Source organism: Frisingicoccus sp. (assembly GCF_048388605.1).
Taxonomy (GTDB): domain Bacteria; phylum Bacillota; class Clostridia; order Lachnospirales; family Lachnospiraceae; genus Frisingicoccus.
In genome coordinates this window covers 1-57,671 of record NZ_DBGCTU010000031.1, presented here as the reverse complement: position 1 = coordinate 57,671, position 57,671 = coordinate 1, and the positions used below count along the sequence as shown (strand labels likewise).

Annotated in this window: 62 protein-coding genes (1 of these 62 running past the window's edge); 58 read left to right on the top strand and 4 right to left on the bottom strand. The window is 43.1% G+C overall.

Going from position 1 to position 57,671, the window contains the following annotated elements; translation table 11 throughout:
• On the bottom strand, nt 1-3,648 hold the 5' portion of the coding sequence (locus ACMN7X_RS08080) for an acyl-CoA dehydratase activase-related protein (protein ID WP_418746956.1). It extends 588 nt beyond the left edge of the window; the window shows 3,648 of its 4,236 coding nt (coding positions 1-3,648); the start codon lies at nt 3,646-3,648; the stop codon falls past the left edge of the window.
• Nucleotides 3,649-3,802: 154 nt separating this feature from the next.
• Between ACMN7X_RS08080 and ACMN7X_RS08075 the strand changes: the two genes are divergently transcribed.
• The 6 genes from ACMN7X_RS08075 (at nt 3,803) to ACMN7X_RS08050 (ending at nt 8,258) form a co-directional block, all read left to right on the top strand.
• The gene (locus tag ACMN7X_RS08075) at nt 3,803-4,153 is read left to right on the top strand and encodes a LysM peptidoglycan-binding domain-containing protein (protein WP_418746955.1); all 351 of its coding nucleotides are present in this window, start codon (nt 3,803-3,805) and stop codon (nt 4,151-4,153) included.
• Between the two features lie 148 nt (nt 4,154-4,301).
• Nucleotides 4,302-5,114, top strand: a complete 813-nt coding sequence (locus ACMN7X_RS08070; protein ID WP_418746954.1) for a hypothetical protein — start codon at nt 4,302-4,304, stop codon at nt 5,112-5,114.
• A gap of 13 nt (nt 5,115-5,127) precedes the next feature.
• The gene (locus ACMN7X_RS08065) at nt 5,128-5,439 is read left to right on the top strand and encodes a hypothetical protein (RefSeq protein WP_418746953.1); all 312 of its coding nucleotides are present in this window, start codon (nt 5,128-5,130) and stop codon (nt 5,437-5,439) included.
• A gap of 10 nt (nt 5,440-5,449) precedes the next feature.
• Complete coding sequence (locus ACMN7X_RS08060; protein WP_418746952.1) at nt 5,450-6,454, top strand: DUF2953 domain-containing protein; 1,005 nt, start codon at nt 5,450-5,452, stop codon at nt 6,452-6,454.
• Nucleotides 6,445-6,843, top strand: coding sequence for a GerW family sporulation protein (locus ACMN7X_RS08055; protein WP_418746951.1), 399 nt, complete (start codon nt 6,445-6,447; stop codon nt 6,841-6,843). The genes ACMN7X_RS08060 and ACMN7X_RS08055 overlap by 10 nt, the downstream gene beginning before the upstream one ends.
• Nucleotides 6,844-7,070: 227 nt before the next feature.
• Nucleotides 7,071-8,258, top strand: coding sequence for an FHA domain-containing protein (locus ACMN7X_RS08050; protein ID WP_418746950.1), 1,188 nt, complete (start codon nt 7,071-7,073; stop codon nt 8,256-8,258).
• A gap of 108 nt (nt 8,259-8,366) precedes the next feature.
• Here ACMN7X_RS08050 and rpmB read toward each other — a convergent pair whose 3' ends face one another.
• The gene (rpmB, locus tag ACMN7X_RS08045; RefSeq protein WP_418746949.1) at nt 8,367-8,552 is read right to left on the bottom strand and encodes a 50S ribosomal protein L28; all 186 of its coding nucleotides are present in this window, start codon (nt 8,550-8,552) and stop codon (nt 8,367-8,369) included.
• A gap of 178 nt (nt 8,553-8,730) precedes the next feature.
• Here rpmB and ACMN7X_RS08040 point away from each other — a divergent pair, with 178 nt between their 5' ends.
• The 7 genes from ACMN7X_RS08040 (at nt 8,731) to ACMN7X_RS08010 (ending at nt 15,132) form a co-directional block, all read left to right on the top strand.
• Nucleotides 8,731-9,087 carry an Asp23/Gls24 family envelope stress response protein gene (locus tag ACMN7X_RS08040; protein WP_418746948.1) on the top strand — a complete coding sequence of 119 codons (357 nt, stop codon included), beginning with the start codon at nt 8,731-8,733 and terminating at the stop codon, nt 9,085-9,087.
• 19 nt (nt 9,088-9,106) lie between these two features.
• The gene (locus tag ACMN7X_RS08035) at nt 9,107-10,768 is read left to right on the top strand and encodes a DAK2 domain-containing protein (protein WP_418746947.1); all 1,662 of its coding nucleotides are present in this window, start codon (nt 9,107-9,109) and stop codon (nt 10,766-10,768) included.
• A 61-nt stretch (nt 10,769-10,829) separates the two neighbouring features.
• Nucleotides 10,830-12,878, top strand: coding sequence for an ATP-dependent DNA helicase RecG (gene recG / locus ACMN7X_RS08030; RefSeq protein ID WP_418746946.1), 2,049 nt, complete (start codon nt 10,830-10,832; stop codon nt 12,876-12,878).
• 96 nt (nt 12,879-12,974) lie between these two features.
• The gene (locus ACMN7X_RS08025) at nt 12,975-13,184 is read left to right on the top strand and encodes a small, acid-soluble spore protein, alpha/beta type (protein WP_178042759.1); all 210 of its coding nucleotides are present in this window, start codon (nt 12,975-12,977) and stop codon (nt 13,182-13,184) included.
• A gap of 175 nt (nt 13,185-13,359) precedes the next feature.
• Nucleotides 13,360-13,914 carry a 16S rRNA (guanine(966)-N(2))-methyltransferase RsmD gene (gene rsmD, locus ACMN7X_RS08020; RefSeq protein WP_418746945.1) on the top strand — a complete coding sequence of 185 codons (555 nt, stop codon included), beginning with the start codon at nt 13,360-13,362 and terminating at the stop codon, nt 13,912-13,914.
• A 19-nt stretch (nt 13,915-13,933) separates the two neighbouring features.
• Complete coding sequence (gene coaD / locus ACMN7X_RS08015) at nt 13,934-14,422, top strand: pantetheine-phosphate adenylyltransferase (RefSeq protein ID WP_418746944.1); 489 nt, start codon at nt 13,934-13,936, stop codon at nt 14,420-14,422.
• A gap of 2 nt (nt 14,423-14,424) precedes the next feature.
• Entirely contained in the window at nt 14,425-15,132 is a 708-nt protein-coding gene (locus ACMN7X_RS08010; RefSeq protein ID WP_418746943.1) for an ATPase, read from the top strand.
• Nucleotides 15,133-15,157: 25 nt separating this feature from the next.
• Here ACMN7X_RS08010 and ACMN7X_RS08005 read toward each other — a convergent pair whose 3' ends face one another.
• Together ACMN7X_RS08005 and ACMN7X_RS08000 are read right to left on the bottom strand one after the other, a co-directional pair.
• A complete protein-coding gene (locus ACMN7X_RS08005; protein ID WP_418746942.1) occupies nt 15,158-15,976 on the bottom strand; it encodes a hypothetical protein in 819 nt (272 codons plus the stop codon).
• A 102-nt stretch (nt 15,977-16,078) separates the two neighbouring features.
• Entirely contained in the window at nt 16,079-17,311 is a 1,233-nt protein-coding gene (locus ACMN7X_RS08000; RefSeq protein WP_418746941.1) for a nucleotidyltransferase family protein, read from the bottom strand.
• Between the two features lie 181 nt (nt 17,312-17,492).
• On the opposite strand from ACMN7X_RS08000, the gene pta reads away from it, so the two are divergent.
• The 45 genes from pta to ACMN7X_RS07775 all read left to right on the top strand — a co-directional run.
• Nucleotides 17,493-18,491 (top strand): phosphate acetyltransferase, encoded by a 999-nt coding sequence (gene pta, locus ACMN7X_RS07995; protein ID WP_418746940.1) that lies wholly within the window; start codon nt 17,493-17,495, stop codon nt 18,489-18,491.
• Nucleotides 18,492-18,666: 175 nt separating this feature from the next.
• On the top strand, nt 18,667-19,185 hold the full coding sequence (locus ACMN7X_RS07990) for a YceD family protein (RefSeq protein ID WP_418746939.1): 519 nt from the start codon (nt 18,667-18,669) through the stop codon (nt 19,183-19,185).
• Between the two features lie 3 nt (nt 19,186-19,188).
• Complete coding sequence (gene rpmF / locus ACMN7X_RS07985; RefSeq protein ID WP_132093879.1) at nt 19,189-19,368, top strand: 50S ribosomal protein L32; 180 nt, start codon at nt 19,189-19,191, stop codon at nt 19,366-19,368.
• Between the two features lie 147 nt (nt 19,369-19,515).
• Complete coding sequence (gene plsX / locus ACMN7X_RS07980; protein WP_418746938.1) at nt 19,516-20,520, top strand: phosphate acyltransferase PlsX; 1,005 nt, start codon at nt 19,516-19,518, stop codon at nt 20,518-20,520.
• A gap of 47 nt (nt 20,521-20,567) precedes the next feature.
• Nucleotides 20,568-20,798 carry an acyl carrier protein gene (acpP, locus tag ACMN7X_RS07975; RefSeq protein WP_418746937.1) on the top strand — a complete coding sequence of 77 codons (231 nt, stop codon included), beginning with the start codon at nt 20,568-20,570 and terminating at the stop codon, nt 20,796-20,798.
• An 87-nt stretch (nt 20,799-20,885) separates the two neighbouring features.
• Entirely contained in the window at nt 20,886-21,611 is a 726-nt protein-coding gene (gene rnc, locus ACMN7X_RS07970) for a ribonuclease III (RefSeq protein WP_418746936.1), read from the top strand.
• Nucleotides 21,602-25,168 carry a chromosome segregation protein SMC gene (smc, locus tag ACMN7X_RS07965; protein ID WP_418746935.1) on the top strand — a complete coding sequence of 1,189 codons (3,567 nt, stop codon included), beginning with the start codon at nt 21,602-21,604 and terminating at the stop codon, nt 25,166-25,168. The genes rnc and smc overlap by 10 nt, the downstream gene beginning before the upstream one ends.
• Nucleotides 25,169-25,179: 11 nt before the next feature.
• Nucleotides 25,180-26,106, top strand: coding sequence for a signal recognition particle-docking protein FtsY (gene ftsY, locus ACMN7X_RS07960; RefSeq protein ID WP_418746934.1), 927 nt, complete (start codon nt 25,180-25,182; stop codon nt 26,104-26,106).
• Nucleotides 26,107-26,124: 18 nt separating this feature from the next.
• On the top strand, nt 26,125-27,342 hold the full coding sequence (gene ilvA, locus ACMN7X_RS07955) for a threonine ammonia-lyase (RefSeq protein WP_418746933.1): 1,218 nt from the start codon (nt 26,125-26,127) through the stop codon (nt 27,340-27,342).
• 95 nt (nt 27,343-27,437) lie between these two features.
• Nucleotides 27,438-27,797: a YlxM family DNA-binding protein gene (gene ylxM / locus ACMN7X_RS07950; protein WP_418746932.1), complete on the top strand. Its 360-nt coding sequence runs from the start codon at nt 27,438-27,440 to the stop codon at nt 27,795-27,797.
• A 48-nt stretch (nt 27,798-27,845) separates the two neighbouring features.
• Entirely contained in the window at nt 27,846-29,192 is a 1,347-nt protein-coding gene (ffh, locus tag ACMN7X_RS07945; RefSeq protein ID WP_418746931.1) for a signal recognition particle protein, read from the top strand.
• 72 nt (nt 29,193-29,264) lie between these two features.
• The gene (gene rpsP / locus ACMN7X_RS07940) at nt 29,265-29,510 is read left to right on the top strand and encodes a 30S ribosomal protein S16 (protein WP_418746930.1); all 246 of its coding nucleotides are present in this window, start codon (nt 29,265-29,267) and stop codon (nt 29,508-29,510) included.
• A 21-nt stretch (nt 29,511-29,531) separates the two neighbouring features.
• Nucleotides 29,532-29,762, top strand: coding sequence for a KH domain-containing protein (locus ACMN7X_RS07935; protein ID WP_178041850.1), 231 nt, complete (start codon nt 29,532-29,534; stop codon nt 29,760-29,762).
• A 79-nt stretch (nt 29,763-29,841) separates the two neighbouring features.
• Nucleotides 29,842-30,363, top strand: coding sequence for a ribosome maturation factor RimM (gene rimM / locus ACMN7X_RS07930; protein ID WP_418746929.1), 522 nt, complete (start codon nt 29,842-29,844; stop codon nt 30,361-30,363).
• A gap of 19 nt (nt 30,364-30,382) precedes the next feature.
• Complete coding sequence (gene trmD / locus ACMN7X_RS07925) at nt 30,383-31,129, top strand: tRNA (guanosine(37)-N1)-methyltransferase TrmD (protein ID WP_418746928.1); 747 nt, start codon at nt 30,383-30,385, stop codon at nt 31,127-31,129.
• A 100-nt stretch (nt 31,130-31,229) separates the two neighbouring features.
• On the top strand, nt 31,230-31,577 hold the full coding sequence (gene rplS, locus ACMN7X_RS07920; protein ID WP_418746927.1) for a 50S ribosomal protein L19: 348 nt from the start codon (nt 31,230-31,232) through the stop codon (nt 31,575-31,577).
• Nucleotides 31,578-31,645: 68 nt separating this feature from the next.
• Nucleotides 31,646-32,218 (top strand): signal peptidase I, encoded by a 573-nt coding sequence (gene lepB / locus ACMN7X_RS07915; RefSeq protein WP_418746926.1) that lies wholly within the window; start codon nt 31,646-31,648, stop codon nt 32,216-32,218.
• Nucleotides 32,219-32,231: 13 nt separating this feature from the next.
• Nucleotides 32,232-33,077, top strand: a complete 846-nt coding sequence (gene ylqF, locus ACMN7X_RS07910) for a ribosome biogenesis GTPase YlqF (protein ID WP_418746925.1) — start codon at nt 32,232-32,234, stop codon at nt 33,075-33,077.
• A gap of 5 nt (nt 33,078-33,082) precedes the next feature.
• Nucleotides 33,083-33,667, top strand: a complete 585-nt coding sequence (gene lepB, locus ACMN7X_RS07905; protein WP_418746924.1) for a signal peptidase I — start codon at nt 33,083-33,085, stop codon at nt 33,665-33,667.
• An 87-nt stretch (nt 33,668-33,754) separates the two neighbouring features.
• Nucleotides 33,755-34,513 carry a ribonuclease HII gene (locus ACMN7X_RS07900; RefSeq protein WP_418746923.1) on the top strand — a complete coding sequence of 253 codons (759 nt, stop codon included), beginning with the start codon at nt 33,755-33,757 and terminating at the stop codon, nt 34,511-34,513.
• A 22-nt stretch (nt 34,514-34,535) separates the two neighbouring features.
• Nucleotides 34,536-34,880 (top strand): YraN family protein, encoded by a 345-nt coding sequence (locus tag ACMN7X_RS07895; RefSeq protein ID WP_418746922.1) that lies wholly within the window; start codon nt 34,536-34,538, stop codon nt 34,878-34,880.
• Between the two features lie 40 nt (nt 34,881-34,920).
• On the top strand, nt 34,921-35,748 hold the full coding sequence (gene pgeF, locus ACMN7X_RS07890; protein ID WP_418746921.1) for a peptidoglycan editing factor PgeF: 828 nt from the start codon (nt 34,921-34,923) through the stop codon (nt 35,746-35,748).
• Nucleotides 35,749-35,774: 26 nt separating this feature from the next.
• Nucleotides 35,775-37,148: a DUF512 domain-containing protein gene (locus ACMN7X_RS07885; RefSeq protein WP_418746920.1), complete on the top strand. Its 1,374-nt coding sequence runs from the start codon at nt 35,775-35,777 to the stop codon at nt 37,146-37,148.
• A 5-nt stretch (nt 37,149-37,153) separates the two neighbouring features.
• Nucleotides 37,154-38,482 carry a ribosome biogenesis GTPase Der gene (gene der / locus ACMN7X_RS07880; RefSeq protein ID WP_418746919.1) on the top strand — a complete coding sequence of 443 codons (1,329 nt, stop codon included), beginning with the start codon at nt 37,154-37,156 and terminating at the stop codon, nt 38,480-38,482.
• Nucleotides 38,483-38,484: 2 nt separating this feature from the next.
• Nucleotides 38,485-39,114, top strand: a complete 630-nt coding sequence (gene plsY / locus ACMN7X_RS07875; RefSeq protein WP_418746918.1) for a glycerol-3-phosphate 1-O-acyltransferase PlsY — start codon at nt 38,485-38,487, stop codon at nt 39,112-39,114.
• A gap of 98 nt (nt 39,115-39,212) precedes the next feature.
• The gene (locus tag ACMN7X_RS07870) at nt 39,213-40,238 is read left to right on the top strand and encodes an ABC transporter substrate-binding protein (protein ID WP_418746917.1); all 1,026 of its coding nucleotides are present in this window, start codon (nt 39,213-39,215) and stop codon (nt 40,236-40,238) included.
• A gap of 100 nt (nt 40,239-40,338) precedes the next feature.
• Nucleotides 40,339-41,265, top strand: a complete 927-nt coding sequence (locus tag ACMN7X_RS07865; RefSeq protein ID WP_418746916.1) for an ABC transporter permease — start codon at nt 40,339-40,341, stop codon at nt 41,263-41,265.
• On the top strand, nt 41,258-42,052 hold the full coding sequence (locus ACMN7X_RS07860; RefSeq protein ID WP_418746915.1) for an ABC transporter ATP-binding protein: 795 nt from the start codon (nt 41,258-41,260) through the stop codon (nt 42,050-42,052). Before ACMN7X_RS07865 ends, ACMN7X_RS07860 begins: the two co-directional genes overlap by 8 nt.
• Before the next feature lie 64 nt (nt 42,053-42,116).
• Complete coding sequence (locus ACMN7X_RS07855; RefSeq protein ID WP_418746914.1) at nt 42,117-42,386, top strand: hypothetical protein; 270 nt, start codon at nt 42,117-42,119, stop codon at nt 42,384-42,386.
• A 109-nt stretch (nt 42,387-42,495) separates the two neighbouring features.
• Entirely contained in the window at nt 42,496-43,212 is a 717-nt protein-coding gene (locus ACMN7X_RS07850) for a LytR/AlgR family response regulator transcription factor (RefSeq protein ID WP_418746913.1), read from the top strand.
• Nucleotides 43,212-44,531, top strand: coding sequence for a sensor histidine kinase (locus tag ACMN7X_RS07845; protein WP_418746912.1), 1,320 nt, complete (start codon nt 43,212-43,214; stop codon nt 44,529-44,531). Before ACMN7X_RS07850 ends, ACMN7X_RS07845 begins: the two co-directional genes overlap by 1 nt.
• Nucleotides 44,532-45,054: 523 nt before the next feature.
• On the top strand, nt 45,055-45,201 hold the full coding sequence (locus ACMN7X_RS07840; protein ID WP_418746911.1) for a hypothetical protein: 147 nt from the start codon (nt 45,055-45,057) through the stop codon (nt 45,199-45,201).
• An 86-nt stretch (nt 45,202-45,287) separates the two neighbouring features.
• The gene (lanM, locus tag ACMN7X_RS07835) at nt 45,288-48,089 is read left to right on the top strand and encodes a type 2 lanthipeptide synthetase LanM (RefSeq protein ID WP_418746910.1); all 2,802 of its coding nucleotides are present in this window, start codon (nt 45,288-45,290) and stop codon (nt 48,087-48,089) included.
• Between the two features lie 137 nt (nt 48,090-48,226).
• Nucleotides 48,227-48,676: a DUF2712 domain-containing protein gene (locus ACMN7X_RS07830; protein ID WP_418746909.1), complete on the top strand. Its 450-nt coding sequence runs from the start codon at nt 48,227-48,229 to the stop codon at nt 48,674-48,676.
• A 111-nt stretch (nt 48,677-48,787) separates the two neighbouring features.
• A complete protein-coding gene (locus ACMN7X_RS07825; RefSeq protein ID WP_418746908.1) occupies nt 48,788-49,444 on the top strand; it encodes a hypothetical protein in 657 nt (218 codons plus the stop codon).
• Between the two features lie 3 nt (nt 49,445-49,447).
• Nucleotides 49,448-50,269 carry a hypothetical protein gene (locus ACMN7X_RS07820; RefSeq protein WP_418746907.1) on the top strand — a complete coding sequence of 274 codons (822 nt, stop codon included), beginning with the start codon at nt 49,448-49,450 and terminating at the stop codon, nt 50,267-50,269.
• 624 nt (nt 50,270-50,893) lie between these two features.
• On the top strand, nt 50,894-51,757 hold the full coding sequence (locus tag ACMN7X_RS07815) for a hypothetical protein (protein ID WP_418746906.1): 864 nt from the start codon (nt 50,894-50,896) through the stop codon (nt 51,755-51,757).
• A 13-nt stretch (nt 51,758-51,770) separates the two neighbouring features.
• Nucleotides 51,771-52,439: an ABC transporter ATP-binding protein gene (locus tag ACMN7X_RS07810; RefSeq protein WP_418746905.1), complete on the top strand. Its 669-nt coding sequence runs from the start codon at nt 51,771-51,773 to the stop codon at nt 52,437-52,439.
• Entirely contained in the window at nt 52,439-52,984 is a 546-nt protein-coding gene (locus ACMN7X_RS07805) for a hypothetical protein (protein WP_418746904.1), read from the top strand. Before ACMN7X_RS07810 ends, ACMN7X_RS07805 begins: the two co-directional genes overlap by 1 nt.
• Before the next feature lie 152 nt (nt 52,985-53,136).
• Nucleotides 53,137-53,529 carry a hypothetical protein gene (locus ACMN7X_RS07800; RefSeq protein WP_418746903.1) on the top strand — a complete coding sequence of 131 codons (393 nt, stop codon included), beginning with the start codon at nt 53,137-53,139 and terminating at the stop codon, nt 53,527-53,529.
• 496 nt (nt 53,530-54,025) lie between these two features.
• A complete protein-coding gene (locus ACMN7X_RS07795) occupies nt 54,026-54,442 on the top strand; it encodes a hypothetical protein (protein WP_418746902.1) in 417 nt (138 codons plus the stop codon).
• Between the two features lie 58 nt (nt 54,443-54,500).
• The gene (locus ACMN7X_RS07790) at nt 54,501-55,688 is read left to right on the top strand and encodes a hypothetical protein (RefSeq protein WP_418746901.1); all 1,188 of its coding nucleotides are present in this window, start codon (nt 54,501-54,503) and stop codon (nt 55,686-55,688) included.
• A gap of 16 nt (nt 55,689-55,704) precedes the next feature.
• Nucleotides 55,705-56,463 (top strand): hypothetical protein, encoded by a 759-nt coding sequence (locus ACMN7X_RS07785; protein ID WP_418746900.1) that lies wholly within the window; start codon nt 55,705-55,707, stop codon nt 56,461-56,463.
• Nucleotides 56,456-57,328 (top strand): hypothetical protein, encoded by an 873-nt coding sequence (locus ACMN7X_RS07780; RefSeq protein WP_418746899.1) that lies wholly within the window; start codon nt 56,456-56,458, stop codon nt 57,326-57,328. The genes ACMN7X_RS07785 and ACMN7X_RS07780 overlap by 8 nt, the downstream gene beginning before the upstream one ends.
• Nucleotides 57,325-57,671 (top strand): ATP-binding cassette domain-containing protein (locus ACMN7X_RS07775; protein WP_418746898.1); only part of this gene is annotated, 347 nt, incomplete at its 3' end. The genes ACMN7X_RS07780 and ACMN7X_RS07775, both read left to right, overlap by 4 nt.

The window sequence follows — 57,671 nt, the reverse complement described above, 5'->3', positions numbered from 1 at the left end:
TCTCGGTTTTTTCAGGTTTTCATCAATCGGAAGCTGGTCGAAATCCCGGATGATTCCCTGAATATTTTTCTTAAAGCTGTTCCGGTTCTTGCCCGTGATGGAATCGATGCAAACCTGCTGCCAGTACTTGTGAAGCCGGTCTGCGGAGCCCGGATAAATTTCATAAGGGCGCATCCGATAAAGGACTCTCATAAAGACATCGCCGTAAACGATCGCCTGCATGGCGCCGATGAGAAGCTTCGGCGTAAATTTAAGTCCCGGGTTGGATTCCAGACCGGCAGCATTAATGGATACCACCGGAATCTGATGCATGCCCGCATTCTGGAGAGCACGCCGGATGAATCCGATATAGTTGGTTGCACGGCAGCCGCCGCCGGTTTGAGTCATGGCGATGGCAACCTTATTTAAGTCATATTTGCCCGACAGCAGCGCCTTCATGATCTGCCCGATAACACAGATTGAAGGGTAGCAGGCGTCGTTATTTACATATTTCAATCCGATATCAATGGCTTCTTTATCGCAGTCCGGCAGTAAGTCTACTTTCAGTCCGTTATACCGCAGGGCTTCAATTAAGATGTCAAAATGGATTGGTGACATATTCGGCGCGAGAATCGTATAATCCTTTGCCATTTCCTCGGTGAAGATAATCCGGTCATGGGCGCTTGTGTGAACTTCTCCGTGAATGTGTTTCTGTTCACGCAGGCGGATGGCTGCAATGAGGGAACGGATACGGATCCGCGCCGCACCCAGATTGCTGACCTCATCGATCTTCAAACAGGTATAAAGACGGCCGGAACCGGTAAGGATATCCTTAACCTGATCCGTTGTCACCGCATCCAGGCCGCAGCCGAAGGAGTTGAGCTGAATGAGTTCCAGATTCTCCTGGGTTTTGACAAACTGGGCGGCTTTATACAGCCGGGAATGATACATCCACTGGTCGGAAACGATGAGAGGACGTTCAATCTCCGCCAGATGGGACACACTGTCCTCTGTCAGCACGGCGATACCATAAGAGGTGATCAATTCCGGAATACCATGGTTGATCTCCTTATCGATATGATATGGGCGTCCGGCCAGAACAATGCCCTTCATATGATTATCACGCAGATATTTAATGGTTTCTTCACCTTTGTCCTTCATATCCTGGCGGGCTTTGGCCAGCTCTGCCCAGGCAGCGGCGACAGCGGCTTTGATTTCCTGCGGACGGATATCTGTGGTTTTGCAGAATTCCTCCGTCATTCGCTGAACGATATGTTCTTCATTGTCCAGAGAAAGGAACGGATTCATGAACTGGATATGTTCTGAAGCCAGTTCTTCCACGTTATTTTTAATATTTTCCGAATAAGAAGTAACGATCGGACAGTTGTAATGATTATTGGCGCCTTTCACCTCATCCCGCTCATAAGGAATACTTGGATAGAAGATAAAGTCCACACCGTTTTTAATGAGCCACATGATATGCCCATGGACCAGCTTGGCCGGATAGCATACCGATTCACTCGGAATAGATTCAATACCCAGAGTATAAATATTTGCGGAAGACTGAGGGCTCAATACGACCTGATAGCCCAATTCCGTGAAAAATGTAAACCAAAATGGGTAATTTTCGTACATATTCAGGACACGCGGAATACCCACTTTGCCCCGGCGCGCCTTATCCTCAGTCAAAGGTTCATATTGGAAAATACGTTTGTATTTATAATCAAATAAGTTCGGAATCTTACTGTCCGCCTTGGCCTTTCCGATGCCGACTTCACAGCGGTTGCCCGTGATAAACTGGCGGCCGCCGCTGAAACGGTTGATGGTCAAATGACAATTATTGGTACAGCCCTTGCAGCGTCCCATGGAAGTTGTATATTTCAGCGCGATCATTTTATCCAGAGAGAGCATGGTGGATTCGCTGCCGTCATAACGCTCTCTGGCAATGAGGGCGGCGCCGAAGGCTCCCATGATTCCGGCGATATCCGGGCGGACGGCGTCACGGCCCGCAATGCGCTCAAAGCTTCGGAGAACGGCGTCATTATAGAATGTACCGCCCTGCACAACGATCTTTTCGCCCAAATCTTTCGGATCCGTCAGCTTGATGACCTTCAAAAGAGCATTTTTGATAACGGAGTAGGCCAGCCCGGCGGAGATATCGCCGACTTCTGCGCCTTCTTTCTGGGCCTGCTTGACATTGGAGTTCATAAACACCGTACAGCGGGAACCCAGATCGATCGGATTTTTGGCAAATAAAGCAACTTTCGCGAAATCACTGATCTCATAATTCAGAGACTTGGCAAAGGTTTCAATAAAGGAACCGCAGCCGGAAGAGCATGCCTCATTTAAAAGAACGCTGTCTACCGTGTTATTTTTAATTTTAATACATTTCATATCCTGGCCGCCGATATCCAGAATACAGTCGACTTCCGGTTCAAAGAAGGCGGCGGCATAGTAGTGGGCAACCGTCTCAACCTCACCCTCATCCAGCAAAAAGGCGGCTTTCATCAGAGCTTCACCGTAACCGGTGGAGCAGCCCCTGACGATACGGGCGCTGTCGGGAAGTTGTTCCTTGATTTCTTTAATGGCGCGGATCGTCGTATTCAGAGGACTTCCGTTATTATTGCTGTAGAAAGAGTAGAGAAGGGTTCCGTCCTCGCCGACAATGGCAACCTTTGTTGTGGTGGAGCCGGCATCAATCCCGAGAAAACAGTCGCCCTCATAGTCTTTCAGACTGCCCTTTTTGACCGCATGTTTATTATGACGCGCCGTAAAAGCGTCATAATCGGCCTGATTCTTAAAAAGCGGCTCCATACGCTTGGACTCGGCTTCGATTTTAATATCCGAAGAGAGCAGTTCGATCAGCCCATCCAATGTCTGACCTTCCGTGTTGCTGTCATTCATGGCAGCGCCCATGGCGGCGAACAGATGGGAATTTTCAGGCGCAATAATATATTCCCCGGACAAATGGAGCGTGCGGATAAAAGCTTCCTTTAACTCAGATAAGAAATGAAGCGGTCCGCCGAGGAAAGCCACATGTCCCCGGATCGGTTTACCGCAGGCCAGACCACTGATGGTCTGATTCACTACCGCCTGAAAAATGGAAGCCGATAGATCGGCTTTTGTGGCGCCTTCATTGATCAAAGGCTGAATATCCGATTTGGCAAAAACACCGCAGCGGGCGGCAATCGGATAAATTGCCTGATAATCTTTCGCATATTCGTTCAGACCGGAGGCATCCGTCTGGAGCAGTGAGGCCATCTGGTCAATAAAAGAACCTGTACCGCCGGCACAGATACCATTCATACGCTGTTCAATATTTCCCTGAGAAAAATAAATTATTTTTGCATCCTCACCGCCAAGCTCGATGGCGACATCCGTTTTCGGTTCAAAATACTGAAGTGCGGTGGATACAGAAATAACTTCCTGAACAAAAGGAATGTTCAGCGGTTTCGAGATGGACATGCCGCCGGAGCCGGTGATCATTCCGTGAATGTTTACATTTCCAAGTTCATTTTTTGCTTTGACGATCAAATCCAGAAGCGTTTCCCGGATGTTGGCAAAATGCCGTTCATAATCTGAGAAAACGACCCTGTTTTCATCATCCAGGCAAGCTATCTTTACGGTTGTTGAACCGATATCAATTCCTAATCTATATGTAGTAATCATGCAATTCCTCCTAAGAGTTTCTGTATAAAAATATATATTCTTTGTCGAATGTATTATAGTACAACCGGGCAAAAAACTCAATACTCACTTTCACCGGTTCCCATACACCTTTTTCTGGAAACGGGCATAAAATAAATAAAAAACAGGTGGGCTTATGAATTATTTTGTGCGGCGGCAGGACAATGAATACGGGAGATGCGACGGTATGTTGCATGAAATCCGGGAGAGGGACACTTTATATAAGGTATCCCGTCTTTACGGCGTTACCCTGGAAGAACTGATGGAAAAAAATCCCACGGTCGATGTTTATAATCTGACGATTGGTGATAAACTATGTATACCGGTAAAACATATTCCTTACATTGTGCAGAGCGGCGATACTCTGGACTGGCTTCTGGAGCATTTCAATCTGGATTATGAAACATTCAGAAATGCCAACCCTCAGATGAAACCGATCATGTTGACAGAAAACGATGTGGTTTATATTCCTGAGACAGACGGCTAGATCAGCCGGGTAGGAAACCGGCGGTCAGCACAAGTGTCGGTTGACAAAAAACAAGGCTTTTACTATAATAAAACTGATTGCAAAACATGGAAAGAAGGGGGCAGCTTTTATGCGGCAGCCCCTTTCATATTCACAGAAAGGGTTTTATATGTCATTATTAGATAAGTTGGAACGTAAATTCGGAAAATACGCGATTCCGAATCTCATGCAGTACATTATTATACTTTATGTTCTCGGAATGATTCTTCGCATTGCGACACCGGGAGTATATGAAACATATTTTATGCTGGATGCAAGTCAGATCCTGCGCGGACAGGTCTGGCGGATCTTTACATTTCTGCTTCAGTCGCCGTCAACGAATATTCTGTTCTTTTTAATTACTTTATATTTTTATTATATGATCGGCACTGTGTTGGAGAAAACATGGGGGAGTTTCCGGTTTAATGTCTATTATTTTACCGGGGTCATCGGGACAGTTCTCGCCGCGATCATCATTTATCTTGTGACCGGCCGGGTGTATTATCTGGATACAACATACATCAATGCATCGCTGTTTCTGGCTTTTGCCTTTGAATATCCGGATATGGAAGTGCTGCTTATGTTTATCCTTCCAATTAAAATGAAATGGCTGGCCTATATTGATATGGCGCTTTATGCCTACAGCCTTGTCGTTGGAAACTGGGGGACACGCATAGCAATCATTGTATCCCTTTTGAACTTTATTTTGTTCTTTTCCTCCATTATCCGGCGAAAAGGCTATTCGCCGAAACAGGTTCACCGGAAGATGGTTTACACAAAGGCGGTCAAACAGGCAAAGAAAGCGTCGACCCATCATAAATGTGCGGTCTGCGGCCGTACGGAGGAGGATGATGAAACTCTGGAGTTTCGTTATTGTTCCAGATGCAACGGCAATTATGAATATTGTCAGGATCACTTATTTACCCATCAGCATGTCAAATAATTCAGGTGATTTTATGAAATGGTATAAAAAGCTATATTTGGGGGAATCCATTAAACAGGCGAAATGGGTCCGTTTTCAGATCACTTTTGGGAAAAAACCGAAGGGATATTATTGTATTTCCCTTTCAAATTGTCCGGAAAATCTCCTGGATATTTATCCGAGTCAGTTTTTAAGAACGCCCGATATGGATACAGATCATATTTATATCGTGGGACTGGCTTCGGACAGGGCAGAGGCCTTTGATGTGGTCAGAGATATTATTGAGGATGTGTATATCCATACGCATGGATTTGATTTGCGGAACTATTTAGGCATTACAGTATAGAGGTGTTGAAGTGATACATATCATTTTATTGATTTTAAAAATACTCGGATGTATCATTCTGGGAATTCTGGCATTGATTCTGGCCACGGTTCTGATCGTCCTCTTTGTTCCTTTTAAATATGAACTTTCGGCGGCTTATGACGGGGCGCCGGAGGCCGGTGGAAAGCTATCATGGTTGTTTGGGGCTTTGAAGGTCCGGGGAAGCTTTAAGGACAAAAAAATACGTGCCAGGGCTTCGATTCTCTGGTTTCGGATTTTCAGTATGGGAGAAGATGAAGAGAAAGCGACGGATACAGTCCAAGAGGCAGCCGCGGATGCTGAAGAGGCGGTAAAGGCGGAGACAGAGGATATTCTGTCGGCCCCGGAAGATATTTTTGAGGAAGAGACGATCGGCAGCAGAGAAGCTGTCCCGCCTGAAGAAGAGGCCGCAGAGTCGTCTTCAGCCGGTGAGCTTCCGGCGGCGGATGCCGAACCGGAGGAAGAAAAGAAGCCCGAGATCAAACCGGAGGCATTGCCGGAGCCGGATAAAACGCCGGAAAAGGTGAAGAAGGTAAAACAAAAGAAAAAAACCAAACAAAAAAAAGAAGGAAAACTTTCAGCCCTTCGTAAACAGTATGATAAGCTGGTTCACACAAAGGATATGGCCGAACGGTTTTGGAATGCCGATTTTACCCAGGGCAGCATTGCTTTCGCGAAAAAAGCTGCAGCCTCCCTTTTAAGGCACGTACTGCCGAAAAAAGCTGCGGGCCACATCCGTTTTGGATTTGACAAGCCTGCGGATACGGGGAAAATTCTTGGCTATGCCAGTATGCTGTATGCCTGGTATGGCGATTCTCTGACATTGCAGCCGGATTTCGACAGGGCTGTTCTGGAGGGCAATATCGATATACGTGGTTCCATTCGGTTATACATTTTCCTGTATTGGGGACTTCGGGGACTTTTAAACAAAGATTTGAGAAAATTAATAAAATTTATAAAGCATTTTAAAGGTAAGGAGGAAACCTTATGGCAGTAAATACATTCAGCACATCCGTTCAGTCTCTCTTTGATGGTATGAACGGCGTACTTTCAACAAAATCGGTTGTCGGTGAACCGATCACAGTCAATGATACGATCATTATTCCATTAGTGGACGTCAGCTTTGGTATGGGAACCGGCTCGACAGCTTCGGATTCAAAGAAAAAAGATGCTTCTGCGGGCGGACTTGGCTGCAGTATGGACCCATGTGCGGTGATCGTTATCCGTGGGGATGTCGTAAGGATCATCCCGGTGGAAAGTCACCAGTCACCGTTTATGAAATTGATCGATATGGTTCCGGACATCATGAACCGATTTACAAAGGGAGATCCGATGAATGACGCTGAAGTCGCGGAGCAGGTCAATACGATTGTTGAAGATAATTAGCACTTTCCATGCATTCGACGCATAAACTATAAAGAGTAAAACTATGGGGAGATGCTTATGAAACGCATTATAGGGTTTATAATGTTCTGGGTGGCTGTCGGCATGACAATTATGTTATTTATTGATTCAGCCCTTTTGAGCATCTGTCTCATTCTGTTTTTTCTGGTTTTGAGCTATAATTTTTTCTGCTGCAAATAATAAAATACGATAAAAGACAAGGTGAAAATATGAGTGTATCAAAAATAAATTTTAATGACAGCAATGAAGCGTATATTGTTGTTGAACCTATAAGCGATATTGATAGAGAAGCATTCAAAACTTATTTGGAATTGGACAGCCCGTCCTTTTTAAAATGTGAATTTGAAAACGGAAAAGCGTTTACTCTGTATTATAGTTATGGGAAACGTATGACCCTGAAACAGTTTTTATCCCATATCGTGGATAAAAAAGAGGCTGTTCAGTTTTTAAAATCGCTGACTATGGCTTTTATTGAAGCAGAGCGGCACGGCATGAATACAGATCATATTCTTCTCGGTATCAACAGTATTTTTTATAATGAAGAAAACGGCCAGGTATCCTGTATTTATGTGCCTGTCAATGAGGGCGTTCTTCCGGCCAGACCGTTGCGCCTTTTCCTGAAAGAAATGCTTGTAAATATTGTATACAGCGAAGAAGATGATATGACCTGGCTTGGCAATACCATTCGCTATATCAGTTGGAACAGACAGCTTTCATACAAAGATTTTTATGAATTTTTGCAGACTCAGGAAGAATTGGTAAAAGAACCGGCGGCAGAGACAGAGGAAGAACCGATGATGCCGGAAACAGCCGAAAAAGCGGAGCCGGAGAAAGTGCCGGAAGAAATATCAGAAAAAGCAGAAGAAGCGCCGGAAGAGGATCTGGCAGATTTAAAATCTGTTCTTGAGAGTATCCCGGCGGCAGAGAGTGTAAATGCATTAAAATTCGATACAAAATTTGACACAAAGGAAACGGCGGAACCTGCTGTTGAAGCGGAACCGGTTATTGAGGAAGAAGCAGAGGAACCGGAAATACCGGCGCCGGAATCGGTGCCTTTCCATCCGGAAGAAAACGGGCCTGAAGAGGATGCAGAGAAAATCGTCGGAGTGCTTGTACGGCGCATTAATCAGATGTCCTACCTTTTGGAACAGCCGGAGATCCGAATCGGAAAATCCGCATCCAATGATATCTGTATCAGCGATAATCCGGCCATCAGCCGGGTACATGCAATCATCACCCGATTTGATGGAAACTATCAAATCCAGGACAACGGCTCAACGAATCATACCTTTGTAAACGGCATTGTGCTCAGGGGCGCTCAGGAAAAGCCGCTGTCAGCGGGAGACCGGATTTTGCTTGGAAACGAAGAATTCATTTTCAAGCTTCAGGAAATGTAGAGTATAGGAAAATAAAAGGATATCTTTCGGCCCGGAGCAGAAGATATCCTTTTTAAAAAAATCAAAGAAAAAAGGCAGCATTGCATCAATGCTGCCCTCATACTTTCATTAAGCTCTCTCAACTAAACCAGAACGTAAACAGGAAGTACATACGTATATTTTCTTCGGTGTTCCGTTATCGTTTACCTTTACTTTCTTAATGTTAGATTTCCACATTTTATTGCTTCTTTTATGTGAATGAGACACTTTGATTCCAAAGTGTGCTGCTTTTTCACAAACTGCACATTTTGCCATCGCCTGCCACCTCCTTAAAAGATGATATTAACCCTACAGGTTTACAACAAATCAATTCTAACAGATATTTCTATGAAATGCAAGTGAAGATTTATAAATAATGTCAAAATAAATATTTTCTTTTTTATGGAAAACGGTTATAATAAAACATATGAATATAGAATTGGAGGTTCTCGTTATGAAAGGGCACTTAAATAAAGAGGGTGGCACTGTTGACATTGATTTAGATGTTATTTCAAGATATGCCGGCTTGACAGCTATCGAATGTTTTGGTATCGTTGGCATGGGAATGATTAGCATGAAAGATGGTCTGACCAGGCTTCTTAAGCGGGAAAGCCTTACCAAAGGCGTTGAGGTGACCATCGAAGATAATCAGATCAATATCCGTTTCCATGTGATTATTGCTTACGGCGTGAGCATTGCAACCGTTGCTGATAACTTAATGAACAGTGTGAAATACAAAGTGGAGCAGTTTACTGGAATGGAAGTTGGCCGAATCGACATTTTTGTCGAAGGCGTTCGAGTGATTGATTGACATTAAGGAGGAACCAACGGTGGTTATGAATACAATTGATGCGAACATGCTGAAAAAAATGTTCTTATCAGGAGCACAGCGATTAGACTCAAAAAAAGAATGGATCAATGAATTAAATGTATTTCCTGTTCCGGATGGAGACACCGGTACAAATATGACGATGACAATTATGTCTGCGGCCAGAGAGGTGCAGGCAATTGAAACTCCAACGATGGAAAATCTTGCAAAAGCAATTTCCCAGGGCGCGCTGAGAGGCGCCCGAGGTAATTCCGGCGTTATCCTTTCTCAGCTTTTCCGAGGCTTTTCGAAGGAAATCAAAGAAGTTGAAATTATCGATGCCCGGGTTCTTGCCTCGGCTTTGGAACGGGCGGCTGAGACGGCCTATAAGGCAGTTATGAAGCCGAAGGAAGGTACGATCCTTACTGTAGCAAAGGGAATGTCCACAAAAGCTATGGAAGTGTTTGAAGAGACGGATGATCTGAGCGAGGGTATTGCAAAGATTCTGGAATATGGCGATTATGTTCTCAGTCAGACGCCGGAGATGCTTCCGGTATTGAAGCAGGCAGGCGTAGTCGATTCGGGCGGTCAGGGCCTGATGGAGGTGCTGAAAGGCGCATATGACGGTTTTCTCGGCAAAGAGGTGGATCTGGCCGCAGACTTTAAACCGGCTGCTAAAGTTTCCGTTCCGGACAGTGATATTGACACGGCAGATATCAAATTCGGCTATTGTACGGAATTTATCGTTATGCTGGAAAAGCCGTATACCCAGGAGACAGAACATGAGTTTAAGTCTTTCCTTTCTTCGATTGGCGACAGTATTGTATGTGTTAACGATGAAGATATCGTTAAAGTTCACGTACATACCAATGATCCTGGTTTGGCCATTCAGAAAGGTTTATCCTACGGCTCTTTAACCAGTATGAAAATTGATAATATGCGTGAAGAACACCATGAAAAAGTAATTAAAGATGCGGAACGCAAGGCGGCCGAACAGAAAGCGGCCGAAACGGCAGCGCCGAGAAAAGAAGTCGGCTTTATCGCCGTGTCCATCGGCGAAGGCATGAATGAGATCTTTAAGGGCCTCGGCGTTGATCATATTATCGAAGGCGGCCAGACAATGAATCCGAGTACGGAGGATATTATGAATGCCGTGGATAAGGTCAATGCGGATACGATTTATGTTCTGCCGAATAATAAAAACATCATTCTTGCGGCAGAGCAGGCAAAATCCTTAGTCGAAGATAAAAATCTGATGGTTATTCCGTCCAAAACAGTGCCGCAGGGAATCACGGCGGTTGTGAATTATATTGACGGCGAGACAGCGGAAGCAAACGCGGAGCATATGATTCAGGAAATGGAACGGGTGAAATCCGGCCAGGTAACTTACGCTGTCCGGGATACGGTGATTGATGATAAGACCATCTCGGAAGGGGACATCATGGGTATCGGAGATACGGGGATTCTCTCAGTGGCAAAAGATATTGAATCGGCAACGGCGGCATTGATCGACGCTTTAGTGGATGAAGATTCCGAGTTGATCAGTATCTACTATGGTGAAGACATTGCCGGGGAAGATGCGGAAGCCCTTGCTGCTCAGATTGAAGAAAAATACCCGGATGTGGACGTGGAAATTCAGGATGGCGGACAGCCGATTTATTACTACGTACTTTCTGTGGAATAATACAAATAAAGATTAAAGGAATGCTTCCGGAAGGCGGCATTCCTTTTTTTGAGGTGATACAGTGAAAATTACGGATCCCATTCGAAATCTCAGGGGCGTCGGAGATAAAATTGAAAAAAACTTAAATAAACTGGGGATTTTTACGGTGGAGGATTTACTCGAATACTATCCGAGGGCCTATCAAACCTATGATGAACCGGTCGATGTGAGCGAGATCACACCGGGAAAACGGCTGGCTGTCCGGGGATATCTGCATCGGAGTCTGGCCCGGATCCCCGGCGGACGAGTGGAGAAAACCGCCGGCGTTCTCACGGAAGGCAATTCGCGGCTGCAGCTTATATGGTATCGGATGCCCTATCTGAAAAAACAGATCATTTCAGGAAAAACTTATATTTTTTATGGCGCCGTTAAAAATAAGAATGGGCAGTGGACCATGGAGCAGGCGGAAATTTTTGAGCCGGAAGCTTATGAGAAAATTCGTTCCTCCATACAGCCCATCTATTCTCTGACCGAAGGCGTCCATCAGAAATTGATCGGCAGGCTGGTCCGGCAGGTGCTGGATGAAGAGCAGTTGTTTGAAGATTACCTGCCTGAGGAGCTTCGAATGGAATTTCATCTGGCCGAATATAATTATGCCCTGAATAATATTCATTATCCAAAGGACAGGGAATCGCTGACATCAGCCCGGCGGCGCCTGGGATTTGATGAATTCTTTTTATTTGCCCTGGCCATTCGGCGAATGAAGGCCTCCAGAGACCGCTCGGAAAATATTCATCCGGCAGACAGCAGCGCATGGGCAGAGAAGTTTATCGGCTGCCTGGACTATTCATTGACCGCCGCTCAGCAGAGGGTATGGAAAGAAATTTTTGCGGATTTTTCGGGCAGGCATGTGATGAACCGGCTGCTTCAGGGCGATGTGGGCTCCGGCAAAACCGTCATTGCCCAGCTGGCTCTTTTGACCGCGGCGGAGGCCGGATATCAGGGCTGCCTGATGGCGCCGACGGAGGTGCTTGCAAGACAGCACTATGAGAGTTTTCAACAGGATTTTGAAAAATTTTATAAAGTTTCGGGAATCCGGATCCGCTGCAGACTTCTAACCGGTTCCATGCGAGCCGGAGAAAAACGGGATGTTTACGAGGCGCTTGAAAATAATGAGATTGATATTCTTATAGGAACTCATGCCGTCATTCAGGAGAAAGTACACTTTCATAACCTCGGTATGGTTATCACCGATGAACAGCACCGCTTTGGCGTAAATCAGAGGGAATGGCTGTTTGGCAAAGGAAATCTGCCCCATGTGCTTGTTATGAGCGCCACGCCGATCCCGAGAACACTGGCCATTATTCTTTACGGTGATCTGGATATATCGGTGATCGATGAACTTCCGGCCCGGCGGAAACCGATTAAAAACTGCGTTGTTGACACGGGATATCGCCCGGCGGCCTATCGGTTTATTGAAAAGCAGGTGTCCGAAGGACATCAGGTCTATATTATATGTCCGATGGTAGAAGAGAGCGAGTTTATGGATTTGGAAAATGTTCTGGATTATACCGACAAAATACGGAAAATTTTACCGCCTTCGATCAGGGTTGATTATCTGCATGGCAAAATGACCGGCGCCCAAAAGGATGAAATTATGGAGCGGTTTCACCGAAAAGAAATTCAGGTGCTTGTCTCGACAACGGTTATTGAAGTCGGCATTAATGTGCCAAATGCTACAGTAATGATGGTTGAAAATGCCGAACGTTTCGGACTGGCCCAGCTCCATCAGCTTCGGGGCCGTGTCGGCCGCGGTGATGCCCAATCTTATTGTATCTTTATCCAATCAGGCAAAAGTGGCAGCGCAAAAGAACGGCTTGAGATCCTTGTTAAATCCAACGATGGTTTTTATATTGCCGCTGAGGATCTGAAACTCCGCGGACCGGGCGATATGTTCGGCCTGAGGCAAAGCGGTCTGATGGATTTCCATATTGCCGATTTATTTCAGGACAGCGATCTGCTTCAGATTGCCGGCGACTGCGCAAAAAAATATGAAAATGAAATTCCTGAAAATCTGGAACGCCGCATGGAGAGATATATGCGTCTTGCAGGCAGTGACGTGATTCTCTAAAAACTTCCAGAGTATTTATCGCTGCCGGAGACATACTAGAGTTGTAGCTACAAAAGGAAACCAATGAACTAAGAATTTGAAACGGAGGAATTTGCTATGAGCAGAAGAAGTTCGAATACTCCTGAAGTACCACAGGCAAAAGATGCACTCGACCGATTTAAATTTGAGGTAGCCAACGAAATCGGCGTTCCTTTAAAACAGGGCTATAACGGTGACCTCACTTCCCGTGAAAACGGTTCTGTCGGCGGCGAAATGGTTCGCCAGATGATTCGCAGACAGGAAGAGGAAATGGCAAATCACCGGTAATTGAAAATCCGTGAACAGAGCGGAAATCATGAAGATAAGTGGTCGTATTTTTGCGGCCACTTTCCTCTGTATGGAAAATAAGAAGAAAAATTTACAAAAATCTGGGGGTTTCCCTTGACAAATTGTAGAAACATACTAAAATTATAAACAGTTAAGTAAGAAGGATGGTTATCTTATGCGAGTCATTGCTGGAAAGGCCCGGCGCATACAATTAAAAACTGTTCCCGGGATGGAAACGCGGCCCACAACTGACCGGATTAAAGAGACACTGTTCAACGTACTTCAAACGGAGCTATATAGTGCTCGCTTTTTAGATTTGTTCAGCGGAAGTGGGGCCATCGGCATCGAAGCGTTAAGCAGAGGATGTGAGATGGCTGTTTTTGTTGAAAATAACCGGAATGCAGCAGAATGTATCCGTGAAAACCTAAAAGCTACAAAACTGTCCGAAGCTGCCGTTGTCATGCAAAAGGACGTGCTTATGGCGCTGCAGCAGCTGGAACAGGAAGGAAAATGTTTTGATCTTATCTTTATGGACCCTCCGTACAATCACTTTCATGAGAAGAAAGTGCTGAATCGGTTATCCGGTTCACCGCTGGTGCACACGGATACGTTGATCATTGTTGAGGCGAGTCTTGAAACTGACTTTTCATACATAGAGGGCTATGGTTATACTGTTGTCAGAGAGAAGCATTATAAAACAAACAAACATATTTTCCTTAAAATAAAATAATATAACCGAGGATACAAAAATGAAAAGAGCAATTTATACCGGAAGCTTTGACCCGGTAACTTATGGACATCTGGATGTAATCGGCCGTTCATCCCGCATGGTGGATGAGCTTATTGTTGCGGTACTGAAAAACAGTGCAAAAACTCCATTGTTTTCTGTAGAAGAACGTGTTAAAATGTTAGAAGAAGTCACGAAGGATATTCCGAATGTATCGGTTACTTCTTTTGAAGGGCTTACCATTGATTTTGCGGATGCAATGGATGCCCGTATTATTGTGCGCGGACTTCGAGCAATCACGGATTTCGAATACGAACTCCAGATGGCACAGACAAATCGAATTGTAAATCCGAAGGTGGATACCATGTTTTTGGTGACCAGCGAGGAATATTCATATTTGAGCTCCACGATCTTAAAGGAAATCGCCAGATATGGGGGAGCTTTGGACCGTTTTGCTCCGCCATGTATTATTGAAAAAGTCAAGTCAAAATACAATTTAAAAGGAGAATAATCATGAGTAGAATCGAGCAGTTAATTGATGAAATCGAAGAATTTGTAGAGAGCTGTAAACCACAGCCTTTTTCCCAGACAAAAATTATCGTACCAAAAGATGAATTATTTGAATTATTAACGGAATTAAGATTAAAAACTCCGGATGAGATAAAGAGATATCAGAAGATCATTGCCAATAAGGATAAGATCATTAATGATGCCCAGGCCCAGGCTGAACGTATGCTGGAAGAAACGACGGCTTATACCAATCAGCTTGTCGAGGAGCATCAGATCATGCTGAAAGCTTATGAGCGTGCGGAGGAAGTACTGAATGCCGCCAATGCCCAGGCCGAGGCAACGATTAATGAAGCCAATGCCAATGCGGAGGAAATTCGTTTGAATGCCCTTCAGTATACAAAAGAACTGGTGGATAATCTGGAAAATATTGTCAGCGGTGCGCTGAGTATTTCTCAGGAACACTCCAAGGGCCTGATCAATGGCCTTTCCTCCAGTCTTGCGGTTTTGAAAGAGAATCAGGAAGCTCTGTCCAGCCAGTTAAACGGGCCGGTAACTTCTGCGGAACCGCCGGTATACGCACCGGAAGATTCAGATTTTGATTCGGATGATTACGAAGAGGATGAAGACCTCTATGAATCCGATGATTACGAAGAAGATGAAGCTGAAGAAGATGCAGACGATGATGATTTCGATTATGATGACATCGACTAGGGTTTTCCAAAGAGCTTTTCTTGATTTACAGGCATAGAGTTATATAAATATACATGACAGAAACAGCTATAGTAGCAGCTATGGCTTTTTCTGTTGTGTATTTTTTTATGCTCAAAGAACTTTTGCCGGTCATACCGGCTGTTTGGGCTATGACGGATAAGCCGCCGAAGGAGATGAGCCATGTGGTTATAAGGATCTTTGAGGTTGCGGAAACGGCAGACTGGGAGGCAAGCATCTGGATCCCGGTTGTCATTTCGAGAAGGCCGGCCAGAAGAGCCTGAGCCGCGGGCGGCAAAAAGACAAGGTGCCGGATAAAGGCGGCGGCTGTGGAAAAGATAAGAACGTAGCCGGATATACTGACAATAATTGAGAAAGTATCATGGATGACCATGTCTAATAAATTATTTTCCGGGATACCTTTCGCGGAAAACTTTTTGGGCTGCAGACAGGATGTGAAATGAGGAAGGTCCACATTCTTTTTTCGATGAAAAGGATTAAATATAAGCCCCGCTGCCAGATTTCCGCCAAGAATCGCCATATACATGGAAAGCCCGAGACGAGGGTCGTCAAAACAGTGAAGGCCGATAAAGCTGATCATATAGGCCGGGCTTGGGTTATTGCAGATCAAGAGCAGGGACTGAGAAGTTATCCGGTTTTTGGAGGACTTAAAGTCGGCCGCCGCCCTGGCCCCAAGGGGATAGCCAGAGAGAAAACCGATAAAAATCGACAGATAGCGGCCCGCATCAGAGCGTTCGGCCAGATATCTGAAAAGCGTTGTCAGGAGGATAAAGGGATATAAGGCGGGCAGAACCTGGCCGAACACGAGCAGCAGGCCGTCTTTCATTCCCCCGCCGGAGATAGCGGGAAAGCAGAGACATAATAAAAAAAAGAGGAGACATAAAAGCATGGATAACACCTTTTTGTTATTATGCTATGTCTCCTTGTTTTATAATATGATGATTTCCTGATTAAACTCATTTTTTAATGTCTGTCCATACTTCACTTGAAGCGCTGTGCGATAATAATCGGCAGCCCGGATATCCGCCTCCAAAAGCCTCCGGCCATTGCCGGACAAAGTTTCCGGATAGGAAGACATTTTTGTCAATATGGGGATGGCCGTATTCTTTTTCATATATCCCAGAAGCGGCGCAGCGTCCTTCCTGAATCCGAGAACACGGGCATAATAGGCATAATCATCCGCCTGCGCCCGCACAAAGGTTTCTTTATCCAATTCAAGAAGAATGTGGGCGGCGCAGCGGCAGAGACGACTGTAGGTAAAGGCCCTGTTCTTTATTTTCATGAGAAAGTCCGGCAGCGATCGATAGTTTTTAAAGAAGTACAGCATGCGGTTTGCGATTTCTTCGGTCACATCCATATACCGGGACAGATCCGAAGCAGAGCGAAGAAAGGAAGCCGCAAACATGGATGATAGATCTTCCGGCCGCATCGGAAGCTCCCTTTGAAAACCGGCATCGATTATCTTCCGGGATGTTTCCGGAAGTCCTTCCTGTAGATCGATATCATTTTCACACTGAATCGCCCGGCGGATAGCGGAAGCAGAAGCGAAAAAGCAGTCTGAATCCGGATCGTGATAACCGTTTCCCTTTCTGGCGACAGGAATCGGCTGAATAGATGAACAACTCTTTTTCAGTGCCGTGATATACTCTAAGGCAAGAATATTGTTCGGCGCCGCCAGCAGTTCCGGCATTTCGATAAGTTCCGAAAGAGCTCCGGCTCTGGCCGCCGGATAGGAAAGGCCGCATTTCAGAGAACGGGAAAGACTTTCTTTATACCGCTCCGGCTCATCCATGAGAATATTTGAAATTCTTTCAAGCCATTCCAGATGCTCTGCTTCGGCGTCAAAGCCTTCGCAGCCAAAGCTGAGAGCCTCCACGCAATTTAAAGCGTTTAAATGGGCGACGGCCCCCTCGGCAAACACGGCCGCGCTTCCGGTGGCATAGTAGACAGGCAGTTCAAGCACCAGATCGGCGCCGCCCATAATGGCAGTTTTGGCCCGAAGATGTTTTGGCATCCATGCCGGTTCCCCGCGCTGAGTAAAATCGCCGCTCATAATGACGATAATATAATCGATATCCTGTTCCCTGCGGAATTTTTCAATTTGATATTTATGACCGTTGTGAAACGGATTATATTCAGCGATGATCGCTCCAACTTTCATAATTCCCTCCAAAGTTGTATTGATTGTATTATAGCATCTATATATAGAATATGCTCCAAAAAAAATACAAAAATTCAATGTTTTGCCCAATAAAATCTCTTGTTTTGCACTTTTAACTAGTATATAATAGTAATGGTTGAAGAGAAAAATAAATATTTTTTATATGAAAGGGGTATTCATCATGGGATTTATTGATGGAATCAAAGCACGCGCAAAAGCGGACCTTAAGACAATCGTTCTTCCGGAGTCTTATGACTTGCGTGTCATTGAAGCAGCAAGCAAAATTGAAAAAGAAGGCGTAGCCAAAGTTATTTTGATCGGTGACCCGGAAGATATCGCGAAATCCGCAGCAAGCTTCGATTTATCAGGGGTTGAAATTGTAAACCCGGAAACATATGCCGGATTGGATGACTTTATCGTTCATTTCTATGAACTCCGTAAAAGAAAAGGTATGACATTAAATGATGCAAGACGTATTCTTACATCCAACTTCTTATTCTTCGGTGTTATGATGGTTAAGATGGGACTTGCTGACGGTATGGTCGGCGGATGTACAACACCTACGGCTAACTTACTTCGTCCATCTCTGCAGATTCTTAAAACTGCTCCGGACAGTAAACTTGTATCCGCATTCTTCGTACTGGATGTTCCAAACTGTGAATTCGGCGCTGACGGCGTATTCATTTTCTCCGATGCCGGTTTGAATCAGAATCCAACTTCCGAAGAATTAGCTCATATCGCTTATGATTCTTCCAAAACATTTGAAACATTAATCGGCAAAAAACCGATCACGGCAATGCTTTCTCACTCCACAATGGGTAGTGCAAGCCATCCGGATGTAGATAAAGTACGTAATGCGGTTGAATTCGCTCATAAAGAATACCCGGATCTTCTGGTTGATGGTGAATTCCAGCTGGATGCAGCGATCGTTCCTGAGGTTGGACAGCAGAAAGCTCCTGGCAATGAGATTGCCGGACATGCAAATGTACTTATCTTCCCTGATCTGGATGCAGGCAACATCGGTTACAAACTGGTTCAGAGACTTGCAAAAGCAGAAGCTTACGGCCCGATCACACAGGGTCTTGCGGGTCCGGTTAACGATCTGTCCCGTGGATGCTCCGCGGACGATATCGTTGGCGTTGCTGCAATTACAGCGGTACAGGCTCAGATGGAAAAATAATCAATATATGATCATTGAGGACCGGCAGAAAATTGCCGGTCCTTTTTGCGGCTGTTCAGTCGGAAGAGGGCGCAAAGGGCGTAAAGGGAAAATACTTTACATCTCCGAAAAATAATTATTGACAAAATATTCTGACCTATGTATAATGAATGAGGTATGGAGTTAGGAGACGTCTATGTTTATTAATATTTCAGAGCTTATTTCTACACCGTCAAAAACAGAGAATTTTACTGTTCCTGTGAATATGGAAGTTTATGAATGGCAGGGTGAACATTTTCCTTTTCGTGAAAAGGGTGAACTCGTTCTTAACTTATCAAATGCGGGAGTCCGGAAAGTTCATCTGGAAGGCCATTGGAAAGGAAGTCTTGGTATTCCCTGTGACCGATGCCTGAAGGAAGTTCTTGTTCCCTTCCATGTCGATTTGGATGAGATGATCGATCTGTCATCGGAACGGCAGGAAGATCTGGCGGATGACAGCTATGTGGTGGAAAACAGTATTGATACGGACGCTCTGATCAATCATGAAATTTTAATTCGATTCCCAATGAAGATATTATGCCGTGAAGATTGTAAAGGCATATGTCCGAAATGCGGAAAGGATTTAAACCATGGAGAGTGCGGCTGCGACAGGGTTTCGCCAGATCCCCGGATGGCTGCCATTCAGGATATTTTTAAGAATTTTAAGGAGGTGTGATCCATGTCCATTTGTCCAAAGAATAAATCATCCAAAGCAAGAAGAGACAGCCGTAGAGCTAATTGGAAGATGAGTGCTCCGGCTTTAGTTAAATGCAGTCATTGCGGCGAACTTATGATGCCTCATAGAGTATGCAAAGCTTGTGGATATTACGATAAAAAATCTATCGTTGAAGTTCAGTAGTTATATCTGAAAAGAAATTAACAGAAGGCGGGAAGAAATTCCTGCCTTTCTTTTTTCTTTTGAATTCGGTAAAAAGAGGTTGATTTAATGTATATTATCTAGTATATTTATAGATGATTACAGACATTGTAATTGGAGGCACGAAATATGGAAGAATTAGTAACTGTCGCTCTGGATGCCATGGGCGGTGATAATTCACCGTCGGAGATCGTCAAAGGCGGCGTGGATGCAGTCAATGCCAGCAAAGAAGTTAAGGTGTTGATGGTAGGCGATAGGGAAAAAATTCAGGCTGAACTGGAAAAATACACCTATGATAAAGAACGAATCGAGATCATCCCGGCAACAGAGATCATCAGCAATAATGAATCGCCGGTCAAAGCGATTCGGAACAAACCGGATTCTTCAATTGTCCGCTGTCAGAGACTGGTGAAGAATGGTGAGGCAGACGCAATGGTGTCCGCCGGTTCAACAGGGGCAGTCCTTGCCGGAGGTCAGTTGATCGTCGGCCGTATCAAGGGAGTCCAGAGGCCGCCGCTTGCACCGCTGATTCCAACCGAAAAAGGTTTTTCGCTTTTGATCGACTGCGGCGCCAATGTCGATGCCCGGGCGCAGCATCTGCTGCAGTTTGCCCAGATCGGTTCGATATATATGAAACACATTATGGGCGTTGAAAAACCAAAGGTGGCGATCGTCAACATCGGTGCGGAAGAGGAGAAGGGCAACCAGCTGGTCAAAGAGGCATACCCGCTGTTAAAAGAGTGTCCGTCGATTCATTTTATCGGCAGTATTGAAGCCAGAGATATTCCGTCAGGGAAGGCAGATGTTATTGTCTGCGAAGCTTTTGTTGGAAATGTTATTTTAAAACTGTATGAAGGCGTGGGTATGACGCTGATTAAAAAAATGAAGACAGCGATGATGTCTTCGTTTCAAACCAAGATAGGTGGTTTCCTCGTAAAACCTGCTTTGAAGGGGGTTGCCAAAGAATTCGATTCCAGTGAATATGGCGGCGCACCGTTGCTTGGACTGAAAGGGCTGGTCGTGAAAGCCCATGGAAGTTCCGGCGCATATGACATCAAGAATTCGATTCTTCGATGTATATCCTTTAAAAAGCAGAATATCAATGTACGGATAGAGGAAATTTTAAATCAGTGATTTCCCAATCTCATAAAATAATTTTATTTTTGAAAGGACGTTAGATTATGGAATTAGAAAGATTAAAAGAGATTATTGCAGATATCATGGGGCTTGATGCCGGTGAAATTACAATGGATTCTTCTTTTGCGGAAGACCTTGGCTGTGACTCTCTGGATACGGTAGAGATCGTTATGGCCATTGAAGATGAACTTGACATTAAAATTCCTGATGACTCCGCAGAAAGTATTGTTACTGTCGGTGATGCTATGGAAGCGATCAAAAACATTTTAAATTAATTGCAGTGTAATAGAGCACATAAAACAGGGGTCTCCGGTTACAAGAAGAGGCTCCTTTTTTAAATCAAAAACAGAAAGGGGAAAATAATGGATTTAAATAGAATCTCTGCTTTCCAGAAAAAAATAGGTTATCAGTATTCTGATGTATCCCTGCTTGAGACGGCTTTGATCCACAGTTCCTATGCCAATGAACATAAGCTGAAAAAATGCCAGAATAATGAACGTCTGGAATTTCTCGGCGATGCGGTGCTGGAACTGGTTTCCAGCGATGTTCTTTTTAAACGATATCCTGAAAAGCTGGAAGGCACATTAAGTAAGACGCGGGCAAGCCTTGTCTGCGAACCGGCATTGGCCTACTGCGCCAGAGAGCTTGGACTTGGAGATTTCCTGCAGCTTGGCAGAGGCGAGGATATGACCGGCGGAAGAGAACGGGATTCCATATTATCCGATGCGCTGGAAGCAGTTATCGGAAGCCTGTATCTGGATGGCGGGCTGGAATCCGCACGGCGTTTTATCATGAATTTTGTTCTGAATGATATGGAAAATACCCGTCTTTTTTATGACAGCAAGACGACGCTTCAGGAGAACATACAGAGTTGGTCTAAGGATACGCCGGTTTACGAGCTGGTGGATGAATTCGGGCCGGAACATAATCGGACATTTGTCATGCAGATCCGTCTTGGGGACCGGATTCTCGGAAAGGGAAGCGGACGCACAAAGCAGGCTGCCGGGCAAAATGCTGCCTATGAGTCTTTATTGACTTTAAGAGCTGAAGGAAAATTTAGAGATAAGGACGAAGATTTATGTATTTAAAGAGTATTGAGCTGCAGGGATTTAAGTCCTTCGCAAATAAGACGATACTGAAATTTAACAAAGGGATCACCGGCATTGTAGGACCTAACGGCAGCGGAAAGAGTAATGTGGCTGACGCAGTACGGTGGGTACTTGGAGAGCAGAGTGCCAAACAGCTTCGCGGCAGCAAGATGGAGGACGTTATTTTTTCCGGTACCGAGAACAGAAAACCATTAGGTTTTGCCTATGTCGCCATCACGATCGACAATTCGGATCATAAGCTGCCCATCGATTATGAAGAACTGACAGTTGCCAGGCGTGTCTACCGTTCCGGGGAGAGCGAATATCTTATTAACGGGCATACAAGCCGTTTGAAAGATGTGCAGGAACTTTTCTTTGATACGGGTATCGGCAAGGAAGGCTATTCCATCATCGGACAGGGGCAGATCGATAAAATATTGAGCGGTAAGCCGGAAGAGCGCCGGGAGCTTTTTGATGAAGCCGTCGGCATCGTCAAATATAAAAAGCGAAAGGCTCTGGCGGAAAAAAATCTGAATATTGAAAAACAGAATTTATACCGGGTGACGGATATTCTGGCAGAACTGGAAAAGCAGGTAGGGCCTTTGGCCCGCCAGTCGGAAAAAGCCAGAGAATATCTGAAACTGAGGGACGGACTGAAAGCTCTGGATGTCCGAATGTATCTTTCGGAATATACACGGCTCAAAGAAGCGGCTTCGGATTATACGGAAAAATACAAGATTGCGAAGGACGATCTGAAAGAAAGCCAGGAAAAACTGGAAAAGGCCCGGCTTGAATATTCTCAGATGGAAAGAACGCTTGAAAATTGCAACGGAGAAATTGACACATTAAAAAAGAAGATTTCGGATATCCACCTTGAGAGGGAAAAACGTGAAAGTGAGATCCGCCTTTTGCAGGAGCAGATGCGAAGCGAAGCGGCGGCGGCCGGACATTATGAGGAACGCCGCACCCAGGTTTCTGAGAGCATGAACAGCAAAAAGCAGGAGGCGGAACAGTGGGAAGAAGAGCTGAAAAAGTTGGCAGAAAAAACCGCTTCTCTTGAGAATACAAAAAAAGAGGCGGAAAATCGGCTGGATTCCATGAATGGTATGATCGAGCAGCTGCGTCAGGCCATCGAGGAAAAAAACGGCGATGTCATTGAGTCTTTGAATCGGATCGGCGGTGTCAGAGCAAAGCTTCAGCGCTACGACGCCATGCTGGAACAGATTCAGATTCGAAAATCAGAGTTGAATCAACGTCTGCTGACAATCCAAAGCGAAGCGGCCAGCCGGGAGGAGACACTGGAAAAGTACGGCAAAGAACAGAAGGGTTTAAACGAACGCCGTGAAACCCTTCAGAAAAAGCAGGAAGCTCTTCAGGCAAAGGGGCAGGCCATTCAAAAACAGATTGATGCCTTCCATGAAGAATTAAACCGAAAAGAGCAGGAATACCATCGCCTCAGCTCCAGATATCAGACACTCCAGGGGATCACCGAAAGGTATGAAGGCTATGGAAACAGCATCCGGCGGATCATGGAACAAAAAAAGCAGGTGCCGGGAATCGTCGGCGTTGTGGCGGATATCATAAAGGTGGATAAAACCTATGAAACGGCCGTGGAGACAGCCCTTGGCGGCAGTATTCAAAATGTGGTCACCAGGGATGAAAAAACAGCCAAACTCATGATTGAATATTTAAAACGAAACCGATTTGGCCGCGCCACCTTTCTGCCGTTAACCAGTATTGTGGCCCGGACGCTGCCGGAGAGAGAAAGAATCTTAAAAGAAAAAGGTGTTATCGGTATCGCCAGTGAACTTGTATCCTATGATGACGGATTTGACAGGCTGGCAGATTACCTGTTAGGGCGGGTCGTCATTGCGGATACAATGGACAACGCGTTAAAACTGGCAAGAAAATACCACTATTCTTTGCGGATCGTTACCCTCGAAGGCGAATCCCTAAGTCCCGGCGGTTCCATTTCCGGCGGTACATTTAAAAATACGGGCAGCCTGCTCGGACGCCACCGGGAAATGGAGGAAATGAGCTTTCAAATGGAAAGGCTGAAACAGGAGTTGGCGCTTTTGAACCGGCAGACAGATGAGGCCCATGACGCGAAACGGGAGAACAAACGGCAGCTGGCGGGAATTCAGGAAAATCTGCAGGAGATCGGTCTGAAATCCAATACATTGTATGTGCATGTCAATCAATTGAAATCTTCGGCGGCATCTCAGACAACAGCTTATGAAGAACTTTCCGGAGAAGCCGAAGAACTGAAACGCCAAACTTCGGAAATCGACAGTTTTAAAAGCGACCTCTTAAAAGAGCAATCCGGTTATGAACAAATGAAGGCGGAAGCAGAGGGCGCTATTGAAACGCTGAATGAAAAACTGGAGCAGGAAATCCGCGTACAGCAGGAATTCTCCGGCAGGGCTTCCGAGATCAACATTGACTTTTCCGGTTACATACAAAAGCAGAATTTCCTTGAGGAAAATCGAAAAAGAATTTTAGAAGAAATTAAAACACTGGAAGAAGAATACGGCGATTTAAACCGTAAATCCGATGAGTGTCAGGCCGTCATCCGGGAAAAGAGTCGGAAAGTTGATGAAATGCGGAAATCGGCCGAAACGGCGGTTTCCGGCGATGCTTCTCTGGATGAGGCGCTGAAAAAGCTTATAGAGGACAGGGAACAGATGACGGCGGTTCAAAAACGGTTTTTCGAGAACCGGGAGAGCCTCTCCGACAGGTGCAGTCTTCTCGATAAAGAAATTTTCCGCCTGGAGCATTTGATTTCCAGGTGCGAAGAGGACCGGAGTAAACTGAGCAATTATATGTGGGAAGAATATGAACTCACCTTTAATTCGGCGCTGGAATTGCAGAACGGTTACGGCGAAAAACTTTCTATGGAAGATATCCGGCAAAAAATCGGCGAATTGAAAAAAGCGATCAAGGGACTGGGAAACATCAACCTCAATGCAATTGAAGAATATAAAGAAGTATCAGAAAGGTATCGGACGCTGAAAGCCCAGCACGATGATTTGGTGGATGCCGAAGGAAAGCTTTCGGGGATCATCCAGGATCTGGATAAGGCCATGAGAGAACAATTCCGTGAAAACTTCGTGAAGATCCAGGCGAATTTCGGCCGGGTATTCGCCGAACTTTTCGGCGGCGGCAAAGGGACGCTGGAACTGATGGAGGATGCGGATGTTCTGGATGCGGGAATTCGTATTACCGCCCAGCCTCCGGGAAAGAAACTCCAGAATATGATGCAGCTTTCCGGCGGCGAAAAGGCATTGACGGCCATCGCCCTGCTCTTTGCGATCCAGCGGTTAAAACCGTCGCCTTTCTGCCTGTTGGACGAAATTGAGGCGGCGCTGGATGATGCCAATGTGAAGCGCTATGCCCGGTATCTGAATAATCTGACGGAGGATACCCAGTTTATCATCATTACCCACCGGCGCGGGACAATGAATGCGGCGGATGTTCTCTATGGCGTAACGATGCAGGAAAAGGGCGTATCTGCGCTTGTATCCGTTAATTTAATAGAAAATGAACTGACAAAGTAGGAGGAAGAAAGATGTCGGAAGAGAAAAAGGGGTTTTTCAGCCGCCTGGTTGAAGGGCTGACCAAAACCCGAAACAGTATTGCTTCGGTATTTGACGATATTTTCAGTGGATTTTCTTCCATTGATGACGACTTTTATGAAGAGTTGGAAGAAGTTCTCGTTATGGCTGATATCGGTATCCACACAACGGAGAGGATCATCGGGGATTTAAAAATAAAGGTGAAAGAAAATCATCTGAAAGAACCGTCGGAGTGCCGGGATTATCTGATTAAATCCATTAAAGAACAGATGGCTGTGGCGGAGGACGCCTATGATTTTGAAAATCAAAAGACAGTGATGCTGATCATCGGCGTCAACGGCGTCGGCAAGACGACCTCCGTCGGCAAACTGGCCGGGCAGTATAAAAACGCCGGAAAAAAGGTATTGCTGGCAGCGGCGGATACCTTCAGGGCCGGCGCGATCGAACAGCTGACAGAATGGTCCCATCGGGCCGGCGTGGACATCATTGCCGGACAGGAGGGTTCCGACCCGGCATCGGTTGTCTTTGACGCCGTCGCCGCAGCAAAGGCCAGAAATACGGATATTTTGATCTGCGATACGGCGGGACGCCTTCATAATAAGAAGAATCTCATGGAGGAACTAAAAAAGATCAACCGCATCATTGACAGGGAATATCCGGATGCCTGCCGTGAAACAATGATCGTCCTGGACGGCACAACGGGACAGAATGCCCTGGTACAGGCAAAACAGTTTAAGGAAGCCGCCGATATTACCGGGATTATTCTGACAAAGCTGGACGGCACGGCCAAGGGCGGCATTGCCATCGCCATTCAGGCGGAACTGGGAGTCCCGGTGAAATATATCGGAATTGGCGAGAAGATTGAAGACCTGCAGAAATTTGACAGTGATTCCTTTGTGGACGCGCTGTTCCAATCATAAGAAAAGAGGAAAAATATCATGCTGACATTAGAAAAATTTGAAGAAGCTTCCGAACGGCTGAGCCGGGTATTACTTGAAACAAAACTGGTATACAGCGATTACTTTTCAGAGCAGACCGGCGCAAAGGTTTATTTCAAGCCGGAGAATATGCAGTTTACGGGTGCTTATAAACTGCGCGGCGCCTATTATAAAATCAGTACGCTGACAGATGAAGAGCGAGCGCGGGGCATTATTTCCGCCTCCGCGGGAAACCATGCCCAGGGTGTGGCCTACGCGGCAAAACTTATGGGGGCAAAGGCAGTTATTGTTATGCCGACAACCACGCCGCTCATCAAAGTCAATCGAACAAAGGGTTATGGGGCGGAAGTCATTCTTCACGGAGATGTTTATGACGACGCCTGCGCCTATGCGCTGGAGCTGGCTGAGGAAAAGGGCTATACCTTCATTCATCCGTTTAATGACGAGATCGTTGCCACGGGGCAGGGAACCATCGCTATGGAGATCATTAAGGAACTTCCGACAGTGGATTATATTCTTGTGCCGATCGGCGGCGGCGGTTTGTGCTGCGGTGTTTCCACACTGGCTAAAATGCTCAATCCAAAGATTAAGGTGATTGGGGTGGAACCGGCCGGGGCAGCCTGCATGAAGGCATCTCTGGCAGCGGGCCATGTGGTGACCCTGCCGAAGGTGACGACCATTGCCGACGGTACCGCCGTAAAGACGCCGGGCGACATTGTTTTTCCATATATTCAGGAAAACGTGGATGATATTATCACCGTTGAGGATGATGATTTGATCGGGGCTTTCCTCGATATGATGGAAAATCATAAAATGATCGTGGAGAATTCGGGCCTTCTTACCGTGGCCGCCCTGAAACAGATGGATATTCGGGGTAAAAAAGTCGTTTCAATTTTGAGCGGCGGAAATATGGACGTGATCACCATAGCCTCTGTGGTTCAGAATGGTTTGATCCAGCGCGACCGTATTTTTACCGTTTCCGTACTTTTGCCGGATAAGCCGGGCGAGCTCTACAGGGTTGCAGGAATTCTTGCCGAGCTTCAGGGCAATGTCATCAAGCTGGAGCATAACCAGTTTATCAGCGTTAATCGAAGCAATGAAGTAGAGCTTCGGATCACGCTGGAAGCTTTCGGAACAGAGCATAAAGAACGGATTTTAAAAGAATTGGAACGCCGGGGATACCGCCCGGTTTTAAAGGGACCGAAACAAATTTATTAATTTCATGAAAAATTCGAAAAAATCGGTTGACATCCGAATAAAGATAAGGTAGAATACCACCTGTAAAGTAAAAACACTTTACAGGTGGTGCTTTTATGGATAAGATGTTAAAGCAGGCATTGCTTTATGATTTTTATGGCGAGCTGCTGACGGCTCATCAGAAATCTATTTATGAGGATTTTGTTCTGAATGATTTTTCTCTGAGTGAGATCGGGGAAGACCGGCAGATCAGCCGTCAGGGAGTTTATGATATTGTTAAGCGTTGTGAGAAACTTTTAAACAGTTATGAAGAGAAACTTCATCTCGTACAAAAGTTTTTGACGGCCAAGGAACAGGTTGAAAAGATTCATGAATTGGCCGGAGAGATTCTCAGAACCGAAGGCGTTCCCGAAGCATCCGCCGAATATCTGCGGCAGATTGAAAATATTTCCAACGGGATATTGGAAGAGATGTGATCTTCAACGGTCCCGCGGGGATGCATGAAGCCGGAAGGGAGGTTTTCCATGGCATTTGAAAGTTTATCTGAAAAATTGCAGAACGTCTTTAAAAATCTTCGGAATAAAGGACGTTTGACTGAGGCCGATGTGAAAGCCGCTTTAAAAGAAGTTAAGATGGCTCTGCTGGAAGCAGACGTTAACTTTAAGGTTGTTAAGCAGTTCATTAAATCCGTTCAGGAACGGGCGATCGGCCAGGATGTCTTAACCAGTCTGACGCCCGGACAGATGGTTATAAAAATCGTTAATGAAGAGATGGTTTCCCTGATGGGAAGTGAGACGACGGAGATTCCGTTAAAGCCTTCCAATGAGGTGACCATTATTCTGATGGCAGGTCTCCAGGGCGCCGGAAAAACGACGACATGTGCCAAAATCGCCGGGAAGATGAAGCAAAAAGGGCGAAGCCCGCTGCTTGTCGCCTGTGATGTTTACCGTCCCGCGGCGATCAAACAGCTTCAGGTCAACGGGGAAAAACAGGGTGTTCCGGTTTTTGCCATGGGTGAAAATCAAAATCCGGTGAATATTGCCAAAGCGGCCGTGGAACACGCGGCAAAGAATAATTTTAATGTGGTGATCCTGGATACGGCCGGACGGCTTCATGTGGATGAAGAGATGATGGCGGAGCTGCAGAATATCAAAGCGGCGCTGGACATCGATGAGACCATTCTTGTTGTCGACGCCATGACAGGGCAGGACGCAGTCAATGTGGCCAAATCCTTTGATGAAACGATCGGCCTGGACGGCGTTATTCTGACAAAGCTGGACGGCGACACCCGGGGTGGCGCGGCTCTCTCTATCCGGGCCGTTATCGGCAAGCCGATCCTTTATGTCGGCATGGGCGAAAAGCTTTCGGATCTGGAGCAGTTTTATCCGGACCGCATGGCTTCAAGAATCCTCGGTATGGGCGATGTTCTCACATTGATTGAGAAGGCGGAAGCCCAGATCGATGCGGATAAGGCCAAAGAGATGACCCGTAAGTTTAAAAAAGCAGAATTTACTTATGAGGATTATCTTGAGAATATGAGCCAGGTGAAAAACATGGGGAATATTCAGGATCTGATCGCCATGATTCCGGGAATGGGAAGTCAGTTGAAAAATGTGGATCTGAGCGGCAGTGAAGCCCAGATGAAACGAACCGAATCCATTATTTTATCGATGACGCCGGAGGAACGGGCCAATCCGGATCTGATGAATATGAGCCGTAAAAAGCGGATCGCTGCCGGCGCAGGCGTTTCCATCAACGAGGTCAATGCCCTTGTCAAGCAGTTCGATATGATGAAAAAGATGATGAAACAGTTTTCGGGACAGTTATCCGGAAAGAAACGGAGTAAATTCCGTATGCCGTTTGGTTTCTAAACGGTTTGAAACTGATAATCAGGAATGTGATTTCCTTTTTATATACAAAAGTTGATTCAGGAGGTGAAAAAGATGGCAGTAAAAATTCGTTTAAGAAGAATGGGTCAGAAAAAGGCTCCTTTCTATAGAATTATCGTTGCAGATTCCCGTTCTCCAAGAGACGGCCGTTTCATTGAAGAGATTGGTACTTACAATCCAAATGTGGAACCAAGCGAAGTTAAGATCAATGAAGAACTGGCACAGAAATGGTTATCCACAGGTGCTCAGCCAACAGAAGTTGTAAGCAAATTATTCAAAAATGCAGGAATTACAAAATAATTGCTGATGGAGGTGCGAGGGATGAAAGAATTAGTTGAAGTTATCGCTAAGGCTCTTGTTGACCATCCGGAAGGTGTTGTTGTTACGGAGACTGTTCACCCGAAATCCATTGTTCTGGAGCTTAAAGTTGACCCGGAGGACATGGGCAAAGTCATCGGCAAACAGGGGAGAATCGCGAGAGCGATCCGTACCGTTGTAAAATCCGCTGCATCAAAGGATGACAAAAAAGTAATTGTTGAAATTCTTCAGTAATTCAGCATTTGAAAAGACCTCAATCCGTTATGGACTGGGGTCTTTTCGGGATAAGGGACGAAAGGAATATATAATATATATGGAAGAATATTTACGTGTCGGGGTGATCTCGAACACCCACGGCGTCCGCGGCGAGGTCAAAATATTTCCGACAACCGATGATATCAGCCGTTTTAAAAAACTGAAGCAGTGCGTTATTGATACCGGCCGGGAACAGGTGGCCGTGGAGGTTGAGAGCTGCAAATTTTTTAAGCAGACGCCGATTTTAAAATTCAGATCAATAGATACACTGAATGATGTGGAGCGGTACAAGGGAAAAGATCTGCTTGTAAACCGGGAACACGCGGTAAAGCTGAAAAAAAATGAATTCTTTATTGTTGATCTGATCGGCCTTCAGGTGGTGAGCGACGAAGGGCAGGAGATCGGCGTTTTGACGGATGTCCTTCAGACAGGGGCCAACGATGTTTTTGTTGTGAAAACCGATGAGGGCGATGAAGTGCTGATCCCTTATATCGAACAATGTGTGCCGGAGATCCATCCGGAGACAGGAAAGGTGACGGTTCATTTACTTCCGGGGCTGTTGGATTTAAATCGCCGGTAAATGACCGAAGGAGTAAAGGATGCGGTTTCATGTTATGACGCTTTTTCCGGATATGATATCCGCCGGACTTGGAACAAGTATCACGGGAAGAGCTATCGAAAATCATATATTTGAATTGAATATTGTCAATATCCGGGATTATTCAAAGGATAAGCATAAGCATGTGGATGATTACCCTTACGGGGGCGGCGCCGGCATGGTCATGCAGCCGGGACCGGTATACGACTGTTATCAGGATATTGTTAAAGATATGAAAAAAAAGCCCAGGGTGATCTATATGACGCCCCAGGGGAAGGTGTTCAGTCAGGCCATTGCGGAGGAACTTTCCAAAGAGGAGGAGTTGATCTTTCTCTGCGGTCACTATGAGGGCATTGACGAGCGGGTGCTGGAGGAAATTGTCACCGATGAATTATCCATCGGCGATTATGTTCTCACCGGCGGCGAGCTCCCGGCCATGGTAATGATCGATTCGATCTCCAGGCTCATTCCCGGCGTTTTGAATAATGACGATTCAGCGGAGTACGAGTCTTTTCAGGATGGACTTTTAGAATATCCCCAGTATACCCGCCCGGAAACATTCATGGATAAAAAAGTCCCGCCGGTTCTTTTATCCGGCCATCACGGAAATATTGAAAAATGGCGGAGGGAACAGTCTTTAAAGCGAACCCTTCTTCGGCGGCCCGAATTGCTGGAAAAGGCCGAATTGACAAAAGATGACAAAAAAATACTGGAAAACCTCAGGAAAAATCTTGATTTCTCAGAGTGAATGTGATATAGTATTTTGGTATGAAAAAAGACGGTCCTCTGTTACCTCTTAAAATGTATTAAGAACGTCGGATTTATAAATTTAAGGGAGGTTCATTGAGATGAACGACATTATTAAGAATATTGAAGCTGCTCAGTTAAAAGCTGAAGTACCTCAGTTCAATGTGGGCGATACAGTTCGTGTATCCGCAAAAGTAAAAGAAGGAAACCGTGAAAGAATTCAGGTTTTCGAGGGCACTGTGATCAAACGTCAGAACGGCAGCAACCGTGAAACATTCACAGTAAGAAAGAGTTCCAACGGTGTCGGCGTAGAAAAAACATGGCCGTTACATTCCCCGATCGTAGAAAAGGTTGAGGTTGTAAGAAGAGGTAAAGTAAGAAGAGCTAAATTGTTCTACTTAAGAGACAGAGTAGGTAAGAGAGCAAAAGTTAAAGAATTAGTTAAATAATTCGTCAAAATCTATGGGACAAGTACTTAGGTAGTTGTCCCATTTTTATAATGATAAAGGAGCAGTCCATGACTCAGGGAAAACGCAAAACGAAAGTAAAACGAAAATGGAAACGTTCCATCAATAAAGTAAAAAAGCTTCGGATCGGCACCCATGCAGCGAATCTCGGTATGTTTATCATCGGATGGTTTCTTGTGGTCGGCATCGCCGTGATGTATGTCCGGGGATTTGGCATGAAAACCATTATTTCCAACGATGCTATGGCCCCTACCTTTGAGGAAGAGGAAGTGCTGAAGATCAATCAGTTCATCTATAAGATCACCTCGCCGAAGCGGATGGATACAGTGGCGGTGAAGATGGGTGAGACAAAATCCAATGTCTATTATGTACTTCGTATTATCGGTCTTCCGGGAGAAAAAGTCCAGATTCAAAACGGAAAGATATATGTGGACGATAAGGAAATTGCCTATCCGGTGGGCAGCGAACCGATTGAGGATGCGGGTATTGCCAATGATGTCGTTGTTTTGCAGGATGATGAATATTTCATGCTGTGCGATAATTACAATAACAGCAGCTATGACAGCCGTTCATCGAGCATCGGAGTGATCAATAAATCCCAGATTGAAGGCAGAGTGAAGTAGGAGGACGGAATTTATGAACATTCAATGGTATCCGGGGCATATGACGAAAGCCCGTCGGATGATGCAGGAAGATATAAAGCTGATCGACATTGTGATAGAACTGGTGGATGCGCGGATTCCCCTGTCCAGCAAAAATCCGGATATTGACCATCTGGCCGGGCAGAAGTCCCGCATGATCTTATTAAATAAATATGATCTGGCGGATGCGGAACGGACAGCCGAATGGGAGCGGTGGTTTAAAAAACAGGGGTATTATGTGTATAAGCTGGACGCGCGCAAAGGCGGACAGATAAAAAATATAACCAATATGATCCAAGAGGCCTGCAAGGAAAAGATAGAGCGGGACAGAAAGCGGGGCATCATCAATCGCCCGGTGCGCGCAATGATCGTTGGTATTCCGAATGTGGGAAAATCCACATTTATTAATACCTATGCCGGAAAAGCCTGCGCGAAGACGGGAAATAAGCCGGGAGTGACAAAGGGAAAGCAGTGGATCCGGCTCAATAAAAATGTGGAACTGCTGGACACTCCGGGAATTTTGTGGCCGAAATTTGACGATCCGGCAGTCGGCGAGCGTCTGGCGCTGATCGGCTCCATTAAAGACGAAATTTTAAATATCAGTGAATTATCTATCCGTCTTATTGAGTTTTTAAAAGAATTTTATCCGGGAATTTTGGAAGAAAGATATGCAGTTGATGAAAATTGTGATAAAATAGCTGTATTGGAGGGCATTGCCGAGGCAAGGAACTGCCGCCAAAAAGGAAATACTCTGGATCTGGATAAGGCTTCAAAGCTTTTGATCGACGATTTCCGTTCCGGCAAGCTCGGCCGACTGACATTGGAATTTCCACAGGAGTAGAACAAATGAGTAAAAAAGTTTATTCAGACAGAAAGACAAAACCGGAAAAAATAGAACAAAGTAAAGCAAAAGAGATTATTGGATTGATTATTTACTGCATTATTGTTGTTGCCATCATGTTTTGTGTCATCAAATTTGTCGGGCAGCGGACCATTGTGATCGGCGATTCCATGAATCCGACACTCGAGGATGGAGAAAATCTGATCACGGATAAGATCACCTATCGGTTTAAAGATCCGAAACGATTTGACATTATTGTATTTCCTCAGAAAGCGAATACTTCCAAGCTGCTGATCAAACGAATTATCGGTATGCCGGGCGAAACTGTCGAGATTAAGGACGGCCGAGTATATATCAACGGCTATGAGCTGAATGAGACTTATGGCAATGAGGTGATGAATGACGGGGGACTGGCGGCCGATGCGATCACTCTGGGGCCGGATGAATATTTTGTCCTCGGAGATAATCGGAATAACAGCCAGGACAGCCGCTTTGCATCAGTGGGCAATATTCAGCGTTCAGATATTATCGGCCGGGCGTGGGTGAGAATATGGCCGCTGGATAAGGTGACCTTGTTGAAACATCAGTAGATATAAAATAATCGTTCTCCTGCTTTATGAGCAGGAGAATTTTTTCAATCGACGCGCAGATCAATATACGATCGGAAGAGGTGTACTATGGCAACCATCAGTGAGATCCGCCGGGAACTTTCGGAGATCCGGCCGGAAGAGAGACAATTATTTATAGAAAAATATCGATCGGATACCCGCTCGGGAGTCGTAAAGCTTGTGGAGAGCTGCAGGAATCAGATCAACCGGGAAGAAAAAGAGGCGGAACGCCTGGAAAACATGCTCTTTTATGAAAAAAAGTATTATGAGAGCTGTGAGTATATCTGCGGAATTGACGAGGCGGGGCGGGGGCCGCTGGCAGGACCGGTGGTGGCCGGAGCCGTCATACTTCCAAAAGGACTGAAGATTCCCTATCTCAATGATTCAAAACAGCTCAGCGAGAAACGCCGGGAGGAATTGTTCGATATCATTATGAACCGGGCTTTGGCCGTGGGAACGGGAATCGTATCGCCGGAGCGGATCGATGAGATCAATATACTGCAGGCAACCTATGAAGCGATGCGCCAGGCTGTCGGGCATTTGAAATTCCGCCCGGATATTTTATTAAACGATGCGGTCATCATTCCCGGGCTGGATGTTCCTCAGGAAAAGATTATAAAAGGGGACGCCAAAAGCCTTTCCATTGCGGCAGCCAGTGTCATTGCCAAAGTGACCAGGGACAGGATGATGAAAGCTTATCATGAAATTTTCCCGGAATACGGTTTCGATAAGCACAAAGGCTACGGTTCAAAAGAACACATTGAAAAGATACAGGCTATCGGCCCGTGCCCGATTCACCGGCGAAGCTTTATCACCCATTTTATTTAATATTTCAAAGGGAGGACGGCCCGTGAATAAGCGTCTGTTCGGAAAAGAATATGAAACTCAAGCCGCCGAATATCTGTGCCGGAATGGGTATAAAATATTAGAAAAAAACTACGCCTGCCGTTATGGCGAGATCGATCTGATCGGGGAATCGCCGGAGAAGACGATCGTTTTTATCGAAGTAAAGGCCCGGAGCAGTGACGCCTTCGGCAGCGCGGGAACGGCGGTAACGAAAGAAAAGCAACAAAAAATACGCCGCACCGCCCGCCGGTATATTTGCGAACACCGGCTTGCGTGGGAAAGGGATTACCGTTTTGATGTGATCTTATTCGAGAATCACCGTCTGGAACATATTGAAAATGCTTTTTGACGGCGCCGGTTTCGCCGTAATAAATAATCAGGAGACTTATATGAATTCAGAATATACATCGGAATATGTGGACTGGAAAGCGGAGGTGCCGGTGATACGGTATCGGGCGCTGGATGCCCTCGGATGTGTGGAACACGGTTTTTCCACCCGGTTGGGCGGCGTCAGCAAGGGTATATATAAATCAATGAATCTGTCCTATACCCGCGGAGATAACAAAGCCCATGTGGATGAAAATTTCCGGCGTTTCTGCAGCGCCGTCCATATGGATAAAAACAAAATTGTGTCAACGGATCAAACCCATACGACCAATGTCCGGGTTGTGACGGAGGCGGATGCGGGACACGGTATCCTCCGGCCTAAAACTCATTTTAATGTGGACGGCCAGGTGACTAATGTGCCGGGGTTGCCGCTGATTTCTTATCATGCGGATTGTGTTCCCCTGTTTTTTGTTGACCCGGTGAAAAAGGCAATCGGCCTTACCCATTCGGGATGGCGGGGAACCGCCGGGCGCATCGGCGCGCGCACCGTGGAAGTCATGGCCAAAAATTACGGCTCCGAGCCGAGGGATATTGTGGGCGTTATCGGGCCGTCCATCTGCCAGTCCTGCTATGAAGTCAGCCGGGAAGTGGCGGAAGTTTTTGAAAAAGAATTTCAAATGAGTGACATGTTAATGTACGCTAAGGGAAATGATAAATATCAGCTGAACCTGTGGGAGGCCAACCGGCAGGTCATGCTGGACGCGGGGATGCTCCCGGAAAATATCACGATAACTCATTGGTGTACGGGCTGCCACCCGGAACTTCTCTGGTCCCATCGGAAAACAGGTAATGAACGGGGAAGTCTGGCGGCATTTTTATGTCTGAAATAAAAGAAATCCGTTGAAAGAGAAATCATATGAAAGAAGAATCGATAATGGAAGAAGGGCACGTAATAAAAACGGTGCTTCCGGGCAGTATCGGCGAAGAGCTTGAATTAGAGCCGGGAGACCGGGTCCTTGCGGTAAATGACCAGAAAATTGAAGATGTTTTTGATTACCGGTATCTGATCGAGGATGAATATATTGAGCTGGCTGTACAGAAAATTGACGGTGAGGAGTGGATTCTGGAAATTGAAAAGGATGCCGATGAGGATTTGGGCATCACCTTTGAATCCAGCCTGATGGATGATTATCATTCCTGCAGCAATAAATGTATTTTCTGTTTTATCGACCAGCTTCCGAAGGGCATGCGCTCCACCATGTATTTTAAAGATGATGATTCCAGACTGTCTTTCCTTCAGGGCAATTATATTACCCTGACAAATATGAAGGATAAGGATTTGGACCGCATTATCAAATACAAATTATCGCCGATCAACATTTCGGTGCATACGACCAACCCGGAACTGCGCTGCATGATGCTTCACAACCGGTTTGCCGGGAAGATCATGGAACAGATGGGGAAACTCTATGAGGCCGGCGTTTTAATGAACGGTCAGATTGTTTTGTGCAAGGGCGTAAATGACGGCGATGAACTGAGAAAGACCATTGGCGATCTGGGAAGTTTTCTTCCCTATATGGAAAGCCTGTCGGTGGTGCCTGTCGGGTTGTCGGACCATCGGGAGGGACTTTATCCTCTGGAGGCCTTTACACCGGAGGATGCCAGAGAAGTGATCGATATTATCCATGGTTATCAGGAAAAGTTTATGGAAGAGTATGACACTCACTTTGTCCATGCCAGTGATGAATGGTATATTCTTGCGGGAGAACCCCTTCCGCCGGAAGAAAACTATGACGGCTATGTTCAGCTGGAAAACGGCGTCGGCATGCTCCGCCTGCAGGAACGGGAGTTCCATGAGGCGTTAAACGAAGATGTGGCTGCAGGAACAGAGGCATCGGAAAGCCGCTTTGAAAAAAGCCGCATGAAAAAAAGCCGGTGTACCATTGCCACCGGAAAGCTGGCCGGACCTTTTCTGAGAGAACTCATTAAGGATTTGAACGAAGTTTACCCGAATATCCGGGCAGAAGTCGTTGAGGTGACAAACTATTTCTTCGGTTCCCGCATCACCGTGTCCGGACTGCTCACAGGGCAGGACATTATTGGGGCATTAAAGGGCCGGGACCTTGGAGAAAAGCTGCTGCTTCCCGTCAATGTACTTCGCAGCGGTGAAGATGTGCTTCTGGATGATGTGCATATCTCAGAAATTGAAAAAACTTTACAAGTTCCGATTCGTATTGTACAATCAAACGGAAAAGATTTGTATGATGCGCTGATCGAAGAAGGAGATTAATATATATGAGCAAACCAATCGTGGCCGTGGTCGGACGGCCAAATGTGGGAAAATCCACATTATTTAATGTGCTGGCCGGACGCAAGATATCTATTGTAAAAGACACGCCGGGGGTAACCAGAGATCGGATCTATGCGGAAGTCACCTGGCTGGACAAGCAATTTACCATGGTGGATACAGGCGGTATCGAACCGGAGAGCAAAGATCTGATCTTATCCAGCATGCGGGAGCAGGCGGAGATCGCCATTGCCACCGCAGATGTTATTATTTTTGTCACCGATGTTCAGCAGGGCGTTATTGATGCGGACTACAGGGTCGCGGATATGCTCAGAAAATCGGGGAAACCGATCGTTCTGGCCGTCAATAAGGTGGACAGTTTTCAGAAATATGAGGCGGATATTTACGAATTTTATAACCTGGGCATTGGCGATCCCTTTGGTATCTCCGCCGCTTCCCAGCTTGGCCTGGGGGATATGCTGGACGAAGTCGTGAAGCATTTTCCGGATAACTCCGTCGAGGAAGAAGAGGATGAACGCCCTCGGATCGCCATTATCGGGAAACCGAATGTGGGCAAGTCCTCATTGATCAATAAGCTGTGCGGGAGCCAGCGTTCCATTGTTTCAAATATTGCCGGAACAACCCGGGACGCCATCGACACGGTGGTCAAATTTAACGGGCAGGAATATGTCTTTATCGATACGGCCGGAATCCGCCGAAAGAGCAAGATTAAGGAGGATTTGGAGCGTTACAGCATTATCCGGGCCGTGTCTGCCGTGGAGCGGGCAAACATCGTTATTTTGATGATCGACGCCACAGAAGGCGTGACGGAGCAGGATGCAAAGATTGCGGGAATCGCCCATGAACGGGGCAAGGGCGTGATCATCGCCGTGAACAAATGGGACGCGGTCGTTAAAAATGATAAGACCATCTATGATTATACAAAGAAAATCCGCGATACTCTGGCTTACATGCCTTATGCGGAGCTGATCTTCATTTCGGCCATGACCGGGCAGCGGATCACAAAGCTTTATGAACTCATAGATATGGTGATTCAAAATCATTCGATGAGGATCGGCACGGGAGTCCTGAATGAGATCATGGCGGAAGCCGTCGCGTTAAAGCAGCCGCCGTCGGATAAGGGCCGCCGCCTGAAATTATACTATATTACCCAGGTGGCCGTAAAACCGCCGACTTTTGTTATCTTTGTCAACGATAAGGAATTAACCCATTTTTCCTATACACGCTATATTGAAAATAAAATCCGCGAGGCCTTCGGTTTCCGCGGTACACCGCTCAAATTTATTATTCGAGAGAGAAAGGATAAGGATAAATAGAGATGCTGAGAGATATCATTCTTTGCCTTTTCATTGGATATATTTTCGGGTGCTTTCAGACAGGTTATATTTACGGAAAGTGCCACGGAATTGATATCCGTCAGTACGGCAGCGGAAATGCCGGAACAACAAACACCCTGAGGGTCCTCGGGAAGAAAGCCGGTTATATTACCTATCTTGGCGACGCGCTGAAAGCGATCATTGCCATAGTGCTGGTTGAACACCTTGTTTATGGCCGGTTTCTTGTTCCGTCCATGAGTTTTCAGCTTTTGCTGGCTTACACGGGGCTTGGTGTGGCTTTCGGTCATAATTATCCCTTTTACCTGAAATTTAAAGGCGGCAAGGGAATCGCCGTGACTTCCGGTGTGATGCTGGCGCTTGACCTGCGGATCGGCCTGATTGGTATTATCGGCTTCTTTATCATCTTTTTTGCAACCCGATATGTTTCAGTCGGCTCCCTCTATATGAGCCTGGCCTTTCCTGTCTGCGTTCTGATCTTTTATCCGGGGCAGTGGCATCTGTTTGCTGTCAGCGTCGTATTCTGGCTTATGGCCTGGATGCGTCACCGCGAAAATATCAAACGACTGCTGAATGGCAATGAAAACCGCTTTGAGCGTAAGAAAAAAGGCTAAAAGAATTGACTTTTTCACATAAATCATTTATCATTATATAGAAGCGTTGCTTCAACGCTTTTATGTATTGAAGTATGAAAAGGAAAGAGGATGAAAACATGAAAAAATCACTTGCAATTTTACTGGCAGGTGCCATGGTTGTTGCTTCCCTGACAGCATGTGGTTCAGAGAAAAAAGAAACAACCGCTGAGACAACAGCAGAAACTACTGCAGAGACAACTGCAGAAACCACCGGCGAATCCAAAGCCGCCGCTGACGGCGAAACTTATAAGATCGGCGTTCTTCAGTTGACAGAGCATGCCGCTCTGGATGCTGCCAATGAAGGTTTTGTTGCCGCATTGGATGATTCCGGCATTTCTTATGAAATCGACCAGCAGAATGCTCAGAATGACCAGTCCGCATGTCAGACGATCGCTGAAAAATTAGTAAATGACGGCGATGATCTGATTCTTGCCATCGCAACACCGGCTGCTCAGGCTGTCGCAGGCGTTACAACCGAAATTCCGATCGTTGGTACAGCCATCACAGATTTCGCAGATTCCGGTTTGGTTGAAGACAATGCCGCACCGGGCGGAAACGTTACAGGTTCCTCCGATTTAACTCCGATTGAAGCTCAGATCGAACTGCTTCAGCAGGTTCTTCCGGATGCAAAGAAGATCGGTATTCTTTACTGCTCCGCAGAAAGCAACTCCGAGATCCAGCTTCAGATGACAAAAGATGCATGTGACGCAGCAAACCTTGAATATGAAGAGTTCTCCGTTGCAAGCTCCAATGAGATCCAGTCCGTTGTTGAATCCGCAGTCGGCAAAGTTGATTGTATCTATGCTTTTACAGATAACACTATTGCAGCAGGTATGAACACTGTATCCATGGTAGCTAACGAGAATAAACTTCCTGTTATCTGCGGTGAAGAGGGTATGGTTGAAGCCGGCGGACTTTGTACATACACCATCAGCTACTACGAATTGGGATATCTGGCAGGCCAGATGGCTGTTAAGATCCTTACCGAGGGCGCTGATCCGGCAACAATGCCGATTGAATATTATCCGGCAGAAAAATGTACATTTGTAGGTAATGACGATACAGCTGAAATATTGGGAATTGATATTTCCGGTCTTGAATAAATTTAATCGTTTAAAAGATACTCCGGCAAATATGATTTGATATTTGCCGGGGCTATTTTTTTAATTTACTTACACTAAATAAAAAAGGAGAGAAATGCTCATGAATATTGGCGGTATACTGCTGGCATTACAGGGCGCTGCATCCCAGGGGATACTCTGGGGCGTTTTGGTGCTTGGCGTATATATCACATATAAGATTCTTGATATCGCGGATCTGACCGTTGACGGCAGTTTTGCCCTCGGCGGCTGTGTCTGCGCTACCCTGGTCGTAGCTCATGGAATGAATCCTGTGCTTGCCCTGGTTCTTGCGACGCTGGCCGGAATGATCGCGGGCGCAGTGACAGGTCTTTTGCATACGGCCTTTGATATTCCGGCAATCCTGGCAGGTATTTTAACCCAGATTGCCCTCTGGTCCATCAACCTTCGGATCATGGGAAAGAGTAACATTCCGCTGTTAAAGACAAAAACAATTTTTTCCGGTTTTGTTGAGTTGACAGGTTTGAAATCTTCCCAGGCCTCCGGCCTGATCGGCCTTATCATAGCGATTGTCATTATCGCTGTATTATACTGGTTTTTCGGCACAGAGATCGGTTCGGCCCTCCGGGCAACCGGTAATAACGAAGATATGATCCGCGCCCTCGGCGTCAATACAAAAATGACAAAAATGATCGCTCTGATGCTGAGCAACGGCCTTGTCGGTCTTTCCGGCGGCCTTGTCTGCCAGAGTCAGAAATATGCGGATATCGGTATGGGCACCGGCGCCATCGTTATCGGTCTGGCGGCCATTGTCATCGGCGATGTGCTGATGGGAAAACTCCGTTCCTTTGGAAGCCGCCTGGCTTCGGCCATTATCGGTTCCGTTGTTTATTTCCTTATTCGTGCCGTTGTACTCCAGCTTGGTATGGATGCCAACGATATGAAATTGTTGTCAGCAATCATTGTTGCTCTTGCCCTCTGTATTCCTGTTTCTTTAGATAAATATCGCGCAAAACGTGCTTACTCGGAAGGAGGAGAGAAAAATGCTTAAAATCTCCAATGTCAGCAAGACGTTTAATACTGGAACTATCAACGAAAAAAAGGCGCTTCGAAATATCAGCCTGCATCTTGAGCCGGAAGACTTCGTTACCATTATCGGAGGCAACGGCGCCGGAAAATCCACCATGCTGAATATGATCGCCGGCGTTTATCCGATTGATTCCGGAGTGATCACTCTGGATGGGGTAAATATTTCCCGGCTTCCGGAGTATGCCCGCGCGAAATATCTCGGACGGGTATTCCAGGATCCGATGCGGGGTACGGCCGCCGACATGGAAATTCAGGAAAATCTTGCCCTGGCGTTACGGCGGGGTCAGAGCCGCGGACTTCGCTGGGGTATTTCCGGCGAAGAAAAAGAGCAGTATAAAAAGCTGCTCACCCGGCTGGATCTGGGCCTCGAGAACCGTCTTTCATCCAAAGTCGGCCTTCTTTCCGGCGGGCAGCGTCAGGCATTGACCCTTTTGATGGCCACACTGAAAAAACCGAAACTTCTTCTTTTAGATGAACATACGGCAGCTTTGGACCCGAAAACGGCGAAAAAAGTGCTTGATCTGACCGAAGAAATTGTGACAGAAAATCATTTGACCGCTTTGATGGTCACCCATAATATGAAAGACGCGATTCGTCTCGGCAATCGTCTGATCATGATGCACGAAGGTGAGATCATTTATGATGTCCGCGGCGAAGAAAAACGCAATCTGGAAGTCAGCGACCTTCTTGAGAAATTCGAGCAGGCCAGCGGCGGCGAATTTGCCAACGACCGTATGCTGCTTTCCTGATCAGGAATATTTTGTAAATACCGTCGATATAATTTCAATAAGATTATGTCGGCGGTGTTTTTATATGGATATGAATACTCGGCGTGAAATTCAGAATATGCGTATGCGGAGCGGAAGAATGACCAGAGATTACAGCGACATCTCCGGAATCAGTCCGGGGATCTGCTGCCTGTTTCGCTGTTTTCTGGCGCTGGCCTTTTTTGTGGCCGGGATCACCTTCCCCCAGATATCTTCAGAGCAGATTCCAAAGGAACTGACCCAGATTCCCGAATATGTATCGGCCAGCTACACGGTGGAGGAGGTTTCAGCCTTCATCGATGGACTGGCCAAATAGAACTATCAACTTCAAAACTACCATTCATGGCCTGAAATGGGACGATTCATGGCCACTGCAGTACAGAAACTAAAAAACATGCTATAATAAACGAGAAATGAGGGTACTTATGATAAACGTGGCAATTGTTGATGATGATGAAAAAACATTGGAACAGACACGGGCCTGCATTGAACATCTTGAGGATCTGCCGGAGGAGGTTGAGGTGAAGACCTTTTCCAGCGGAGAAGACTTTCTTGAAAAATTAAAGCCCGGAGAGAAATATGACGTTCTTTTTACCGATATCCAGATGACCGGCATGAATGGCCTGGAATTGGGCGCTGCCGCTCACGAGAGGTTTCCGCATATTTACTTAATCTTTCTGACATCCTTCACCCATTATGCGGTGGATAGTTACATTGTGGACGCCTATCAATATATTTTAAAACAGCAGATGGGCGAGCGCATCCCGCCGGTCATGCGGAAGATCATTTTGGAAATCCAGAGAGAACGGAAAAAATTTCGGATCATCGAAGCTGTGAATGACACCCAGAAGATTTTCTACCAGGATATTATCTACATAAAGAAAGTCAAGGGTTCCAAATATGTCGAATATATGACGCTCCATGGCAATTATCGGGAACGGATTCCTATTGACCAGTTGATGAAGGAACTCAATTCCATGGAATTTATCTTTGTTGAACGGAGTTTTATCGTGAATATCGAGCATATTATCCGGCTGAAAGGGAATATTGTCTACATGGAAAACGGGGATGAAATTACCATCAGCCGGGGGCGGCTGACCGATGTTAAAATGACGCTCAGCAAACATTGGGGGAATCTGTGATGACCAACATTCTATTCCAGATTATTCAGATCATCCTGTCCATGGGGGAAGTCTGGCTGTGCTACCAACTGCTGTACAGCACCCTTCTGGAAAAAGAATATTTGAACAGGAAAGAAAAGGCTGTCATATGGGCGAATATCCTTTTATGGGGAATATTGATTTCTTATAATCGAAATATTATCTTCTTCTCCCACAGTGCGTTTCTATTTGGACTGACCGCCACAAGCATATGTGCCATAGCCGTTTTTAAAAGCCGCAAACTGCTGACAGTCAGCCTTGTTGTCACCGGTTATTCCCTGACAGCCCTGTTGGATTTTTTCTTTATGTTTTTGAGCATGATGTTTTTAGATTATCCAACTGCACAGGATATATATCACGGAATATCCTGGATTAAAGTTCCGATCCTCCTGCTGTCGAGACTGACAATCATGGGATGTTTCTTCCTCTTAAAGAAAAAGGGGAGATTGTTTTTAAAAAACGTTTCAGAATATCAAAAAATTTTATATATAAGCAGTATCATTTTCATTATTCTGCTGCGCAGATATCAGGTAATTATGTGTGCTATGGTATATGGCCGAATTCCATATGATGGAGTAAACAGCGGTATATCCTTGTTGTCATTGCTGCTGATTATTCTTTTCGGATTGGGACTTTATATAAAAAGTCTGCTGCTGAAGAAGGAGAATCAGTTGCTGGCCTCAAAGGATGCGCTGATGCTTCAGAATTACCAGGATTTGATGCGGAACATGGAAGCGAATAAAGAAAAACTTCATGATTTAAAGCACCAGTTTCTGGTTCTTCAGGGCTATATCCAGGAAAAAGAGTATGAGAAATTTGGCCAGTACCTGTCAGAAATCAATGAAAATATTTTTGGACTTGAAAATAAAATATGGACAGGGCACAAGATACTTGATTTTATATTAAATCAAAAAAAGGACATCGCTGAAAAGAAGGGAATTGACTTTGACATCTGTGTTACAGCGCTTATGGAAATACCTTTATCTGATGGGGATCTCAGCGTGCTGGCGGGCAATTTGCTGGATAATGCCATTGAAGCCTGTGACAAAATAGAAACCGGGAAACGATGGATTTTATTTAAGCTGAGAAAACAACGAGGCATGTTGTTGATTGAAATATCCAACAGCATCGGCGAACGGCCAATCATAAAAAACGGCGAGCTGCTGACATCAAAGGAGCACGCCTGGATGCACGGCTACGGGCTCAAAAGTGTCCGGCGCATTGTGGAAAAAAATGAGGGCGTTTTTTCGTTTTCAATTGAGGAAAACGTATTTAAAATACAGGTTTCCTTTATGAAATAGAAAAATTTGTTTTTTTACGAAAGAATCGCTTAAAAGGGTGGAATTATTTGGTAAATCAATTTAAATACAAGTTGTTTTATAGTGTGATATGTCTATGGTTATGGATGTTGGTTATTTTTTTTCAACCATTTTATGACTGTATTCGTAATAAAATAGTTATTTCTTATCAGACAGAGTATGCGTATTTCATTTATTTATATGAGATTTGTATTGCCATCAGTTTTTGCTTATATAATTTTTTTTCAAAAAGAATCAATTTAAAAATACTTATGATTACTAAATCAGTTACGCTTTTAATCTTAATAGGATTAACAGTAACAAATTGGTGGCATGGCACATGGGATATCTTCGTTTTTATTTTGGCTCTGCATATAGCTGGAATTATATTACAATTAATTGATGTTAGAAAAAATGAAGAAGAGAAATAAAGAAAAAAATATTGCTTATCGGGTAGATTTGAGAAAAATGTATTTCAAATACAGATTTCTTTTATAAAATAAAAACAGACAAGGAGGGGGATTCATTGACTGAAAAAAATTTTTTATACGCGGGCGATTTGGAGGCAGAGATGTTGGAAATCTCTGAATTGGATAGAAATAATGATGAGTTAGAACAGCAAAGCTCTTTTAGTATAGAATGTGGTTCTTTTTTTACTATATTTTGTTGTTAATTTTATATTTTTGTGGAAAGCAGAGTGTGTTTACATTCTGCTTTCGCTATTTTAAAACATAGATCAGATAAACGGAGAAAAAATCGATGGATAATATGGTGTTTGAAACATTTTATAAAAGTTTTTGCGAAAAGGCTGCGGCTGAGTTAAAGAAAAATATCTATGAAAAATCGAAATATTTTTCGGAAACAATCTATGAGGATTTTTCAGAATATCTGGCCGGACAGTTACAATCGGTTTGCCTGCGAACATTGATTGCCAAAATGCACAGTGACAAAGAGGCTGGAAAGTTGAAAGGTGATAACCCTGAGGCGGAGTATAACTTTTTTTGCCGGGATATTGCCGGAAAAGACGATTTTGCAAAGGAATTGTTTGACACTTTTCCGGTGTTAAAAGACTGTATTGAAAAAAAGATGGATTATGCCATAACCTACTACACGGAAGTCGTGAATGATTTTTATAAGGACAGAGAAGAAATCAAAAAAAGGTTGTGCCCCGGCGCGAACCGAATCACCAAGATATCCGGCGGTTTTTCCGATGTTCACAATCATGGAAGACAGGTTTTGCGGATTTGGCTGGATAATGATTGTGAGATTTTATACAAGCCCCATTCGATGGAAAATGAAAAAATCTATTCGAAGCTGCTAAAATGGCTGAGTGTAAAAACGGGTATTTCCCAGTTAAATTACGCCTTTTTGTCTTATCCAAAACATAGCTGGTGCAGGATTGTTAAGGATGATGTCTGCCATAGCCAGGATGAACTAAAAAATTATTACAGGCGTTTGGGGGTTCAGATATTTTTAACCTATTTCCTCGGTACAAAGGATTTGCACTATGAAAATATCATTGCCGCCGGGGAATATCCGGCGCTGATCGATTTGGAAACATTGGTTCATATCCGGCATACTCAGAAACCGAAAACAGCGAGAGAAGAAATCCTTTATGAACTGTCTCAATCCGCGCTGTATTCGGGCCTACTCCCTGTTTATCACTGGAATAAAGACGGAAAGGGCGTGGACAGCAGCGGCATCAGCGGGAACAGCGGCCAAAAATATCCCTTTAAAATAGCGGTCGTCGCCAAGGCCCGGACATCCGAGATGCACATTGAATATCGATATCCGGTATCAAAAAAGGCCCGGAATCTGGCAACCTTAGAAGGTGAATTTTATCCGCCTTATCTATATAAATCGCAAATCCTTCACGGCTTCACCGATGCTTACCACCGGGTAATGGCAGATAAAGAAGTGTTCCGGGACTTATTAAAAGACCTCTATTCAACGGAAAGCCGTTACCTGATTGCTGATACACAGCGCTACAGCATGCTCCTTTCCGGTTCCTATCATCCGAGTTTACTTATGAAGAGCGGGAAGCGGGAGAAGTTTTTGGACTTGCTGCGGCAGGGACGGAAGCCGTCAGAGGAAGAAATTATACAAAGTGAAATCGACAGCCTGATAAATGGCGATATTCCTTATTTCAGCTATGTTTTGAATGAAACCGGGCTGCTTACCGCACAGGGAAATAAAATAAGGGATTATTTTCCATGCCCTGCCATGGATATTTTAAATGAAAGACTGGATAAAATGTGCGAATCGGATATGGAACAGCAAAGCACATTGATCGGCGTATCTTTGGACTTAATGTCCGGCGGAGAGCCGAGATACATCAACCGGGTATATCCGGTTCAAAAAGCGGATTGGAAAAACGACATCAACAAAACAAATCTACAAGAGTTTATTCATGAGAATATAGAGAAATATAAAGAACGGCTGATGAATTATGCGGTATGGAATGAAAGGAAAACAGAAGTTGGCTGGTATGCTCTGGAACTTTCTTCCTATGGCAGCGGCGTCTGGAATATTCGTCCAATGAATATGTATCTTTATGATGGGCTGGCAGGAATATGGTTGATTTTATATGCTCTGGAGCTTTATGACGGGGATAAGGCCGTTTCACATATGCGCCGTGCATTAGAACAGACATTTTTTCAATACACGGATACTGCATCCGTTGACCCGGAAAAACTGCAAACAAGAAGCACCGGGGTCTATAATGGCGAAAGTTCCATCGTATATACCTATATGGCCTTATATCAATTGAGCGGAGAAAATATTTATCTGGATTATGCCAAAAAGCACGCCCATTTATTAAATCAATTGATTGATGAGGATAAAAGCTATGATATGCTATCCGGCAATGCGGGGACGGCGCAGGTATTGCTGAAAATGTACAGTGTGCTTAAGGATAATCAGTACCTCAATATGGCTATGAAAGCGGTTGATGTTTTAGAAAAATCGGCTGTTCGGCAGGAAAAAGGCATCGGATGGCCTGTTGAAAAAAATATGCCGCCGATGGCCGGAATGGCCCATGGAAACAGCGGAATCCTTATGCCGGTAACGGCATTATGGAAAATCACCGGAGATGAAAAATACGAAAAGTTGGCGGAGCAGATCTGGCAATATGAAGAATACTTATATGATAGCCGGATAAATAACTGGACAGATGTGCGGTCAAAAGAGGAAAAAATTGATGATATCGGAACAGTAGCCTGGTGTCATGGGGCCGGAGGCATATTGCTCTCAAGATTAAAATGCTATAACAAGCTGAAAAATGAACTATGGCGAGGCCGATTCGAAAAAGATATTCTCAGGGCTGCGGAAAAACTGAACGAATACTGGAAGAGAGATAGCTGGAGCCTGTGCCACGGCATCTGCGGCAATCTGATGATACTGGAAAAGGCAATGGGAAAGCAACTGTGGCCCGATGGAGAAATCCGGCTTTTACCCCAGGAACAGATAAATCCAGGGCTAATGAACGGTTATGGCGGCATCCTGTACTATCTGCTAAAACAGAAAATTCCGGCTCTGCCGGATGTATTGGGACTGGAATAGAATAATTCTGAAATAGATAAGCAGTTCATGGCCTAAAAAGAGACGTTCATGGCCACCCGATTGTTTTTAAAATCTTAGATGATATGATGGAAGTATCAAAGCTTTGGTATATAGAATATTAAAGGGAGGAATTAAAGATGTTAAAATCAAAAAAAGTATCAAAAGGTTTTAAAGGATTCTGTATTGCGTATGTAGCAACTTTCATTGTAGGAGTTCTTTTTTCAAATATTTCTCTGTTTGGCTATGCCGATGGGAATTGGTCTGACACCTTGTATGAGTATACCAATAATAGTCCATTCGTTGAGATTACTGATGCAGTAACTGAGTATAGAGAAAAACGAGATGATTCATCTGCTTATGCCTATAATGACGCCTCAAATACAGACATAGAAAGAGTTTTTGTTTTGGGCCCTGGATATGTAGATAGAACGTATAAGCCATATAAAAATCTGCCAATTGGTCAGGCCTATTATTTTCCTAATTTGGTCAATGAATGTGGTGAAAAAAATGCTGCATTAAAATTTTGGCCATATTATGGTAAGCAAGGTATGCATTTACATATTTGGTGGAGTCCTGACAGCATTTAGTATAAGCAGAATAGGAACCTATTAGTTAAGTGAAAATGATGCCAGTCTGGCATAAAGTTAGGCTGACGTTTTTCATTATTGAAAGTATGGCGAAAGGTGGAGAGCTTTACAATGAAAAAAAGCAGAAATATAGGAATAGTTTTTGGCTTAATTATGATTGTTATAATTATTTTGGGAAGTATGTATAAAAAGCGGTTTGGCCCTATTGATAATAATAGTACGCTTAAGGAATCTGTTGTTCCTGAAAATGAAAGCTTGCAGGAAACAACGTATCAGAAAACAGTGGAAAGTGATGGTTCGGCAAAGGCTAGTCTTAGAAATTATGATTTTGAAGTAAAAGAAGTAAGCTTTCACCAAAATGAAAATGAGTCTAATTATCTGGAGATTTGGTTGATTATTACGAATCATGCTTCGGTGGAAGAAGTGATGGCTTTGAATAGCATAAGCTTGATAAAAGAAGATTCTGAAGGAAATGAACTAGAACAATTCCAATTGAATAATATAAATGATATTAATGCTGAGAAAACGGAGGGTGACTATTTTCATTATTCGATTTTGCCGAATGAATCATCAGAAGTTAAGCTGTTTTATCAAATAAATAGCGATGGTTCCCAGCAGGAAAATGAATGGTTTCTACATTTTAATCCGTTTGGTACAGAAGGAGCTATTATGCATGGAAAAAATGAAAAAGGTGAAATTGTTGAAATCACAGATACGGATAATGTTACGAATATTTATCTTAACCCATTAATAGAGGTGGACGAATAAATTATGAAGAATATATATAAGCTGGAATTAGCAAGAGGATTTGAAAGTTGGGGAATTAAGTTTTCCCTGTTTTTGGGCTGCTGCATTACTATCTTTCACTGGATATTCAGCGTGCTTCCGATGGCATTTTACCAAGATACTTATATGGGCACAGAATATAGTATGAAATATCCATTCAATGTATTTAATAACTGGATTGGTGCACAGACTTACACCTTTTCTTATTTATATTTTTTTCTCATTCCGTTGCTTGTGACCTTACCTCATGCAGGTTCTTTTTTCCAGGATATCCGTTATCGTATGATTCAGCAATTATGTATCCGTGTAGAGCGAAAATATTATTATAGGGCAAAATATGTGGCGACCTTTATATCAGGCGGAACAGTGGCAATAGTACCTTTGATTTTAAATTTTATTTTAACCTCAGCTGTATTGCCAATGATCAGTCCCCAGGCTGCAGACTATACTACATTAATTGGGATGAAAAGTACCTTGGGGGATTTTTATTTTAAGCACCCAATATTATATATATGTATATTTTTAATGATTATTTTTGTCTTTAGCGGGATTTTGGCAACGATTGCTTTTATTGCCGCTTATTATACAAATCATATGTTTATTGTCTTAACTGCGCCATTTGTTTTCAGTATGTTTTTAAATTCCTTATTTTCAATGTTTGGTTTAACAGATTGGCAAATGGTCTTTTTTTTAAATCCTGCTTATAACGGGGATAGAATATTACCAATAATAATAGAGGGGGTCATAATTATGGCAACAACGTTTTTTATATTTGTTATTAACGGAAGTAAGGATGATATATGTTAAGTACTGAAACTTCAATATGCTTGTTAGATTTGTTTGTTATGGATTCCTATTTTCAGACATCTTATCCATATTGGATGATTGTTTATTTATGTGCAGTTATGTTAATCATAAAGAATGATTTTTCAAATTGCATTATATTACGATATACAAACCGCAGAAAACTATGGCGAAAACAAATAATCAGCGCATTATTGGCTTCGAGCATAATATCTTTTGGCAAAATCTTATTTATAATTATATATTCATCAATTTGTGGCATGTCAAAATATAATTGGGATCTAATTGAAAGTGCCTTTTTCTTAAATGTGCATCAAACAATAAATATAAACTGGTATTTCTGTTTATGTATATATATACTTTTGGGATTCCTTTTATGTTTTCTTAGTATGGTTGTTTATATTATTAATCGCTGGATTTTTAATATTCCTATAATGAGTTGGTTTTTTCTTCTTATTTTATTTTATTTTGAATACTATAGTAAATGTGGAATTTTTTTTCAAAACATCTATTTGAAACATGAAGATTGGATTGACGGAGTGATTTGGAAAAAATCATTGCTGGTTTTTCTGCTAACGATTTTTTTATTAGCATTAGGAGAATGGGTTAGTCAAAAGAAGGAGTTTTATGTTGAATAATAAAAGAAGGCAGTTTTTTAAATTTATAAAATATGATTTATATTATGGTATATTATTGGAGTGGAAAAAATATGCCGTTTTTTCTATAATTATTTTTCTTTTTTGTTTTAAATTAATTTTGAAACACAGAAACATAATTATTTTTGAGAACCTGGCAGAAAATTTGTCAATAGGTGATTTGTTTATATATATTTTGAAAGGGATGAGACCGTATCACCTTTCACTGACAGAAATATATGTTCCTGAATTTACATGGATTTTTATGTACATATATATTGCATTTTCATTAAGCTTTTATCCGCTAAAAGATTTGCATGGATATGGTCAGCTAATGTTATTGCAATCAAAGCAGCGAAAGTATTGGTGGTTCAGCAAATGTATGTGGAATATACTAAGTATTATTTTATTTTATTTCATTATTATCATATGCGTTTGTACATGCAGTATTTTCACTGGTAATATGAATATTATGCCACAGGCTAATATACAGACTTTCTATAATCAAATGACTGTTACATCCATAAATGAATTTCAATTTATTTTAATTGCTTTTTTAGCCCTTCCATTCGTAACGATAGCTATTTCATTATTTCAAATGATGTGGGCTGTACTGATTCATCCGCTGATTGGATTGATTGTATCTGCTTCAATATATATATTATCTATATTTATTTCAAAGCCATGGATGTTAGGAAACTATTTAATGTTAATGCGAAATCATACATTTATTTCATCTTCGGAAATAATTTTAAAAAATGGGATTTTGTATTCGATGGCAGTTATATGCATTTCTGTAATTATTGGATATATAGGATTTAGAAGGAAAGATATATTAACGAATTATAACGAATAGAGGAGAAAGTGGAATGTATCTGCAATTGAAGAATGTATCTAAAAAAATTGGGAAAGTCAATATTATAAAAAATGTTAATTTAAATTTGGAGAAGGGCCATATTTACGGGCTTTGGGGTAAAAATGGTTGTGGAAAAACAATGTTGATGCGCTTGATTAGCGGTCTTGTTTTTTTATCAGATGGTGAAATCATTATAGGTGGAGAAACTTTAGGCCAGGATATTTCTTTTCCGAGAAGTATAGGAGCATTAATTGAAAATCCTGGTTTTATACCGATTTACAGCGGTTTTAAAAATCTGAAACTATTAGCTTCCATACAAAATAACATATCTGATGAAGAAATTGAAAAAACAATGCAAGTTCTTGGGTTAAATCCACACGAAAAGAAAAAAGTTAAAAAATATTCATTGGGGATGCAGCAAAAACTGGGAATTGCAGCAGCGCTTATGGAAGAGCCAGATTTAATTTTACTGGATGAGCCGACAAATGCACTGGATGAGCAAAGCACCAAAATCTTAAAGGGGTTACTCTTTGAACATAAGAAAAGAGGAGCTTTAATTATTGTATCTTGTCATATACGAGAGGATTTAGAGTTTTTATCTGATGAAATTTTTTGTATGCAGGATGGAGAGATAATAAATCACTATATACCGGAAGGAAAACAAAAAGAGGGCGCCTTGTAATGAAAAAAAGAAAATCGTTAATAAAAATGCTTATAATTATTTTTCTAATTGTTTATGGAATTTGTGTTATTCAAGTCAATATGAAATATCCTCAAACTAAAATAAGGATTGTTGAACCAAAACAATGTATTGAATACCAAGGTACAACCGTATCTATTGAAAATTTTTATATCATGAACAAAGCGGATATCAATCAATATTTCTCCTGGGAGAGAGATAATTATGGAGACTGTATTGGTATCATGTCAGAAATTTCGATTAAGAATGATTCTGCTACAGAAAAAAAAGTCGACCTTACTTCTTTGATATTTGAATCCGGCGGATGGAAAAATGCGATTCATTACATGGCATTTACTAAATTAAATGAAGGTAAAAATATGAGTTTAAATCCGGTTTTACATCCAGGTGAAACTATCAAATTGAAATTACCGACATTTGCAGCACCAATTCATATGCGGAAATCTCAGTGGAAGAATTTTTTAATGAGAGATGTATATTTGACATTCTCATTATATCCGGAAAAATGTATGGCAAAACTATTATAAATATTTAATTTTAAAAAAACAAGCAATTCATGGCCTAAAAGGGGACGTTCATGGCCACCTGATTGTTTTTTGAAAAATACAAGTTTATAATTGAATTATCAAATTTGATAAATTATATGGATGTCGATATCTAACTAGAAAGAGGTTTCACTATGAAACGGTTTATCGCATTATTCTTAAGCATCGTTACATTTATTTCCTGTATGATGCCATCAAGTGCTTTTGCTATGGGATTTTCAGATAACACAGGGAATGAACAACGCGATTTAGTCACCATTGTAGAGGAAATACAGGAAACAAGGGCAAACATTTCTTCTGCTAATCACAATTCTAACATAGAAATTATCGAAAACAATGATAAGTTTCAGATTGTAAAATTTACGGAAGGCTCAAAAGAAAATATATTGATGTACAATGTTTTGACAGGTCAATTATATGCTGATGGAAATGAAATCACAGTTCACGATATGCCTGTACCTGAAAATGAAATTGAACCTAACAAATTAATGTCTTCATTTGATCATCAATATAAAAACGTTGAATAGTAAAGCTTGCTATGCATTTATGTTTAAACAGTTAGATGACAGCTATACATTTTATGTTCAGTCTTGGAGTATGTATTGGGATCCTGGATACTATTATCATTTGGAAACCTTCAGACAAACAATATATCAATAAATAATAGATATATCTTGTTCTTATGCGGGGAGGATTTATGACTATGGCTGATGAACAAATTTTAAGAATTTCTCCGAATTGTTTTATTTAGTTTTCTTCCAGAAAAAATATGCGAAAATGGGATACTAACTCGAAATGGGTTCATTACATGGAAGATGATTCGGAAAATCATACCTCATGAAAATAATGCTAATGAACTTGAATTAATTTTCAAAAAGCAGCGACTTAATGGTACAAACAGATATACTTTATACAGCTCATCTCCTATTTCGCATGTGGAACATCTAATAAACAGCAACTTAGCAAATTAATGTTGGTATTTCAAGTATTTTGATGCCAAAGAATTAAGCGAGGAGGAACCTTATGAAAAAAAGAACTTTGACAATGCTTTTAGTATTAGCTTGCGTATTAGGACTGGGGGCTTTTGCTTCAGCCTCGACGATTCCTTTTGACATAACAGTTACTGCCTATGGCCCATCAAACCCTGACCCATATTCATATCGTGAAATCAAAGATGATGATGAACAGAACTTTTATGTCAGAGTTACTGGTATGAGTCATAAAAGAGGACTATTTAGTTTTAAATCTCGTGCTATTGACGGCAGTGTAGAATCACGTGGTAAAAGTTATCATTATAGAAATTTAAATACAACATTTCCATATGCGTATGATAATGGATATGCACCTGGAGGTAAGTACTACTATTTACATGGCATTACAGGGCTATATGAAGCTGCACCATATAATTATTTGAATGTTGTTGGATATTATTGTCCGTAGATATTTGCCAGCAGAGTTTTCTGTCGGCAAATTAATTAAAGAAAGAGGTGAGTGGATTGTGAAAAAATATGTACTTGTGGTGGTTTTTTCTCTACTTTCTGCTGTATGTATGTCAACCGGCTGCAACTCGAATCCGAATCCGATAAAGGATAAAAAAGAATCGGTTACAAATAACGATATCGTAAGTGCTACGAATGTTCCCGAGCGAGATAATGGAGCCTCCGCAGTAGATACTCTGGATTTCCCAAAACATTTTGAGGCAGATTATTCCAAATTGCATTTTAACACAGATATTGTTGTCGAAGAAGGAGCAGATATCAATAATTTATATCGTTTTTCCGGGAAAAGAGCAACTTATGATATGCAAAAGGCTTATGAAAAATTAACTTCAAATGTTCATTTTGAAAAGACGTACGAAGGGGAAGGAATAGGAGAAGAAGGAGTTCCAATTCCAAATATGGCTTATGAGGGTACAAATAAAGAAAAGATGTTTTTGAATGGAGAAACATTAACATTTTTAACCCCCTGGTCAAATTACATTTTACGATGCGTCCACCCTGACTCAAGGGATCCCAGATATAATATGGACAAATATGCATTAAATGGTGAATTGGAGTTTATGAATAAAGAAAATGGCTATGAACAAATTCTTTTACTGTTAAACGATATAGGTTTTAAGCCGGAAATTGATTTTCAAACTGTTACATACGCTTTAAATTATAGTATGCTCGAACAAGAAGAGTATAACATAAATATGGATGGGATTGAAGATACGAGTAAATATAAGGAATCCTGGAGTGAAGAAGATAATTGCTATTACTATTTTATACGGCAAAAAGTAAACGGTTTACCTCTATATTATGTTTATGGAAACGTAATTAAAGAATTGGATATATGCAACAGCCCAGTTCAGGTTCTTTATTCAAAAAATGGAATTCAACGTTTAGATATTGATAAATTATTTGAAATAGATGATACAGCAGATCAAAAGCTTGTTTCTCCTTTGCCTCTGGAAGATTTGACACAATTGATGGAAAATCAATATGAAATGTTAATTTCGGATGCAACTTTTGATGTATACAAAATGGAACTTTATATGATGGCTCAAAAAAATTTACAAAATACATATGATTTTTTCCCTGTTTGGATTATATCTATGGAGCAAATACAGACAGAGAATGGCCAGAGTGTAAAAACACCTATGCAAGCGATAATTGATGCGGAAACAGGCACCATTATTTCGTGAGAAAAGGGGAACAGGATTGAAAAAGTATATATGTTTAGATATGGAAAGAGTGCTGCGATCATGGCGTTTTTTAATATCTATAATTGGAGTGGCTGCAATATTTTACATATTCGGTGCCAAACCCTATGAGGGCTATTCATTAATTGAAATGTATCAATTCAATATTTATCAAATACAAACATTATTAGTATATATATTTTGCATTTTACCTTATGGTGACGGAATATGCCAGGATATGGAATGTCGTTTTTATCAATTAATGATTATTCGTGGAAAAGTTTTCAATTATGGATTGTCTAAGGCTTTCGCAATTTTTTTATCCTCGGCATTAACCATGATATTGGGAACAGCATTATATATTTTAATAGTAAAAATTCAATATAACGAATTGATTTGGGTATCTGAAAATTATATTCGGGGTGCTTTTAGCAGTTTTATTTCAAACGAAATGTATATTCCTTATTTTATTTTGTGCAGTATTCAAATGGGACTTTTAACAGGGATTCTTGCGTTACTTTGTGCAGTGGCTTCTTTATATATAGTAAATAAATTATTTTTATATTCATTGCCTATAATAAGCTATTATACTCTATGCTATTTATCGGAAATTATTTTTGGAGATTATGGTTTTCACTGGATATATAGTCCGCTATACACGATACACAGTAATGAATTTCTATCATTTATGATAACGCTTATAATATCGTGTATTTTATTTGCAATACTCGTTTGTATCTTAGATAGGAAACTTAAAAGGAGATTGAACAATGGATAAAGCGTGGTTATATATTTATTTTCCCCTTGCAGAAGTTAAGAGAAAAATTTTAAGTATAAAATATTTATCCGTAATGATGATAATTGTATTTTTAAATGTCTTATATACCATAACGTTAAGAAAATTTTCTTATTTAACCGGATATGCAATAACACCTTACTTTTTCCCTTTCCTAGTGTCGATAAGTTTTTATAATATGATTTTTTTTGCATTATATATTTATTTTTTTTCAGATGCGCCTTTTGTTCAACGAAATACAATATATCAAATGATACGCTGTGGAAGGACAAGATGGGGAATTATACAATTAGAAAAAATATTCTTAAGCAGCTTTATATTTAATTTAGGCAGCTTCTTTTTAAGCATTATGGTCTTACTGCCGTATATTTCATTTGAAAAAGGGTGGGGAAAAGTTATATATACTCTATCGAGAACAAATATGGGAGAAGCCTATAAAATCTCAATAAGTTTTATGTATGATATCATAGGAAAATATACACCTTTGCAATTTATGGCCTTAACAATGATTATATTATGGTTAGCCGGCAGCGCTATTGGCATTATGATGTTTTCATTAAGTTTGTTTGTGGGGAGAATAACAACTTTAATTTGTGTTAGTATATTCGTTGTTTTACCAATTGTTTTAGATGATTTTCCGATTGTGTTAAGACCTTTGGCAATATATTTTTCTCCCATATCATGGACCCGTATTACAGAAATCGGGCAATTTAAGTATGGAATACCGAGACTGCCGTCGTTAATTTTTATTTTATCGGCTTACATAATCATGTGTATCCTGTTTAGCGCAGCCGCGCTGATCAGACTGAGGACAATTGATTTAAAATGGAGTAGTGAAGAAGAATGAGAACGATTGAAGTAAAAAATGGTGTGAAACAATTTGGCGAACAGTGTGTACTGAAAAACGTATCCATTCAATGCGAATCCGGCCATATTTATGGAATTGTGGGACATAACGGTTCGGGAAAAACGGTACTCTTTAAGTGTATTTGTGGATTTATGAATCTGGATGACGGAGAGATTATCATTGACGGCGTTCAGAGAAGCAAAAAAGGAGCCATTCTGACCGGAGCCGGAATTATCATAGAGGAGCCTGCATTTTTAAAAAATGCCAGCGGATTAAAAAATCTGGATATATTATATCGGATAAAGCATCGTAAAAATAAAGCCTATTTAAAAAAGATACTGGA

Coding starts and splice junctions, on each gene's coding strand:
- smc (WP_418746935.1), top strand. CDS start 21,602: ATGTATTTAAAGAGTATTGAGCTGCAGGGATTTAAGTCCTTCGCAAAT.
- ACMN7X_RS07865 (WP_418746916.1), top strand. CDS start 40,339: ATGAATATTGGCGGTATACTGCTGGCATTACAGGGCGCTGCATCCCAG.
- ACMN7X_RS07885 (WP_418746920.1), top strand. CDS start 35,775: ATGAAAGAAGAATCGATAATGGAAGAAGGGCACGTAATAAAAACGGTG.
- ACMN7X_RS08010 (WP_418746943.1), top strand. CDS start 14,425: ATGAGTAGAATCGAGCAGTTAATTGATGAAATCGAAGAATTTGTAGAG.
- rpmF (WP_132093879.1), top strand. CDS start 19,189: ATGTCCATTTGTCCAAAGAATAAATCATCCAAAGCAAGAAGAGACAGC.
- ACMN7X_RS07830 (WP_418746909.1), top strand. CDS start 48,227: ATGTTAAAATCAAAAAAAGTATCAAAAGGTTTTAAAGGATTCTGTATT.
- ACMN7X_RS07860 (WP_418746915.1), top strand. CDS start 41,258: ATGCTTAAAATCTCCAATGTCAGCAAGACGTTTAATACTGGAACTATC.
- ACMN7X_RS07855 (WP_418746914.1), top strand. CDS start 42,117: ATGGATATGAATACTCGGCGTGAAATTCAGAATATGCGTATGCGGAGC.
- ACMN7X_RS07815 (WP_418746906.1), top strand. CDS start 50,894: ATGTTGAATAATAAAAGAAGGCAGTTTTTTAAATTTATAAAATATGAT.
- ACMN7X_RS07935 (WP_178041850.1), top strand. CDS start 29,532: ATGAAAGAATTAGTTGAAGTTATCGCTAAGGCTCTTGTTGACCATCCG.
- ACMN7X_RS08075 (WP_418746955.1), top strand. CDS start 3,803: ATGAATTATTTTGTGCGGCGGCAGGACAATGAATACGGGAGATGCGAC.
- ACMN7X_RS07810 (WP_418746905.1), top strand. CDS start 51,771: ATGTATCTGCAATTGAAGAATGTATCTAAAAAAATTGGGAAAGTCAAT.
- ACMN7X_RS07780 (WP_418746899.1), top strand. CDS start 56,456: ATGGATAAAGCGTGGTTATATATTTATTTTCCCCTTGCAGAAGTTAAG.
- pgeF (WP_418746921.1), top strand. CDS start 34,921: ATGAATTCAGAATATACATCGGAATATGTGGACTGGAAAGCGGAGGTG.
- lepB (WP_418746926.1), top strand. CDS start 31,646: ATGACTCAGGGAAAACGCAAAACGAAAGTAAAACGAAAATGGAAACGT.
- ftsY (WP_418746934.1), top strand. CDS start 25,180: ATGTCGGAAGAGAAAAAGGGGTTTTTCAGCCGCCTGGTTGAAGGGCTG.
- rplS (WP_418746927.1), top strand. CDS start 31,230: ATGAACGACATTATTAAGAATATTGAAGCTGCTCAGTTAAAAGCTGAA.
- ACMN7X_RS07845 (WP_418746912.1), top strand. CDS start 43,212: ATGACCAACATTCTATTCCAGATTATTCAGATCATCCTGTCCATGGGG.
- ACMN7X_RS08055 (WP_418746951.1), top strand. CDS start 6,445: ATGGCAGTAAATACATTCAGCACATCCGTTCAGTCTCTCTTTGATGGT.
- ACMN7X_RS08005 (WP_418746942.1), bottom strand. CDS start 15,976: ATGAAAGACGGCCTGCTGCTCGTGTTCGGCCAGGTTCTGCCCGCCTTA.
- rnc (WP_418746936.1), top strand. CDS start 20,886: ATGGATTTAAATAGAATCTCTGCTTTCCAGAAAAAAATAGGTTATCAG.
- lepB (WP_418746924.1), top strand. CDS start 33,083: ATGAGTAAAAAAGTTTATTCAGACAGAAAGACAAAACCGGAAAAAATA.
- ACMN7X_RS08000 (WP_418746941.1), bottom strand. CDS start 17,311: ATGAAAGTTGGAGCGATCATCGCTGAATATAATCCGTTTCACAACGGT.
- rsmD (WP_418746945.1), top strand. CDS start 13,360: ATGCGAGTCATTGCTGGAAAGGCCCGGCGCATACAATTAAAAACTGTT.
- lanM (WP_418746910.1), top strand. CDS start 45,288: ATGGATAATATGGTGTTTGAAACATTTTATAAAAGTTTTTGCGAAAAG.
- der (WP_418746919.1), top strand. CDS start 37,154: ATGAGCAAACCAATCGTGGCCGTGGTCGGACGGCCAAATGTGGGAAAA.
- ACMN7X_RS07820 (WP_418746907.1), top strand. CDS start 49,448: ATGAAGAATATATATAAGCTGGAATTAGCAAGAGGATTTGAAAGTTGG.
- ACMN7X_RS08025 (WP_178042759.1), top strand. CDS start 12,975: ATGAGCAGAAGAAGTTCGAATACTCCTGAAGTACCACAGGCAAAAGAT.
- ACMN7X_RS08065 (WP_418746953.1), top strand. CDS start 5,128: ATGAAATGGTATAAAAAGCTATATTTGGGGGAATCCATTAAACAGGCG.
- ilvA (WP_418746933.1), top strand. CDS start 26,125: ATGCTGACATTAGAAAAATTTGAAGAAGCTTCCGAACGGCTGAGCCGG.
- ACMN7X_RS07805 (WP_418746904.1), top strand. CDS start 52,439: ATGAAAAAAAGAAAATCGTTAATAAAAATGCTTATAATTATTTTTCTA.
- ACMN7X_RS07825 (WP_418746908.1), top strand. CDS start 48,788: ATGAAAAAAAGCAGAAATATAGGAATAGTTTTTGGCTTAATTATGATT.
- coaD (WP_418746944.1), top strand. CDS start 13,934: ATGAAAAGAGCAATTTATACCGGAAGCTTTGACCCGGTAACTTATGGA.
- ylxM (WP_418746932.1), top strand. CDS start 27,438: ATGGATAAGATGTTAAAGCAGGCATTGCTTTATGATTTTTATGGCGAG.
- plsX (WP_418746938.1), top strand. CDS start 19,516: ATGGAAGAATTAGTAACTGTCGCTCTGGATGCCATGGGCGGTGATAAT.
- ACMN7X_RS07850 (WP_418746913.1), top strand. CDS start 42,496: ATGATAAACGTGGCAATTGTTGATGATGATGAAAAAACATTGGAACAG.
- ACMN7X_RS07900 (WP_418746923.1), top strand. CDS start 33,755: ATGGCAACCATCAGTGAGATCCGCCGGGAACTTTCGGAGATCCGGCCG.
- ACMN7X_RS07990 (WP_418746939.1), top strand. CDS start 18,667: ATGTTTATTAATATTTCAGAGCTTATTTCTACACCGTCAAAAACAGAG.
- rpmB (WP_418746949.1), bottom strand. CDS start 8,552: ATGGCAAAATGTGCAGTTTGTGAAAAAGCAGCACACTTTGGAATCAAA.
- rimM (WP_418746929.1), top strand. CDS start 29,842: ATGGAAGAATATTTACGTGTCGGGGTGATCTCGAACACCCACGGCGTC.
- acpP (WP_418746937.1), top strand. CDS start 20,568: ATGGAATTAGAAAGATTAAAAGAGATTATTGCAGATATCATGGGGCTT.
- ACMN7X_RS08050 (WP_418746950.1), top strand. CDS start 7,071: ATGAGTGTATCAAAAATAAATTTTAATGACAGCAATGAAGCGTATATT.
- ACMN7X_RS07870 (WP_418746917.1), top strand. CDS start 39,213: ATGAAAAAATCACTTGCAATTTTACTGGCAGGTGCCATGGTTGTTGCT.
- ffh (WP_418746931.1), top strand. CDS start 27,846: ATGGCATTTGAAAGTTTATCTGAAAAATTGCAGAACGTCTTTAAAAAT.
- ACMN7X_RS08040 (WP_418746948.1), top strand. CDS start 8,731: ATGAAAGGGCACTTAAATAAAGAGGGTGGCACTGTTGACATTGATTTA.
- ACMN7X_RS07795 (WP_418746902.1), top strand. CDS start 54,026: ATGAAAAAAAGAACTTTGACAATGCTTTTAGTATTAGCTTGCGTATTA.
- rpsP (WP_418746930.1), top strand. CDS start 29,265: ATGGCAGTAAAAATTCGTTTAAGAAGAATGGGTCAGAAAAAGGCTCCT.
- ylqF (WP_418746925.1), top strand. CDS start 32,232: ATGAACATTCAATGGTATCCGGGGCATATGACGAAAGCCCGTCGGATG.
- trmD (WP_418746928.1), top strand. CDS start 30,383: ATGCGGTTTCATGTTATGACGCTTTTTCCGGATATGATATCCGCCGGA.
- ACMN7X_RS08070 (WP_418746954.1), top strand. CDS start 4,302: ATGTCATTATTAGATAAGTTGGAACGTAAATTCGGAAAATACGCGATT.
- ACMN7X_RS07800 (WP_418746903.1), top strand. CDS start 53,137: ATGAAACGGTTTATCGCATTATTCTTAAGCATCGTTACATTTATTTCC.
- pta (WP_418746940.1), top strand. CDS start 17,493: ATGGGATTTATTGATGGAATCAAAGCACGCGCAAAAGCGGACCTTAAG.
- plsY (WP_418746918.1), top strand. CDS start 38,485: ATGCTGAGAGATATCATTCTTTGCCTTTTCATTGGATATATTTTCGGG.